We start from the raw sequence: 54,670 nt of genomic DNA on the forward strand, positions 1-54,670 counted from the left end.
CACCGTAGATCAACAGGGGCGCGGCCAGCGGCTCGATCACCACCACGAGCCCCGTCAACCCTCGCCGACCAGCACAAACAGGATGCAACTAGCCCCCTGAAGTTGCGCGGATCTTCGGCTTCGAGAGGTGTTGGGGTGGCGGCGGGGAGGCTCAGCTCAGGGCACGCCAGAGCAGGTACAGGCCGATCGTCGTGCCGAACACCACGATCAGCGTCTTGAGCAGCACCGGCGGCAGCCGGAGCACCAGCCGGGCACCCGCGTACCCCCCGACCAGCGTGGCCGGCGCGACCACCGCGACGGCCGTCCAGTTCACCGGGCCGAAAACGGCGAACACCACGAGCGTGGTCAACCCCACAAGCGCGGAGAGCAGATTCTTGATCGCGCTGACCCGCGCCAGGGTCGCGTCCAGCACCAGGGCCAACCCGGCGACAAGCATCACCCCGAGGGCCGCCCCGAAGTACCCGCCGTACACCGCCCCCAGCGCGACCATCGTCTGCACCGCGACCGTCCGCTGGCGTGGGGACAGATCCCGGGGGTGACCGACCAGCCGGCGCAGCGGGTCCTGGAAGGCCAGGACCGCGGTCGCGCCGAGGACCAGGAATGGTACGACCAGCTCGAACGCGCGGGCCGGGGTGGCCAACAGCAGCAGCGCGCCGAGGATCGTGCCGACGATCGTGGTGGGCAGCAGCGTGGCCAGGGCGCGGGGGCGCGGCAGGTCCATCCGGCTGCCCGCCACGCTGGCCAGGTAACCGGGGAACACCGCGATGGAGTTGCTGACATTCGCCGCGACCGGGGGCAACCCGACCGCGATCATCGCCGGAAAGGTGATCAGCGAACCACCGCCGGCCACCGCGTTGACCGTGCCAGCAGCGAGTCCGGCAGCGAGCAGCAGCGCGGCGTGGGGGAGATCCATAGCCCCACGAGGCTAGCGGCTGCCCGACAGCGAGGATCCGCCGGACCGCCGCCCTTGAGCAGCGCGATCTTGTGCAGGCGGGGCGGCAATACCGGCAGAGCATCCGTCGTTAGGATGAGAGCGCGACGGACGAGTCGACCGGGCGGTCGCGTCGGCGGGCTTAGGCCCGCCGCCGAGGAACGTCCGGACTCCACAGGGCAGGGTGGTTGTTAACGGCAACCCGGGGCGACCCGCGGGACAGTGCCACAGAAAACAGACCGCCGACCCCATCGGGGACGGTAAGGGTGAAACGGTGGGGTAAGAGCCCACCAGCACCCCGGGTGACCGGGGTGGCTCGGTAAACCCCACCCGGAGCAAGGTCAAGCAAGGGCCGTCACCGGAAGATGACGACCCGGCGCAGACGCTTGAGGGCTGCCCGCCCGATGTCTGCGGGTAGGCCGCTGGAGCCTGCCGGCAACGGCAGGCCGAGATGGATGGCCGCCGCCGGCGCAAACCTTTCGGGGTACGCGCCGCGCACAGAATCCGGCGTACAGGTCGACTCGTCCGTCGCCCACCAGCTCGGAGACCTGATCGGTGCTCTGAGCTGGCTCTATGTTCGGGTGTCGATGGTCGTTCATGGTCAACATTGGGCGGCGTTTGACGCCCTGACGACGCCCTGACGCCCTGGAGACGCCCTGAGCGTCGGCACAGTTGACCTCTTGTCGGGTCGGGCTTGCTGTGCCGCCGTGGTCCGTCTCCTGCCAACGCCCGACCGTTCCGGCTGGGGCCGGCGGCTGTGGGGAGGGTCGGGCACGTCCTGTGGTGGAGTGCCGCGACCCGGTGATCCGGTGGCAAGCCAGTCCCGGGGTTGGACTGGCGCGGCAGATGGAAGCCTCGACGCACGACCAGGCCGACCCCGCTGGCTTCCGTAGCGGTCTTGGTGGTCCCATTCATGGATGAGGTGGGATGAGAGCGTGCCGGAGCTGCTGGAGCACCTGGGGGAGATGGGTCTGGTCGGGCTGGTCAAGATTGACGGCGAGCGGGAGCGTAAGCCCTGGACCGTGATGATCTCGGGTCAGCGGCTCGATGGTGCGGCGATAAGGGTCGACGGCCACAGCCTCGATTACTGCCTGCGGCATGTGGTCGCCGCGCTTCACGAGCGCTTCCCAGACGAACTCGCGCTGAGCTGAGATCCGACTGTGGGGCGGTGTCCCGGCGGCTGTCGGTGGCTCACCGCCCGGGCGCCGTAGGCGGCCGGGGCGGCCTGCCGCCGGCCGGGCTTGCCGCCCCGCACCGCGCGGAGCGCGGTGCCTTGATATAGGAAAAGAACTATTCGGCAGCAACGCCTGCTAATGCCCGGCAAGGGGCGCGGGGCGGGCGAAAGACTCGTGTCGGATATCCGACGCGGAATCAAGCGGCGTCGCCCTGCGGACCATACCTCCCTGCGGACTTACCCGTCACCATATAAGGATGAGCCGATTCCCTTACCGAGTGATGGCAGTAACAGGGGTAGCCGCGCTTGGGATTGCAGCCACAATCTTCCTGCGAAACGAAGGGCTGGAGCGCGCTAGTTGGTGGGCGGGAGTCGTTGGGGCTTTAGTAACGGCCGTCACAGCCGCTCATCAGATTAGCAATCGCAATCCATCGACTACTGAAGAGGTTGACGAAAAGCCGGCAGGAAGCTATGGGCATTCGGTTAGCAATTCCTCGATTGGTGGCGACAATATTCAGATGGGTGACCGGGTCAGCAATATCCAGATCGGACGAGACGGAGGTCGGTCCGCTAATGAGTGACGAGCACCTCGTATCGCGGTCACATATTGGGCGCGACAACATACAGATCGGCTCGAACGTACACAACGTCGCAATTTTCGCGACGCCGTTACTTTTCCGTATCGAGGAATTCTGTGCGCAGCCACAGCCTCTCGCTCCTTCTCCGTACTTGGCGCCGAGTGCTCTCCTTGACGTAAGCCACGCAGCTATTCCGTTTCGAGGTCGAGCGGCGGAGCTGCGCGTCTTGAAAAAGTGGCTGGACGAGGATTCCCCTAATTCCATCCACTCCATCTATGGGCCAGGGGGGCAAGGAAAATCCCGGCTTGCCCACAAAATCGCCACTATCGCACAAGGGGAAGGGTGGCTAGTTGAACAAGCGATCGAGGCATCTGACCCCACGGTTCAAGTGAGCACTGCGTCTACAACTGCAACGTCTTCGACCCTTTTTATGGTGGATTATGCAGATCGTTGGCGTCTTTCAACTCTTGTCGGTGCGATCCTCGACGCGAGAAAAAGGGCAGGGTCGCAGAAGCTTCGAGTATTGCTCATCGGACGCAGTGTTGAGTATTTGTGGGCCGACCTAGTGGCGGAACTGGGGCGTACGGGCATCTCTTTAGAAGAGCCGCTGCTCCTGGTGGGCCTTGATTCCTCAGTGGAAGCGCGATCGCATGCTTACAAAGAGGTTGCATTGCACTTTGCTGCCGCGCTTGGGGTGTCGATCGATAAGGTGGATTTAGATCGTGACGTATCAGGCGACGAGTACACTTCGCCGCTGACGCTACAAATGGCAGCGCTTGCAGCCATATGTTCTTCCCGTGACGGCGAGGAAGCTCCGGCGGCGGCGGTAGATCTATCCCGATTTTTGTTGGAGCATGAGCGACGTTACTGGATTCGAATGCTTAATAGCTCGTCAGTCGAGGGACAAGCACGTTCAGTGAACCTGGTGGATTTCGAGCAAATTGTTTCGGTGGCGACGCTAATCGGACCAATGCCGCTGAAGCCGGCCCAGCAAGTTCTAAGAGGGCTCGAAGCGTTTTCGGCTCCTGGCCTCTGTGAGGATTTGGTGAGACTGCACGAAAAGGTATATCCGCAGATCGTGCTCGGCACGACTGGGTTGCAGCAACAATACAGCCGACAGATCTTAAATCCACTTCACCCGGATCGGCTAGGCGAGGACTATATAGGGCAAAACTTGGCCAAGAATGCGGCCTATCGCACGGCGAGTAGTCTGTTGTCCGGCCACGTTAGCGAGGATGCTATCCGGCAGGCGCTCCATGTGCTTGCCGCATCGAGCGAGCGGCACGATAGTTCAGCTCAGATGCTGGTTGAAGCATTCGAGGAACAGCCAACTCTCGTCCGCAATTCAACCGCTCTCATTCTAAATCGGCTTACTCAGATCTCTTGTCGTTCGCTTCTTCTGCGTGTAGCCTCGCACGTCCCATCCTTCGACCTTGATCTAAACCGGGCTGCGTATGAGCTTGCTGTTAATTTGGCTGATAATGCGCCCAGCGGCACATCTCCTAGCGAACTAGGGCTTCTTTACGCTGATGCTGGTACGAGGGCAGCGAACGTTGGCGAAAGATCTGCCGCATTACGATACGCAGAGACGGCTGTAAAGCACTTCAGGAAACTTGTAGGTCGGGGTCGTGCTGAGCAACTGGCTCCTGCTTATCATGCTTTGAGCCTTCGACTATCGGAAACGGGAGATCAAAAGACGGCGCTCGAATTTGCCCAGAAGTCAGTAGGAATTTATCAAAAGGACTTGCGCGGTCAACCAGCTTTTATGGCAGCACATGCGACCGCGCTCGCGAATCTGTCCGTTCGGCTAGTTCGACTTGGCAGAACACGCGCAGCGCTGAGGCCGATTGAAGAGTCAGTCGCATTTTATCGAAGACTTTCAGCTATTGATGATGAAGCGATGGAGGATCATCTGGCCTCGTCGCTCGGCTCGATGGCGAAGTTGCTGTTGTCCTCGGGTCGCTATAATGAAAGCGTAGAGGCATCGTCTGAGTCGCTGAGGATTCGAGAGCGGCTAGTTGACCGATCGCCCAAGAAATACCTACCGGACTACGCGCGGTCTCTAACCAATCATGCCGCGATTTTATATGAAAGCGAAGAATCCAACCCGATCGGGCCGGCGCTCGAAGCGGTAAGAATTTTTCAAGATTTGTCTGAGTTGGAGCCTGAAGCGTACCTTCCGCGCCTCGCGGACGCCCTCAATAACGCGTCCGCTTGCTATTTAAAGCTAGGGGAGGAGGCCGAGGCAGCCAAGTTCTCAAAAAAGGCGGTAGAGATTCTTCGGCGGCTGGACCGGGGCGAGCCTGGAGTACATTCTCGAAATCTCGCACTTGCATTAGCAAACCACGGGATGCAGAGTAGCGGTATTGGGGATGAGTCCGCAGCGTTAAGTTGCACACGAGAATCCGTGAGGAGTCTCCATAGGCTGCGTTCAGAGGAGCCTGACGGATACTCCGAGGATTTTGCCAAAGCTCTGCTCTTTTTCGCGATGGTCCGCGTGGAGCATGAGTTTGAGTTGGACGAGGCTGGTGGTGCAGCCGCGGAGTCAATGGGAATCTTGATGGAACTGTCAGGGCGGTATCCTGAGCGATACTCCCTCGACCTGCATCGGTCGATAGAGACGGCGGCAGCAGCATACGAGAAGTGCGGTGCCGAGGACCTCGCCCGACAGGCGAGACGTTTGCTGCGAGCGCTTCATGGCGAATCCGATGAGAGGGCAACGCCAGCGGTTAATTCGGAGAAAGAAATTGCGCGTCGCCGAGCAGCACTAGATATTCTCCAGAGAAGGGCGGGCTCGGCAGCGAGGCGGGGCGTCCACGTGCCGATTGGCCCAGAGGGACCTGTTCTCCCTGAAGGGTCAACCAACCCTGCTGAAGTCAGGAGAATCGCAGGCGAAACTTCTGCCGAAGCCGCTTTCCTGTTTACCGACGACCATGCTCTCGGTGCATATGACTGGGCGATAGAGAGAGACCGTGACACTGGTGGCTTGCGAATTGGAGATGGCGATCTGGACGCCAGATTTCCGGTAGTAGCCTTTGAGTTTGAGAAGATGGTCATGATGACCAATAGAGTTGACGGCAGCTCGTACGAGCTCCAAGTCGAAGGAATCCACCGGAGTGGCTTCATTCGGCTTTGGACGGGTGTGCAAGTAGTACCCGAGATGCCTGGCTGGGCTGTGGGCCGCACGGCTTCGGGCACTAGTCTGCTAGACCGGAAGGGGGGACTGTGGGCCTCGGCTTCGTTGCAACCCGCTTCGATCTGGCGCGCCGCCGCTGAGAAGGAAGGGAGGGTGCTGGTGCTGTACGGAGTCAGGCTAGGAGTCCGCAAACCATACCGAATCTCCGACCAGCAGTTTAGCTCGTCTGTCAGGGCAAAAGAGCTGAGGGAGGCCCGCGCGTTGGGGCTTGTCGGGGCAGGACTGGTTCGTTGGGAACCTCGCTAGGGTTTTAGGTCAGTCAGCGTCGATCGGCATGCCCGCATCGGGATCCGGCGGCTGCGATCTCGCGTCAATTAATCGCACCGCGTCATTGATCAACCATGAGGTCTGCGATTTTTTGGGCAACGTTCGCAGCCGCCGCCGAAGCAGTCAAGGCGGCAGGGCCAGCTTGAGGTCCGTCTGGGCGGAGAAGGCGCCGGCCGGTTGCTTGGTGATCTACCGGCCGACCGGTGCGGCATGGTCCTGGGCGACGCCGTCGCGCTCGATTCGTGGGCCGGCCCGTCCGTGGAGCCAGGTACTGACTACGACAACTTTCGCCGGTTGGCTGCCGACCATCCGCTGCACGTCGGATCGGTCGAGGTTGCCGGCTGCCCCGTCCTCGGCATCGGCTGGAACGAGGGCGACCGCTCGATGCGGCATCGGGGAGAGCGGGCAGCGGGTCACGTCTACCCGGTCACGATCACCAGTGACCACTCGTCCGGGGCCGTTCTGCGCTGGGATGTTGACCCCGCCAAGGTTCGACCTGAGACAGTCTGAGGGCGGCGTGGTCCTCTCTGACGCCCTGGCGACGCCTGAGCGTGCACCTGGCGGGCGAAGTACCTGCTCAGGGCATTTTCCACTTTCATAGGCCGGCGGACATGTCGACCCATCCGTCGCCCACCAGTTCAGCCGCCCTAATCCAGGCCGCCAGGTTTTATGGGTGGCGTGCTCCGGAAGCTGGGTGTGGACTTGGGGGATGTCTTCGTATCTGGATTTCTTCGCTGACTTCGCGGTCAGCGGCATGGTCCTTGGCGTCGGTCTGGGCTCCCGTCCGGACGACTGGCCGGGCGTGCTGGGGTCCGATTTCGATGAGGGGTCGGGGAACGATCGCCATCTGGTGCGGCAGTTCGGGTTCGTCGACGCCAACTTCCATGACGGATCGGGCGAGTGGGTCTGTGATTGCATTCTCGTCCACCTGTGGAAGTTGCCTCGGTTCGACGACATGGTCCCTGAGGCGATCGGCAGCCGGTACGGGAGCTTCCCGCCCCGGGTGCCGTTCGAGGAGGTGGCCGACCGGCTCGTCAGCGCGGGCGTGGAGATCTATCACGTCAGGCGGGTGCATATGGCCTCCCTCGAAGAGTATTGGATACCGGATTCCAAGGTCATGTTCTCGTTGATCTCCGAATACCAGCTGGAAGACTTCCCCGCGCTGCGGCTCGGGGACATCTCTGCGGTGTCCACCACCACCGGCGTCGACCTTCGGTCGGAGCAGCTGACCCGGTACCACTGATGGGGCCACACGTCGTCTGCTCCTGAGCCGCGGGCTGGCCCGTGCCGCTGCTGTGGCACGCTTCGGTGATGATCGAGCTCGCGGACATCGAGGCGGCCGCCGACCGGATCGCCGGTCATGTGGTCCACACGCCCACCGTGCCCAGCCCCGGCCTGTCCGAGCTGCTCGGCGTGCCCGTCACCGCCAAGCTGGAGTTGCTGCAACGTACCGGGTCGTTCAAGGCGCGTGGCGCGGCGGCGAAGCTGCTCGTCCTGGACGACGCCGAGCGGGCGGCGGGCGTGGTGGCGGTCAGTGGCGGCAACCACGGCATCGCGGTCGCGGTGATGGCCGGCGCCCTGGGCGTGGCGGCGACCGTGGTGATGCCCCGGACGGCGCCGGCGCGTGCCGTCGAGGTGGCCCGCGCGGCCGGTGCCGACGTCCATCTGACCGACGGCATGGCCGCCGCGTTCGCGCTCATGTCCCGGCTGCGGGAGGACGGCCTGACCCTGCTGCACCCGTTCGACGACCCGGTGGTGCTAGCCGGGCAGGGCACGGTCGGGTTGGAGTTCGCCGACGACGCCGGTGAGTTGACCGACGTGCTGGTCAGCATCGGCGGCGGGGCGCTGATCTCCGGGGTGGCCGCGGCGCTGCGGGCACGCCGGCCGGGGGTACGGGTCTGGGGCGTGGAGACCGAGGGCGCGCAGGCGATGTCGCAGGCCCTGGCCAAGGGTGGGCCGGTCGAGGTGCCGCTGTCGTCGATCGTCACGACGCTCAGCGCGCCGACCGTCTCGCAGCTCACCTACGACCACGTGACCGCCCTGGTCAGCGACGTGCTCGTGGTCTCCGACGCCGAGGCGGTGCGGGGGACGGTGGAGTTGGCCGAGCATGCGAAGGTCTGGGCCGAGCCGGCCGCCGGGTGCCTGCTGCCGGCCGCCCGCCGGGTACGGGAGCGGGTGGGTGACGATGCCCGGTTGGGTCTCGTGCTCTGTGGCGGCAACTCCACGGTCGCCGACGTGGCGTCGTGGACGGCACGCCTGGGGGCCTGAGCGCCCTCGGGTGATCCCTACGGCGTGGCCTCGTGACCCGGCATCCCGTGGGTACGCCGCCGCTCCTTCATCTCCGCTTCGTAGATGTGCCGCCGTCCGCCGGCCAGCTTCTCCCGCGCATCCCGCTCGATTTCCTGGAACGTGGCGTAGTAGCCGTCGTCGAACTCCTCCACGATCTGGAAGGTCCAGCGGCCGGGCAGGAGGTTCCGGCCCAGTAGCTCTTTCTCCACGCGGTTGGCGACGTCGTCGTGTCCCGCGTCGCGGAGCAGGTTCACCACCCGATCGAGGGTGAGGTCGGCCCCGCCCACGAGCTGGTGCGCCGAATACAGGTGGCCGCGTACGCGGTGGATCGTCTCCAGCGCCTTGCTGAGTTCACCCAGCGCTTCGACTGTGGTGTCGTCCAGCCCTGGTGGGCGGGAGTGCTGTTCGTCGGTCGAATCCTCGCTATTCACGACATTCCCCTACCCACTGGGGATCCTGCTACTCGTAGCAAGGCACGCGGTGGCAGCATGGCCTCGGTGACCGCTGCTACCGACTGGCATGACTGGCACCTGCCCTACGACGACGAGAGGTCGCCGTTGTCGCGGAGGCTTCGGCTCGTGCAGCAGCACGTCAACGACTGGCTTGACCAACGGTCGGACGCCTCGCTCCGGGTCGTCAGCGTGTGCGCGGGGCAGGGGCGTGACCTCATCGGCACCCTCGCGTCCCGGTCGGACGCTGATCGGGTACGCGCGGAGCTGATCGAGTACGACCCTCGCAACGTGGCCGCCGCCCGGGTGGGCGTCGCCGCCGCCAAGCTGAGCGGGTTCACCGTCACCGAAGCCGATGCGGGTGACTTCGCCGCGTACCGGACGGCCGTACCCGCCGACCTGGTCGTTCTCGCCGGGGTGTTGGGCAACATCAGCGACGAGGACGTGCGGGCAACTGTCGACGCCCTGCCTCGGTTGTGCGCATCCGACGCCACAGTGATCTGGACCAGGACCCGCCGCGATCCCGATCTCACCCCGGCGATCCGCGGCCGGTTCGCCGCCGCCGGCTTCGCCGAGGAGGCCTTTCACGCGCCGTCCGACGTGCTGTTCTCCGTCGGCGTTCATCGGTTCCAGGGACAACCGCGGCAGGCACCACCGAGCGGCAGAATCTTCACCTTTGTCGGGTGAGGGAGCGGATCTCCTCGAGGACGACTCGGCCGCCCACCTCGACGGTGTCGTCCGGGCCGGGTCGGGTCAGGATCTGCGACCCCTTGCCCTGCCTGATGTCCAGTGCGCGGCGCAGTTCGGCGGTGAGCACGATCGCGGACGCTCCGGTGGCCTCGTCTTCGATGATGCCGTCGCCCCGGCGGGGAAACCCCCTGGTACGCACCCGACCGGCGGTGCGGTCCTGCCACGCCCACGCGTACAGCCATCCCGCACCGGGCGGCGGAGCCGGCAGCCCGTCGACCACCTCGGCCGAGGCGTACTGCTGCATGAGCCTGTCGGGCGCCCACTGCGCGCGGCCCTTGATCCAGGTGAACTCGCCGTCCTGCCAGGTTGGCACCGGACCCGCCGGCGGGTGCAGGACTGCCGGGCCGGCGTGGAGCCGACTCAGCAACCAGGACGTGCCCACCAGGGGATGCCCGGCAAACGGCAGCCGCACGCTCGGCGTGTGGATGTCGACGACGCCGCTCCCGGCGTCATCGACGAAGACGGTCTCGCTGAACCCCAACCGCGCGGCCACGGTCTGACGGTCCTGCCCAGGAGCCACGGCAGGGCCGTCGAGAACGACGCCGAGCGGGTTCCCGTACCGACCGTCGGGACCGCAGAACACCCGGAGTACGTGGAGAGCTGGCACAAGCGATGTTATCCACGGGCGGACACCGGTGCGTGGGAGGACCCGCTACCGAGGCGCGGCACGCGGCATGATGCGCCGTTCCCCGGTGTCGGCCATCGAGTGCAACATGCCGGCGGCGAGCGGGATGAGCCGGGCAAGGCCGGGTTGGTTGTTGCGCCGGGCCAGTTCGGGGCCGAGCCTGGTCATCAGCCGGGTCAGCGCCGGCAGAGGGCGAATGAAGAGCGTGATCTCGGTGATCAGGCCGTCGGCGGCCAGGCGGAGGCGTTGCGCTTCGTGCAGGCGCCGGTCGCCGATCCGGGCTTCGTAGAACAGCGCCACGGTACGGCCCTCGGCGACCTGGTCGGTGTAGGTGATGCCCTCGATCGTGGCCAGGGCCACCTCAAGCAGGTCGCGTACCTGTTGGCGCCCGTGGAAGGCGAACTGCTCGGTGATCGGCGAGACCAGTGTGACGTCCGGGCTGAGAGCGGCGACCGCCGCCGCGGCGTCACCTGCCTCGCCGGCGGCACGCCATGCGGCGACTGCGTGGTACGGCTGATTCACCGGTACTCCTTCCTGGTCGGCGTCGTCGATGACGGCGGGAGGCTCATCTGTGGAGTGCCCCGATGCGGAGCCGGTTGCCGTCCGGGTCGATTACCTCGAACTCACGTCCCCAGTCCTTCTGTCCGACGGCTCCCACGCCGCAGGCAGCCGCCGCCGCATCGATGTCGTCGACGTACAGGTACATCAGGGTGTCTGGCCGCGCATCCCCGGTGTGCTCCGACAGATGGATCTCCACACCGCCGCGGGCGATGCTCACGTAGAGCGGTAGGTCAGGGGCGAACCGGTGCTCCCACTGCTGCACGAAACCGAGGCGGGAGTACCACATCGCGGCGGCGTTGGCGTCCGTGGTGCGGAGGACAGGCGCAAGGCGTTCGGTCATCCAGGCAGTCTGGCACCGAGGTGCGACGAGAGGGCGCCGGTTACCGCCGCTCGGCGACCTGAGCGACGAACGCCCGCCAAGCCGTCGCACCGAAGGTCAGTGCCGGGCCAGCAGGGTCCTTGCTGTCCCGAACGCCGATGACGCCGGGCAGGTTGTCGGCGATCTCGACGCAGTTGCCCCCGGACGATCCGCTGCGCCGGGACTTGCGCCAGGTGGCGTTAGTGAGGTCCATGATCGCTGTGCACTTCCTTCATCAGCTCGTTGGACTGTCGGCGCGGGAGCGCTTCGTTCCGCACGTTCTCCCACCTCGTCTGAAGAGTATGTAGCCCATCTTCGCTGTCGACCACGATCCCGCCCAGCTGATTTTCGAGGTGCCCGACCCAGGTTCCGTCGTTGGCCCGCGCGAGCGCGAACGGTCCGGACAACCCGATGTGGAGGCCGGCTCCCGCAGGGATCACGTGCACGTGAACGTGCGGCAGTTCAGCGACGGTAATGAGGTGCGCGACCTGCTCCGCCATGATGCCGGCGTGCTCGTCGCCTGCGCGACGAAGCGTGGATTCATCCAGCACGGCTACCACCTGCGGCGGCGTGTCACCGGTCAGGATCTTGTGTCGGCTCATGCGAGCGCTTACCTGCTGGTCTACCTCGGTGGCTGACATGAGGTCGTTGAGGCGCATCACCACGCGGGCGTAGTTCTCGGTCTGGAGTAGCCCCGGGATCAGTAGTGGCTCGAAGAGGCGAAGTTGTCGCGCGCCGCGCTCGGCGTCCAGCCATGGCAGGAACCACGACGGTGCGCCGAGTTTCACCACCAATCGTCCAAAAAGCCCGCCGTTACTGAAGGCGCGGTCCGCTCCCCGGATGAAGTCGATCGTCAGCGCCCGGGTGCCGCTCTCCACGGCGCTGACATGCGATGCGCTGAAGCCCGCTGCCCGGCCGAACGCCTCTTGCGTCATTCCGGACGCTCCACGGGCGCGGCGGATCTCACTCACGATGAAGTCCGCGAGGGGACTTGGCACATCAGCCATGCAACGCTCCTCAGATCGGAGATCCGCTTCCGGAGATTCCCCACCGGTCGGGCGTGTTCTGCCAGGTCAGCCCAGACGCCGGGCGTACCTATCGAGCGTAGTCGTCTCCACAGCAGAGTGTCACCAGGCGGCGCGGCCGTAAGGACAAGAGTCCTGGCGGTCGCGTTCGTCGCGGGGCCGCTCCCGGGGGGCGAGCACTCACGGGATCGGCCCCTTCCCAACGACACCAGGGGAGACCGGTGCCCGACAACATGCCCGAGAAGAGCAAGCCCCCGAACCCGGACGCGCCAGACGTCCCCTACGGCCCGTGGCCGCCCTCGTTGGTCAGTCCCCATGGCCGGCGTTCGGGCGTCAACCGCGCTGTGGCGTACCCCTGGGGGTCGCGGTGATGGGGACGATGAAGGCCGGCGATGTGGTCCTCCTGACCACGGCGGCGAGCGTGCAGTTCCTGCGCCCGATCTTCGTGCGCGTGATCCGTGAGCTGCCCGAGCGGCACACGTACGACGGTTGGGTGTGGATCGAGGGGTACGAGCTGAACGCCGCCGGTGACGCGGTGGTGCGGCGAGAGTTGTACGTGCTGCGTGCGGGCGTACGGTTCCAGGCCCAGCCTGCCGCACCGACCAAGCCCACCAGGCGCCGGCCCGTCCGCCGGGGTTCGGTGCGGGTCCGATGACCGCCCGCCCTCGCCCACACCTGCCGATGCGCCCGGCGTGGCTGTGCCGAAACTGTGCCGCGCCCTGGCCGTGTGGCCGGGCTCAACTGGATCTCGCGGCCGAGTTCTACGGTCATTCGATCGCCCTGGCGTTCTACCTGGCGGCGTCGATGCACGAGGCGATCGACGACGTACACGGTCTGGGTCTGCGTCCGAACCTGCCGGCGATGCACGCCCGGTTCCTCGGGTGGTTGTCCCTGGCCCGACGGCCTCGCCGGTCCGGTCGAGCCTGAGGTCCCGCGCTTCGGGCTTGCATCTGGTACCTGGGTACAGGCTTACCGTCGACGGTATGAGTGATCGCCACAGCACGACCGACGACGCCTGGGTGCCGGAGGCCTGCACTCTCCCGACGGCGGAACGGCCGCTGCGGCTCGCCGAGTTCGATCAGTTCTGCGCCGCTGCCGTGCGGGGCCTCGACCGGCTGTCGGCGCAGCATCTGCGGTTGCGGCTCGACGGTGGTGCGCGGACCGAGGAGATGGCGCGGGACCTGACGGCCCGTGAGTCGTCCTGCTGCTCGTTCTTCACATTCGGCCTCTCCCGGCCGGACCCCGACTCGCTCTCGCTGGACGTCCGGGTGCCGGCGGCCCACGTCGACGTGCTCGACGCCCTCGCCGATCGGGCCGTGTCGCTGCGGGACCAGAGGTGACCGGGTCGGTCCTGCGCAGCGGTCAACTGGCCGATGCGGCAGGAGTCAACCAGCAGACGCTGCGCTACTACGAGCGCCGGGGTCTGCTCGACTCGCCGCAGCGGTCGCCGGGCGGGCACCGGCTCTACCCGTCCGAGACGGTCACCCTGCTGCGGGTCATCAAGACCGCGCAACGCCTGGGCTTCACCCTCAACGAGGTTGCCGACCTGCTCGACGCCGGCCGGCACGGGGGCCGATCTGACACCGGCCTTCAGGCGCGGGCCAGGGAGAAGCTCATCGAGGTCGAGCAGCGGCTGACGGACCTGACGGTCATCCGTGACACCCTGCGGGACGCCATCTCGGCCGGTTGCGACGACCTGGTCGCCTGCGCCGACAGCGCCTGCTGCCCCCTGCCTCTCCGATGATCGGATGGGGAACCGTGCCCGCGTTGACCAGCGACGGCCGGAATCGGGCGCTCACCGATTGTGCGAGATCGCTTAACCTCGGCTCGTGGACGACACCCTCCGTCGCCGGCTCCGGGTCGAGCAGGCCCGAGCGCTGCTCGACAACGCCGACCCGTACCAGGCGGTGATGCTGGCCTGCGACCTGCTGGTGGCCGGTGTCGACGGCGAGGCCGTGGTGGCGCTCGCGTCGGAGTCAGCCCGGACACTGCCGGTGCATGACGCGAACCGGCGCCTGGCGGCGGTCATCGCCGAACTGGGGCTTCCGGCGCCGGAGCTGCCAACCGCGGTGGCACTGATCGCGGCCGACACCGCCGAGCGGATCCTCGACCGGAGCATCACCGCCGAGGTGGGGACACATGGTCTCTACGTGGTGGGATACGAGGGCAGCCAACTGGGCGACCTGCTTCCGGCCGTCACCGCGCTGGCCAGTCGTCTTGAGGACGACCTCCACGGACGGGCCGACGACGAGCTGCGGACCCAGCTCGCCGCGCTCGCGCGGACCGTCCTGTACCGGACGTCAGCTGAAGATCCGGCTTGAGCCCGGCAACGTCGGGGACTGCCTACCCGCGTGACCTCGCTGGTTGTGGCGTGTCGACCGCTCGGTGCCCGTTCACGAGGGGCGTCGTCGACGAGGGTGGTGGACCGACAGCGGTTTCAGGTCCTCGTGGCCCAGCCGGCGTGCGATGGCCTGGGCCTGGACGTCCGGGTCGGTACCGTCGACCGGGAAGGTCATGACATATCTGCCCGGCAGGGCATAGCGCGCCCCGCTCAGGTCGCGAGCGTAGTAGCCGATCTCGACCACGTCCGGGCGGTCCTCGGGTGCGCGGATCGCGTCGTAGCTGCGGATCAAGGCTCCGCCGTCCTGCTTCCACCCCTCACGCCAGAGGGTGGCCTGGAGGTTCTCGGCCACCGACCGCGCCGGCCACGTTCGGGTGGTCCGCTCCGTAGCCCCGGTTATCTCTTCGGCGTACGCGCGCGAGTCGAACCGGAAGTCGCTCAGCCCGACCTCCGGTCCTTCCCTCAGCACCTTGCCCATGACTACCAGGCGCCAGCAGTCCCACAACACTTCGGAGCGGACCTGACGAACGCGGACCGTCAGTCGGTCCTCGGTTGTGTCGGATCCGCCTACCGCGACATCTCGGGCTTCCGGTGTGGCGGCCAGCCCATTCGGTCCTAGCAACCACGAAGGCACGGATCCCGCTACCGGCTCCCCATGGAAGCCGTCGGGCGGATACGTCGCCGCGACGACGTCCAGGCCGTTGACGAGAATCTGCGTACGGTGCGAGAGGAACTCGGCGGGAAACAGCAGCGGCTCCAGCCTCAGGACATCGACCATCGCGCGAGTTTAATCTTGTGCATGGTCCGACGGCGCACGGAAAAGCTGGCAAACGCGGTAGGTGTAGTCACCCTTGGCTTCGGTGTGGTGCTGACGGCCATGCCACGACGCAGCGCGGCAGTCCTCGGGTTGGGTGACCGCCCCGTGCTGGCCGGAGCGGTCGGTCTGACTGATCTCGTTGTCGGTTCTGGTGTTTTGCTCGGGCGTCCTCGCTGGCCGTGGATGGCGGCACGGGCCGCCTTGAATCTCGTGCTGACCGGTTGCTACGCGGCGGAGGCCAACCGCCCGGACGGTAACCGTCGAGCCCGGTCGGGAGCGATTGCCATGGCGTCACTCACCGTCGTGGACACAGCCCTGGCCCTTGCCCTGGCGAAACAGTGTGGCGGGGAAGAGGCACGCACCGGTCCTCAGACCCCGGCTCGCCCGATGCCGTGACCCAGGCAGGTAAGGGTGGGTGAGTCAGCAGCGAGGGGCGTTGAGCGGGGCGGCACCGGCGAGCGCTTCGACGGTCGCCGTTGGCGCGACCGATTCGGACGGGGTCGGCGAAGGCGCGATGCTGGGGGACGGCGGGGCCGAGGGCGAACTACTGCGCGTGGGGGCGGCGAGGACGACCGTGCTGCGTTGGACCTGCTTCGTGACCATCCGGATGGTGGTGGCGGTCGCCTGGCGCCCGTACACGTCGGTGACCCTGATGCTGTACGGCCCGGGGCCGAGGCCGCCCTCGACGGTCCAGTAGTTGTCACTCTGGCGGGCCGCCTTGCGGAAGCCGCCGGGTCCCTTCGCCTCCACCGACCGGAGTGGGTTGCCGTGGTTGCCGACCTGCACCGCGAACCAGTACCGCGAGGCGCCGCCCTTCATCCGGAAGGTGAGGCCGCCGTCGAGCGGAGGGTTCACCACCGCCCGGTACGTCACCTGCGCGATGCCCTGCGCCCGGTCGGCGATCTTGACGAACGCCTCGTCGGAGAGGTCGATCTTGCCGGTCCCGCATCCGCCGCACTGGTCCATGACCATGACCCGGACGGTGCCCTTCGGACCGGTCACGTCCAGGTAGCTGCCGCAGGCCGCAGACCCGGAGTACGCCGACGAGCCAAGGGCCACGTACAGCCGGTCTGCCGGTGGACCCGGGAAGGAGCAGTTGCCGCCCGAGCGGCCGGCGTCGTAGAAGCTGGCCTTCGCCTTGTGGACGGTGTTCCCCGTCGGTGGGGCGGCGCAGGCCGGGGTGGCGCCGCCGCGGACGGCGAGGGTGATGCCGAGGACGGCGGCCAGAGCGGTGACTCCGGCGCCGGCCAACAAGTGTCTGACCCGCCGATTCCGCCGGGGTGTGCCGTTGGTGCCGACCGGGGTGTCGTTCTCGGGAGCCGCGTCTGGTGCCGTCACGGCGCCTGATGTTGCCGCACGGTGCTGTGGCAGCGCAAAGCCGTCCCACCGAACGTCACTCGCCGGATCGGCGGGGGCGCAATCCGTTGAGAGCGCTGGTGGCAACCAGGTCGGCGCACTCGGCGAGTCGGACCGCTTGCTGGGCCGGGCGAGGAACCGCCGGCCGATCCGACAGAGTGGCACCAGCCGCGTTGCGGCTTCCTTCTACGGTTTGGCCATGAACCGTCGACGGCCCAGCCGAACCTTCCTGCGGGTGTTCTCGGCGTTCTGTCTCGTCTTCGTGATGACGATCACGACGCTTGCCGCCTGGTCAGCCTTGGACGAGCGCCGTGGATCGGAGGTAGAGGCCGAAGTGCTGGACGTCGAGCATCGAGGGCCTCGAACTTTCGTGACGGTCCAGTTCAGTACGAGACGTGGCGAGGTCTGTGAAGCAGACTTTCGCGTGGCAGTCGGTGCTAACCGGTCCGTGACCATCGGCGAACGCATCCGCGTCCACCATGCCAAGAGCGACCCCTGCCTCAGGGTGCGTGAGGTCGGCGATCGATCCGGGTGGTTCATTCTCCTCATCGCGGTGGTACTTCTGATCGCCTTCGGCATCATGGCCTACGTCGCCTGGCGCCGGCCACGGCCTCCGCTCCCACTCCGCTACGCGGGCATACCCTGAGAAGTCGAACCAGGTCACAAGCGAGGAAGGGGGCATGAGGTGCAGCCCTCCATCTCTGACGTGCAGGAATATCTCTCACTGGAGCCACTGACGACGCGGATCCAGACCCATCAGCGCTACAGCGAGTTTCCGGAGGACGTCGAGAGGGCGGTCCAGCAGGCGGTGTCGCTGTCCGAGGACGCGGATCTGCTCGATGTCGGTTGCGGCACCGGAGCCTTCCTCCGCAATCTCGCGCAGCGGGGCCATCGTGGCCGGCTCGTGGGGCTGGACACCTCACCCGCGGCCGTACACGCGCTCCATGACGTCGCAGGCGTGTCGGCGCAACTCGGCAACGCGATGGACCTCCCGTACGACGCGGCGGCTTTCGATGTCGTCACAGCGCGCCACATGCTCTACCACGTTCCGAACGTGCGGCGAGCGTTGGCCGAGTGCCGGCGGGTGCTCAGGTCGGAGGGAGTTTTCGCAGCCGTGGTCAACCGTCCCGGCACGACACCTCGGGTGTCCGCGCTCGTCGCTGAGCTGGTCACGTCGGCGGGGATCGACATCCCGGTTGTGCCCAACTCGCGGGTCAACAGCGACAATCTGCCCGAGATGATCGCGTCGACCTTCGGCGCGGTCGCCGTACACCGATACGACAACGCCCTCGTTTTCGACCGTCCGGAGCCGGTCATCGCGTTCGCGGCGGCCCAACTGTCGTTCTATGGCGTCGAGCCCGACTCGGCACTCCGCCCGGAGTTGACGCGAGCCATCGGCGCGAAGGTGCGCGCCTGGTTCGCCTCCGAGGTGGGGCCGTGGCGTGACCCCAAGGGCTACGTGATCTGCACGGCGCGCGCCTACTGAACCCGGACGGCCACGCCAGCGGCTCCTCATCAGCGGGTGCGCTCAAGCTGGCCGCCGTGAACCGCAGGAGATGGCGTCCGACGGTCGCCGACGCGAGCGGACCATCGGGGATACTGATTCGGTGATCAGCTTGCCGCACGGCCCGTCAGGATTGTCCAAGGCCACCTGGACCGACGCCGACTTCCCGAGCATGGGTTGGCATGACTGCCGGATCCATGCGCTGAGCGTCGCCGACTGCGTGGACGACACCCTTCCGCCCGCCCGGATGCTGCTGGATCTCGACTACATCGTGCGGTGGGTGCAACCTGCGGAAGAGGACAGGCACTTCACCTTCTGGATCGCACCGGCGACGCTCGTGTTCGACGGCGCGTGGGGCATCGACGGCAGGCTCGGCCCGCTCCACGACATCATGGAGATCGCCGACCTGCACCGCCTCGAATCCCCGGACAGCAACCCGGAGCCGTTGTGGCACATCGAGGGTCAGAATTTCGACCTCCGCCTCCGAGCTTCTGGTTACACCCAGTTCCTTCGGACGCCGCCGCAGCATGTCGCCCGGCAGATGCTCACCCCCGCCGAGCGTGCCGGGATCAGCTTCGCCGAACTGTCGTTCGCCTGACCTCGGTGCCGGTGCCAGCGTCCCTGCTGAAAGTCCACTCGGCTCACGGAAGGCGGGGTGTTCTGTGGCCCGGGATGGGCCGGTTTCAGGGAAGTCGAGTGGATCAAGCGGTGGTCATGGGCGGGGGCGTAGTCCGCTCAGGGCGGTGGTGACGACGAGGTCGGCGTACTCGCTGGTGAGTGGTCCGCTGCGCTGCAGCCATCGGCTGAACAGCGGTCCCCAGATCAGGTCCACCGCCACGTCCAGGTCGATGTCCTCGGCCAGCTGCCCGGCCTGTTGGGCGCTGCGCAGGCGCTGCCGTTTGGCCTCCTTCAACGGCCCGTCCAGGCGTTCGGCGTAGGCGGACGCCAGCTCGGGGTCGAGCGCGATCTCGGTGGCCAGGGCGCGCATCGGTTGCTCGTACCGGGGATCGTTCATCTCCTCGACCGTGGCACGGAGCACCAGGGTCAGGTCGGCGGCCAGGTCGCCGGTGTCCGGCAACGTCGGCGGCCCACCCTCGGGGGCCTCGCTGAGCATGAGGAAGGCGTCGAAGATGACCGCGCCCTTGGACGGCCACCAGCGGTAGATGGTCTGTTTGCCGACGCCGGCGCGCGCGGCGATGCCCTCGATGCTGACCTTCGCGTACCCGATCTCCTGGAGCAGGTCGAAGGCCGCGGTGAGGATGGCGCGTCGGGAGGTCTCTCTCCGGCGGGCCGTGTTGGGCGTCATGGGGCACCACCATATCAGCGACGAGACGAACCGTCTCGTCTTGACGGCAGGAGCGGCGCGGCCTAATCTCCTTGCTAACGAGACGGACCGTCTCGTCTCGCTAAAGGAGATCGACATGCGTACCTGGTTCATCACCGGTGCCAGCCGCGGCCTGGGCCGCGCCTTCGCCAACGCGGCGCTCGACCGTGGGGACCGGGTGGTCGCCGCCGCTCGGACCATCGCCCGGGAGGACTTCGACGAGCGGTACGGCGACCGACTGCTGGCCCTGACCCTCGACGTGACCGACCGGGCGGCGGTCTTCGCCGCCGTGGCCGCCGCGGTCGAGCACTTCGGACGGCTCGACATCGTCGTCAACAACGCCGGGACCCTGTCGATGGGAATGGTCGAGGAGTTCACCGAGGCGCAGGCGCGAGCCCAGTTCGAGGTCAACCTCTTCGGAGCGCTGTGGGTCAGTCAGGCGGTGCTGCCGCACCTGCGCGCCCAACGGTCCGGCCACATCGTGCAGGTGTCCAGCATCGCCGCGCTCGGCGGTTTTCCGAGCACCGGCATGTACAGCGCGAGCAAATTCGCCCTGGAAGGCATGAGTGAGGCGTTGGCAATGGAGGCGGCGGCCTTCGACGTCACACTCAGCATCGTGCAGCCGGGCGGTTACTGGACCGACCTCTACACCAGTTTGAGCGCCACCACTCCGATGGAGGACTACGCGCCGCTGCGCGCCGAACTGGAACGACAGTGGGCGGAGGGATCGATCGACAGCGAGCCCCGGCTGGCCGCCGAGGCGTTGCTGCGCCTGGTCGACAGCGACAACCCGCCGTTGCGGCTCCTGCTCGGAAGCATGGTGTACGACCTGGCGTTCGACATCGCCCGCCGACGGATGGACACCTGGGCGGGCTGGGAACAGGTCAGCCGGGCCGCCGAGCACGCGGTGCCCGCCCCCGAGCACGACAACTGAGGGACTGCTCGTATCGCCACGAGCCCGGGGCGCGCCGTTCTAGGCTCCGAGATATGGCGGCGGCGTGCCCATCTCGAATTGGCGCACAGGTCCGGGCAGTGCCTTCACCCCATGATTCCCCTCACGAGGCGCAAACCTAGACGGAGAGGACACGCATGGCTGTCAAGACCAAGACTCGCCCCGGCACCACGGAGATTCGGCCGTTCTCGGTCGACATTCCCCAGGCTGACCTGGACGACCTGAAACGGCGCATCGGGGCCACCCGTTGGCCGGACAAGGAAACGGTGGACGACCAGTCGCAGGGCGTGCCACTCGCCACCATTCAGGCCGTCGCCCGCTATTGGGAGAACGAGTACGACTGGCGCAAGGTCGAAGCACGGATGAACGCCGTGCCGCAGTTCATGACCACCATCGACGGCGTCGACATCCACTTCATCCACGTACGCTCGAAGCACGAGGACGCGCTGCCGCTCATCGTCACCCACGGGTGGCCCGGATCGGTGATCGAGCAGATGAAGATCATCGAACCGCTGACCGACCCCACCGCCCACGGCGGCAGCGCGTCGGACGCCTTCCACCTGGTGATCCCGTCGTTGCCGGGCCACGGCTTCTCCGGCAAGCCGACCGAGCCGGGGTGGAACCCGCAGAAGATCGCGACCGCCTGGATCGAGCTGATGAAGCGTCTCGGCTACTCGCGGTTCGTCGCCCAGGGCGGCGACTGGGGCGCGGTCATCGTCGACCAGATGGGCCTACAGGCACCTCCGGAACTGCTCGGCATCCACACCAACATGCCCGGTGCGATCCCACCGGAGATCGACCTGTTGTTCCAGGGCGACACCACCGGCGCGAACAACGCCATGGGCTCGCTGCCGTCCGGCCTGTCCGACGACGAGATGCGTGCCGCCGAGGAGGCCAACTACGTCTGGAAGCACGTCGCGTACGCCCTCATGATGGCCACGCGACCGCAGACGCTGACCGGGTTGGCGGACTCCCCGGTCGGCCTGGCGTCCTTCCTGCTCGACCACGACGCGAAGAGCCTGGCCCTGATCGCGCAGGTCTTCGACGGGGCCAAGGCCGGTCTCACCCGCGACGACATCCTGGACAACATCTCGCTCTACTGGTTGACGAACACCGCGGTCTCCGCATCCCGGCTGTACGCGGAGAACAAGCTGTCGTTCTTCGCCGCCAAGGGCGTGACCGTCCCGGTCGCCGTGAGTGTCTTTCCCGACGAGCTGTACGAGGCGCCGCAGAGTTGGGCCGAGCAGGCGTACCCCAACCTCATCTACTTCAACAAGCTCGACAGGGGCGGGCACTTCGCGGCCTGGGAGCAGCCGAGGATCTTCTCCGAGGAGCTTCGCACCGCCTTCCGGTCGCTGCGCTAGATGGCCGTGCACCTGCCCCCGCTGAACGGGGCGGCCGAGTGGCTCAACTCCGAGCCACTCGGCCCCGCCGACCTGGACGGGCGCGTCGTCCTGGTCAACTTCTGGACGCTGACCTGCATCAACTGGCTGCGCCAGGAGCCGTACGTGCGCGCCTGGTCGCAGGCCTACCGCGACGACGGGCTGGTGGTCATCGGGGTGCACACCCCGGAGTTCGGATTCGAGCACGAGGTCGACTGGGTGCGTCGGGCGGTGGCGGCCCGATCGATCGACTACCCGGTCGCGGTCGACAACGACTATGCGATCTGGCGCGCCTTCGCCAACCAGTACTGGCCGGCGCTCTACTTCGTCGACACCGACGGGGTCATCCGCGACGAGCACTTCGGCGAGGGGCGCTACGAGCAGTCCGAGCGGGTGCTCCAGCAACTGCTCGGCATCGAGCGCGACCCCGTACCCGTCACGGGGCTCGGCCCGGAGGCGGAGGCCGACTGGGGCAATCTGCGGACGCCCGAGACGTACCTCGGTTTCAGTCGGGGCGAACACTTCGCGTCGCCCAACGGCCCGGCGCTCGACGAGCGCCGCGCCTACCAGGTGCCGGCGAGCCTCGGCCCCAACCAGTGGGCGTTGGCAGGGGAGTGGACGATCGGTTCGGAGAACGTCGTGCTCGACCGGGCCGGCGGCGGCATCGCCTTCCGGTTCCACGCCCGCGACGCGCATCTCGTGCTGGCCCCCGGGGCGGGAGCGCCGATCCCGTTCCGCGTGCTGCTCGACGGTGACGCTCCCGGCCCGGCTCACGGCGTCGACGTCGACGAGGCCGGCAACGGCGTGCTGGAGGACGGCCGCCTCCACCAGCTCGTCCGCCAGGACGGCGCGGTCCGGGAGCGGACCCTGGAGATCACGTTCGACGAGCCCGGCGCGGCGGCGTACGCCTTCACGTTCGGCTGAGGCGCAGATCGACGGTGCTCACCGTGTTGGATACCGGTGAGAAGCTCTGCACCTGAGCGCCGGGACGCAGGCGGCTGTCGGTCGCGTACCGGTCGGTGAGCGCCTTCTCCGCGGCCTCGTCGCCGCCGTCGGCCTCGAGCAGCAGGGTGGCGATCTCGTCGGCGAGCGTGAGGTCGGCGAGCGTGAGGTCGTCGGTCATCGCACCGAAGCAGTCCCACAGCAGCAACTCGTCCTTCTGCCGATGGGCCAGCTCGTGCAGGACGTAGTCGTAGATGAACCACGCGCCGCGGTCCGGCACGTCGGGGGCCACGCCGTACACCTCGGGGTCGATCGCCCCGGCCCGGTACGCCGACCACACCCGCGCTGCCGAGTCGAAGAGCCCTGCCGTCGGGTCGATGTCGTAGCCGTCGAACCGCCAGTCGCCGGCCGGGTCGAGTTCCGGGTCGGCCCAGACCCATCGTTCGCCGTTCCAGTACTCCAGCAGCACGTGATCGTGGTGCCAGCCGGGCGTGAAGTAGGAGGCGAACCCGACCCTGCTGCGGCTGGGTATGCCGTGCTGGCGAAGCACCGCCACCGCGAGCAGTGTGTGGTCCCGGCAGCAGCCGGCCACCCGGTCGACGGCCGGGCGCTCAGCGGTGAGTGGCAGGGGAAAGCGGGACTGGTCCGTGTCCAGGATGCGCTCCACCCAGCGGCAGTTCACCTCCTCCAGCCGGCTGTCGGGCAGCTCGACACCGCCCGCGCGGTAGTGGACGATCACGTTGCGGGCGGTCGCCGCCACGGAGGGGATGTCGATCGCCACGGCGTCGAGGAGCCCGCCGTGCCGACCGGGGTCGCTGTAGGGGGAGTGGCTCCGGTAGTCATCGAGGTCCATGGGACCAGTCTCCGGTCTGCCACCGTGTCAGGGTCAACGCCGCCGGATCTCGCGCCTTCTACGAGGCACGCTGCTGTGGCCGGCCGACGAAGCCTGGCCGATGTGCGACGGGCCAGAGCCGGACGACCACTACCGCGACTGCCGGCGATGGTCGGTTGGGGATGGTCAGCTGATGCGCTCACCTGAGGGTGAGCGGGACCGGTTGCCCCTGGCGTACGTCGAGGACCACCCGCTTGCCCAGCGGTTGGGCCAGATTGAGGGTCGCGGTACGCGGGTAGCCCGCAAGGGTGCACACCTCGCCGATGTTGTTCTGCTGTGCGATGACGATGACCACGACGGCGTTGGCCGACTCGACCGACTCCGCGTGGTAGTCGGCGCCACAGCGTCCGGTCGCCGGTCCGAAGGTTCCGGTGAAGTCGACGACCAACTGCGTACCGGCTCCGGTTGTGCTCGCCGATTCGATGGCGATGCCCGGCGGGGAGTTCCACGGTGGGGGTGTCGGGGTGACGGCGTCAGCGCCACCTGCGTCGGTGACGGCCTGGTCGTACCGGGCCAAGCCCTCCCGTGCCTGCTGACGCAGCTCAACGAGGCTCTCCCCGCGGGGTAGCGCAGCGTCGACCGTGGCGTTCGCGTCGGTGTCACAAGCAGCGAGCATCGCCGCCGCCGCCGCCCCGACGACCCAGCGCCATCGCACCATCGAAGACCCCTTCTCTTGGCAGAGTGACCGCCAGGATTATCAACCGTCGGCCCGGGTCGTTGCGCCCCGCTGCTCGGCCTCGGCTGCCGCGTCCGAGGCGGCGAAGATGCGCGCGTAGATCTCGTCGATGACCTCGTTCTTCGCCAGGCTGTAGTCCCGGGGCCGATGGGCGGTGTCCCGCGCGAGGCGTCGTTTCGCCACGGCGTACCGCTCCCGGTCGTGTGGGTGCGCGCGCAGCCAGTCGCGGAAGAGCCGGTGCCGGACCGGCTCCGGCGCACCCTGTGGCCAGACGTGCAGGTTGACGTCCTCGGCGGAGCTGAGCAGCATCCGGTGCCCGTGCCACCAGGGCTCCCGCAGGACGAGCCGGTAGCCGAGTTGTGCCAGGGCGGGAAGGTAGCCGGACTCCTCGGCGGTGTCCTCGATGACGAGGTCGACGTCGATGACGGGCTTGGCGGCGAGCTGCGGCACCGCCGTCGACCCGACGTGTTCCAGGCTGATGACCAGACCACCCAGCGCCTCGGTGAGCGACGACCGGACGGCGCGGAACCGCTGCGCCCAGGCCGGGTCGTACTCCTCGATGACGACGGACTCCCACGTCCGTGGCGGCTCGCCCACCAGGCCGGCGTCGACCTGTTCGGGGGTGCCGTGGAAGCGCTGCACGACGTCCTGCGGATACTCGGCCACGGCAACCTCCTACGACGCAAAGTCCGCCAGGATACGACACCTACCCTATGTAGAGTTCCGATACAGTGGTCGGATGCGGATCACCATTCCGGTCGCGAAGGTGCTCGCGGCGCTGCTCGCCGAGCCCGACGAACAGCGCTACGGGCTGGACCTGATGCGACTGACCGGCCTGCCCAGCGGCACCCTCTATCCCGTGCTGCACCGGTTGCAGGGGGCCGGCTGGCTGGCCGCCGACTGGGAGGCGATCGACCCCGTCGCGGTCGGCCGTCCGGCCCGCCGCTACTACCGCCTCACCGCCGACGGGGTGGCGCAGGCCCGCCAGACGCTCGCCGACCTGCGTGCCGCGATCCCGGACGGTCGCCGCTCGTGGGGCGGCACCGAGCCCACCGGGGCGCCGGCGTGGTGACCCGCCGGATCGCCGAGCTGTTGCTGGACCTGGCCGCGCGTCGCTGGCCGGCCGACGTCCGCGACGACCTGCGCCGCGAGTGGGCCGCCGAGCTGCACGTCCTCGCCGAGAACGGCCGCTGGACGACGATGCTCGGCTTCGCGGCGAGCCTGGCCGTCAGCCGGGCCGGTGCCTCACTCGTCGACCGCAGTCTGCTGCGCGGTCGCGTCGGCCGTACCGCGGCCGCGTTGCTGCTGTCGCCGCTCGCCTGCGTCGCGATCGTGCTCGGCAGCGGGGCCGCCATGTACCGCGCCGAGGTCTGGCTGACGGGGCCGGACTGGTTGGAGCGTGCGCAGAAACCGCTCTGGGCGGCGTTCACCGTCGGGCTGGCCGTCCTGCTGGCGGTGTTCGCCGCGCGCTGGGCCCGGCACACCGCACTCGGCGGCCCGCTGCGCATCGCGCTCGGCGTGGTCCTCCCGGTCGGTGCGACAGTCATCCTGCTCATGCACGTCATCGGCCCCGAGGACCTGGCCGCCGTACCCGGTCTGCTGCTCTGGTTGGCCGGCCTGACCCTCGCGCTCTGGGCCGCGGCGAGCCTCGCCGCCCGGGGTCGCCTCCGCGCCGCCTGGTGGGTGGGCGTCCTCGGCGCACTCGTCGCCGCGGACCTTGCGGTGATCCTCGTCGTCGTCGATGCGTACCCCACCGCGATCGGCGCGGGGCCGACGATCCACGCGCGGGAGCACGTCGACCCGATCTCCGCGCCGCTGTGGCTCTTCGCCTGCTGGACGGACTGGAACTTCGGCCTGCCCCGGCCCATCGACTGGGAGATCTTCCTGATCACCAACCGGGTGGTGATAGAGCCCATGCTCTACCTGGCCTGCACGCCGTACGCGCTCGCGTACGCCATCCGGGCGGCGCGATCGGCGCCGACCGCGCCGGTCGCCCTCGCGCCGATCCCGGTGTGAACCTCAGTCGGGTACGTCGTCCCACGTCGTACCCGGCTCCAGGTAACCGGCCAGCTGGTTCTCGCGCAGCGCGTACGCGATGACCAGCAGGGCGTGCTTGTCCAGCTCGGGCAGCCGGTCCAGCGGAAACCACCGCACGGCCAGCGACTCGTCGTCGTTGACCCGGGCGGTCCCGGCCACCAGCCGGCACAGGAACCCCAGGTTCAGGTATTCGCAGCGGTCCCCGTTCGGATACGTGTGCGGGTGTGACACGGCGCTGGACATCCGCACCGGAGCGACGTCCAGGCCCGTCTCCTCGCGTACCTCGCGGACCAGCGCGGTGGCCGGCTGCTCGCCCGGCTCGACGAAACCACTGATCACCGACCAGCGCCCGTCGTCGGCGCGCTGGCCGAGCAGCAGCTCACCGGCGTCGTTGCGGATGACGGCGCTGACGCTCGGCAGCCAGAGCAGGTCGTGACCGACGTGCTTGCGCAACCCCACGATGTAGTCCGGTGTCGCCATCCGACGATCATAGGTGTGCGCCCACAGCGGGGCTCACCTGCGCACCTTCTGGTTTTCCAGTCCCACGCGTTTCGCCGTTTCGGCCCGACGAACGCCATGCATATCTACTGTGGAGAGGGTCGGCGACTTGTGCGATCCGGTGGCGGCCTGCCGGTTCGCGGTGCACAGTGATTCCCATGAGCGACAACGAACGTGGTGGGCAGTTCTACTGGTGCACCCGGCATCACCGGGTCGAGACGGACGCCAACGTGTGTCCGGCGAAGCACGTTCTCGGCCCGTACAACTCGGCGGCCGACGCGGAGAACGCCCTGCAGCGAGTGCAGGAGCGCAACGAGGCGTGGGATGCCGAGGACGCTCGTTGGGCCGGGGAGGACAAGTAGACGGCGCGGGACGTCCCGCGCCGAGGTATTTCGTGCTCCGCGAGGACGCACGCGAGAGCACGTCCCCAAGGAGGGAACCACGATGGCCGAAGCACAGCAGGCCACCACCCGCCCGACCGTCCGACGCACCACCGCGAAGAAGACCGCCGCGGCCGAGCGGAACACGGCGGCGAGCCGGACCACCCCCGTGCGCAAGTCCACCGCGGGTGCGGCGGCGGCGAAGGCTCCGGCCCGGAAGGCCGCCGGCGGCGCGGGGCGCGCCCCGGCGAAGAAGACCACCACGGCGGCGAAGAAGGCCCCGGCGAAGAAGGCCACGACCAAGGCCACGAGTACGGCGGCGAAGAAGGCCCCCGCGAAGAAGACCACCACCCGCGCGACAACCGTCGCGGCGAAGCGGGCACCGGCGTCAACGAAGCGGGCACCGGCGTCAACGAAGCGGGCTCCGGCGTCGGCGACGCGCAAGACCACCGCCGCCGCCAACAAGACCACGGGCACGGCGAGGAAGACCACGGGCACGGCGAGGAAGACGACAAGCGCCGCGAAGAAGACGACAAGCGCCGCGAAGAAGACCACCGCCTCGGCGGCGAAGAAGACCACCGCCGCGGCCAAGGCGCCGGCGCGGAAGACCGCGACCAAGGCCTCCGCCGTGAAGAAGACAGCGGCGAAGAGGACGGCGGCGGCGAAGACGACCGCCAAGAAGGCGCCGGCGAAGAAGACCGCGTCGACCGGTCCCAGCGGCGGCGCCCGCAAGGCCCCGGCGAAGAAGGCCCCGGCCGCGAAGGCGACGGGCACGTCGTCGGCCACCGCCCGCAAGGCGGCGGCGAAGAAGGCCCCGGCGAAGAAGACCGTCGCGGCCAAGGCCCCGGCCCGCAAGGTGACCGCCCGCAAGTCACCGGCCCTCCCTGCCGCCGCCCGCGCCACCGCCCCCCGGAGTACGCGCAGCACCGCCCGGAAGGCAACCGGCTGAGCACCTGTTGCCCCGGCTCGCCGGGGACAGATCTCGGCCGGTCACGGGAAGCGGATCACCGGCGGCGCTGTCAGGATTGACCCGTGGTCATTCGACGCGTACTCGCGCCCCGCATCGACTTCGGCGCGCTGCGCCGCGAACTCGGCCTGTCGGAGGAGTTCCCGGCCGACGCCCAACGGGAGGCCGACGAGGCGGCCGGAGCGCCGCCTCGGCCGCCCGTCGACCGCACCGACATACCGTTCGTCACGGTCGACCCGGCCACCTCCCGCGACCTGGACCAGGCGATGCACCTCGCCCGGCGGACGGGTGGCGGCTACCGGGTGCGGTACGCGATCGCCGACGTCGCCGCCCACGTCCCGCCGGGCGGCGCGCTGGAGGCGGAGACGTGGCGGCGCGGGCAGACCATCTACCTGCCCGACGGGAACGTGCCGCTGCACCCCCGCACGCTCAGCGAGGGCGCGGCCAGCCTCCTTCCCGACGACGACCGGGCCGCGGTGGTCTGGACCATCGACCTGGACGCCGACGGCGGCACCGTGGCCGTCGAGCTGGAACGTGCCCTGGTCCGCAGCCGGGCCAAACTCGACTACACCGGGGTGCAGGCGGCGGCCGACGCCGGGCGGCTGCCCGAGCCGATCGCACTGCTGCCCGAGATCGGCGACCGGCTGACGGCCCGAGGGCTGCGCCGGGGCGCCATCAACCTGCCGCTGCCCGAGCAGGATCTGGAACCCGACGGCGACGGCTGGCGGCTGGTGCTGCGTCCGACGGTGCCGATGGAGGAGCACAACGCGCAGATCTCCCTGCTGACCGGGATGGCCGCCGCCGACATCATGCTGGCCGGCCGGGTCGGGTTGCTGCGGACGATGCCGGCGCCGAAACCGGAGGCCGTGCAGCGGCTGCGGGCCGCCGCCGCACCGCTGGGCGTGCACTGGCCGGACGGCGTCGCCCCGGGTCAGGTGATCGCCGGTCTGGACGCCTCCCAACCGCGCGCCGCCGCATTCATCGACCAGGCGGCCGAGCTGATGCGTGGGGCCGCGTACACCGCCTTCGACGGGGAGCTGCCGGAGCACCCGGAACATGGTGGCGTGGCAGCCACGTACGCCCACGTCACGGCGCCGCTGCGGCGTCTGGCCGACCGGTACGCCACCGAGGTCTGCCTGGCCCTGCACGCGGGCCTTCCGGTGCCCGACTGGGCCCGCGCCGCGCTGCCCCGGCTGCCCGAGGTGATGGCCAGCACCGACCGGGTCGCCTCGGCGGCAGCCCGGGGAGCCGTCGAGTTGGCCGAGGCAGCGGTGCTGGAGCACCGGGTGGGTGAGACCTTCGACGCGGCCGTGCTCGACGTGGACGCCCCGCCCAACGGCAAGTCCCGCCCGCGACCACCGGGCGGCACCGTCGCGCTGGACGCCCCACCGGTGCGCGCCCGCTGCCTCGGCCAGCTGCCGCTCGGCGAACGGGTCCGGGTCCGACTGGTCACCGCCGACCCGACGGCCCGTACGGTGATGTTCGAGCTGGCCTGACCCATGCTGGTGCGGCGCGGCGGCCCGGCTCAGCGGGGATCGTCACAGTGCTCCGCGCTGCTGCCGGCTCGGCCGGTTTGCGAGGATGAACCCATGGCATACGACGCGAGCACGCTGCCCGACGTGTCCGGGCTGACGGTCGGCATCATCGGCGGGACCGGCGACCAGGGGCGAGGGCTCGCCTACCGGTTCGCGCGCGCCGGGCAGACGGTGCTGATCGGCTCCCGCAACGCTGAGCGGGCCGCGGAGTCCGCAGCCGAGATCGCCGCCCTGCCCGGTGTGGCGGCCACCGGCAGTGTCACGGGCGCGGCCAACGACGAGGTGGCCCGACGCAGCGACGTGGTGATCATCGCGGTGCCGTGGGATGGGCACGCCGCCACCGTCGCCGCCCTCGCCGAGCCACTCGCCGGCCGGATCGTCGTCGACTGCGTCAACCCGCTCGGCTTCGACAAGCAGGGTCCGTACGCGCTGACCGTCGCCGAGGGCAGCGCCGTGCAGCAGGCCGCCGCGTTGCTGCCCGACTCCCGGGTCTGCGCGGCGTTCAACCACGTCAGTGCCCCGCTGCTGGCCGACCCGGAGATCGACCGGATCGATTTGGACGTGCTGATCTGCACCGAGGACCGCGAGTTGGTCGACGTGGTCGGCGCGCTCGCCGCCCGGATCCCGGGGATGCGCGGCATCTACGCCGGCCGCTTGCGTAACGCCCACCAGATCGAGGCGTTCACCGCCAACCTGATCGCGATCAACAAGCGCTACAAGGCACACGCCGGCATCCGCGTCACCGACCTCTGATCGGCTTCAGCGCGGCGTGATCCACTCGGCTTCCGGGAAGTCGGGGTGTCCCTCGCACTGGGACACCCCGACTTCAAGAACACCGAGTGGATCACGCCGCGCCGGTCGCGCCGCGCGTGACCGGCCGACGGGCCGGACTAGAAGGTGTGTCCGGCCGTCGGGAACTCGCCGCCGCGGACCTCGTCGGCGAAACGCCGGGTGGCGTCGGTGAGGGCGCCGGCCAGGTCCGCGTAGCGCTTCACGAAGCGTGGCGCCTTTCCGGTACGCAGCCCGGCCATGTCCTGCCAGACCAGCACCTGCGCGTCGGTGTCCGGGCCGGCGCCGATGCCGACCGTGGGGATGGGCAGCTCGTGGGTGATCCGCTTGGCCACCTCACCGGGCACCATCTCCAGCACCACCGCGAACGCGCCCGCCTCCGCCACCGCCCGCGCGTCGGCGAGCACCTCGTCCGCCGTGTCGCCCCGACCCTGCACCCGGTAACCGCCCAGCGTGTGCTCGCTCTGCGGAGTGAAGCCGATGTGCGCCATCACCGGAATGCCCGCGCCGACGATCGCGGCGATCTGCTCGGCGCAGCGGCGGCCACCCTCCAGCTTCACCGCGTGGCAGCCGCCCTCCTTCATGAACCGGACGGCGGTGCGCAGCGCCTGCGTCGGCCCCTCCTCGTAGGAGCCGAACGGCAGGTCACCGACGACCAGTGCCTGCCGGGTCGAGCGCACCACGGCCCGTACCAGCGGAAGCAGGTCGTCGGCGGTGATCGGCAGCGTGGTCTCGTAGCCGAACACGTTGTTCGCGGCCGAGTCGCCGACCAGCAGCACCGGCACGCCGGCCTGGTCGAAGATCCCCGCGGTGTACTGGTCGTACGAGGTCAGCATCGGCCACCGTTCGCCGCGCTCCTTGGCGGCGAGCAGGTCACGGGTGCGGACCCGACGGGTGACCGGTCCGCCGTACAGCGCGGTCACCTCGCTCGGAGTGGACTCCACCATCTCTGTCTCCCTTCCTCGAGGCCGCCTGCGCGGTCCCCGGGTTCTGTCGCGATCGTCGCACCGCGAGCCGGGACGACGGCAGAGTCCAGTGCGAGATATCACTGCACCGCGCAGGTCCGCGCCGCGCGGCCCCCGCGAGGCAGTGCCGGGCCGGCCGCACCGACCCGGCACCGGCGAGGAGTACGACTCAGCCGTGCTCGCGCCACCGGTTGGTGATCGGCAGGCGGCGGTCCCGGCCGAACGCCTTCATGGAGATCTTCGTGCCCGGCGCCGACTGGCGTCGCTTGTACTCGGCGGTATCCACCAGCCGCAGCACCTTGTCGACCACCGCGGGGTCGTGGCCCGACTCGACCAGCCCGTCGCGGCCCAGGTCACCGTCGACGTACCCGATCAGGATCGGGTCCAGGACGTCGTAGTCGGGCAGGCTGTCGCTGTCCAGTTGGCCCGGGCTCAGCTCGGCGCTCGGTGGCTTGCCGATGGAGTTCTCCGGAATCGGGGCGGTCGTACCGCGCCGATCCGCGTCCCGGTTGCGCCACTTCGCGAGCCGCCAGATCAGCGTCTTCCAGACGTCCTTGACCGGGTTGAAGCCGCCCACCGAGTCGCCGTACAGGGTGGAGTAGCCGACCGCCAGCTCACTCTTGTTGCCGGTGGTCAGCACCAGGTGGCCCTCCTGGTTCGACAGGGCCATCAGGATCACGCCACGGACCCGGGCCTGGAGGTTCTCCACGGCCACCCCGGACAACGACAGGTTGGCCAGGAAACCGTCCACCATCGGCTGGATCGGCTCGACGCGGTAGTCCAGGCCGGTGCGCTTGGCCAGGTCGGCGGCGTCCTCCCGGGAGTGCTCCGAGGAGTGCTGGCTGGGCAGCGAGACACCGACCACCCGGTCCGGCCCGAGCGCGTCGACGGCCAGCGCGGCCACCACCGCCGAGTCGATGCCGCCGGAGAGCCCGAGGACCACCGACGGGAACCGGTTCTTGTTCACGTAGTCACGCAGGCCGAGCACGAGCGCCTGCCACACCTCGGCCTCGTCGGCCACCGGCTCGATCAGCCCGCCGGTGGCGGCCGGGCCGGACGGCGTGGGCGGAATGCCGTCCAGCGTGCGGTGCGCGACCCGCATCCCGTCGGCGATGGTCTCCGTGGTCGGCGAGGAGGCGGCGGCCGGCAGCTCGACGTCGTGCACGAGCAGGTGCTCGACGAACTGCGGGGCGCGGGTGAGCAGCTCACCGTCGGCGGTCACGATCATCGAGTCGCCCTCGAAGACCAGCTCGTCCTGCCCGCCGATCATGTTGACGTACGCGATGGCGGCGCCCGCCTCGGCAGCCCGGCGGCGGACCAGCGGCAGCCGGATGTCGTCCTTGTTCAGCTCGTACGGCGAGCCGTTGATGTTGACCACCAGGCCGACGCCGGCCTGCCGGGCGGCGGCGAACGGCCCGCCGGACTGCCACAGGTCCTCACAGATGGTCAGCGCGACGTCCACGCCGCCGATGCGCACCACGGTCAGGGTGTCGCCGGAGACGAAGTAGCGGTCCTCGTCGAACACCCCGTAGTTGGGCAGGTGGTGCTTGAAGTAGCGGGCGGCGACGGTGCCTCGGTGCAGCAGCGCGGCGGCGTTGCGGGCGCCCCGGCCCGGCTCGGCGTCCCCGCTGACCTGCGGCGGCCCGTCGGCGTCCAGGTAGCCGACCACGACCGGCAGTTCCCCGAGGCCGTCGGCGGCGAGGTCGGCGGCGAGCCGTTCGACGGCGGCCTGGGACGCGGCGACGAAGGAGCGCCGGAAGACCAGGTCCTCGACCGGGTAGCCGGTCAACATCATCTCCGGGAAGAGCACCAACTGGGCACCGGCATCGGCGGCCTGGCGTGTCCAGCTGCGGACCAGGTCGGCGTTTCCGGCGAGGTCGCCGACGCTCGGATTGACCTGGGACAGGGCGAGACGCAGGGTGGGCATGTCCTCATCTTGCCCCAGGCTTGTCGCGACAATCCCCACCCTCCGGCGAGATGGCCGCCACGCTGCCGGGCGCAGACCCGCCGAGCTGCGGCGGGTCGGCCCGTCGGCGGTGGAGCACACGCCCGCCGAGCGGGAGGCGAGGGGACGGCGGGCGGCAGTTCGCGTAACGTCTGCGTAACCAGGCCCGGGGAGACTGGGCGATCAGGTCGGGTGCAGCCCGACCAAGGCGGACAAAAAGAGCGTCGCGAGGGGTTGGGGAAGTGGACCGTCAGCAGGAGTTCGTCCTCCGTACGCTGGAAGAGCGGGACATCCGGTTCGTCCGGCTGTGGTTCACGGACGTGCTGGGCACGCTCAAGAGCGTTTCGGTGGCGCCGGCCGAGTTGGAGGCGGCCTTCGAAGAGGGCATCGGCTTCGACGGCTCGGCCATCGAGGGTTTCGCCCGGGTCTTCGAATCGGACATGGTGGCCATGCCCGACCCGACGACCTTCCAGGTGTTCCCGTTCGAGGGCGGGGTCAGCGGCGAGAGCGCCCGGATGTTCTGCGACATCCTGCTGCCCGACGGCGGTCCGTCCTGGGCCGACCCCCGGCACGTGCTGCGCCGCGCGCTGTCCAAGGCCGCCGAGAAGGGCTTCACCTTCTACACCCACCCCGAGATCGAGTTCTTCCTGCTGGAGAACGGCCCCCAGGACGGCTCGGTGCCGACCCCGGTGGACACCGGCGGCTACTTCGAGCACACCACCCACGCCGTGGCGCGCGACTTCCGCCGCCAGGGCGTGCTGGCGCTGGAACGGATCGGCATCTCGGTGGAGTTCAGCCACCACGAGGTCGCCCCCGGCCAGCAGGAGATCGACCTGCGCTACGCCGACGCGCTCACCACCGCCGACAACATCATGACCTTCCGGCACGTGGTCAAGGAGGTGGCGCTCTCCACGGGTGTGCAGGCCAGCTTCATGCCGAAGCCGTTCACCGACCAGCCGGGCAGTGGGATGCACACCCACCTGTCGCTGTTCGAGGGAGAGCGCAACGCGTTCCACGACAGCGGCGACCCGATGAAGCTGTCCAAGGTGGCGAAGTCGTTCATCGCCGGCCTCCTGGTGCACGCCCGGGAATACACGGCGGTCACCAACCAGTGGGTCAACTCGTACAAGCGGCTCTTCCCGCAGGCCCTGCCGGACCGGATCACCGAGAGCCCGGCGTACGTCTGCTGGGGTCACCTCAACCGGTCCGCGCTGGTCCGGGTTCCCGCGTACGGCAAGCCCAACTCGGCCCGGGTCGAGGTCCGCTCGTTGGACTCGGCCGCCAACCCCTACCTGGCCTTCGCGGTGCTGCTCGGCGCCGGCCTGAAGGGCATCGAGGAGGGGTACGAGCTGCCGCCGGGCGCCGAGGACGACGTCTGGTCGCTGACCAGCGCCGAGCGGCGTGCCATGGGATACGAGGCGCTGCCGGAGAACCTCGCCGAGGCGATCGACGTGATGGCCGGGTCCGAGCTGGTCGCCGAGGTGCTCGGCGAGCACGTCTTCGACTTCTTCCTGCGCAACAAGCGGGCCGAGTGGGAGCAGTACCGCCGCGAGGTCACCCCGTACGAGCGGCAGCGCTACCTGGCGCTCTGATCGCCGGGGGCTGACGCGGTTGCGTACTGCCGCTATCGTCTCGATCACCGCGTCGGTACCCAACCGGGCGGAGAGTCGGGAGGCAAGTCGGTGCTGGAGGATCTGCTCAGCGGTGCCTGGCAGAGCGTCGTGTTCGGGATCGTCGGTGTGGGGCTGATGGCGGCCGGTTTCGGCCTGGTCGACCTGCTCACCCCCGGGCGGTTGCGGGACCTGATCTGGGTCGAGCGCAACGCCAATGCAGGGCTGCTGCTGGCCGCCAACCAGCTCGGCATCGCCGGGATCGTCTTCACCGCGATCCTGACCAGCTACAGCGACTTCGGCAGGGGGCTCGCCTCCACTGTGGTGTTCGGGCTGCTCGGGTTGGCGATCATGGCGCTGGCCTTCGTGGTGCTGGACCTGCTCACCCCGGGCAAGCTCGGCGAGGTCATCTGCTCGCCGGAGCCGCACCCGGCGGCCCGGGTCAGCGCCGCCACCCACTTCGGCGCCGCGCTGATCGTCTGCGCCTGCATCGCCTGACGGCGGTCGCGTCCCGGTCCGGTCGCTGGTCCGGTCGCGTGCGGGTCCGGGCGTCGTACCCGGTCCGGTCGCGTGCGGGTCCGGGCGTCGTACCCCGGTCGTAGCGTGCGGGGCATGAACCGTACGGACCGGCTCTACGCCCTGGTCGAGGAGCTGCGGGCGGTGTCGCCCCGGCCGCGCAGCGCGCGCTGGCTGGCGGTCCGCTTCGAGGTCAGCAGCCGGACCATCGAGCGGGACATCGGCGCTCTCCAGGAGGCCGGCGTGCCGATCTGGGCCGAGCCGGGGCGCACCGGCGGCTACGTCCTGGACCGCAGTCGCACCCTGCCGCCGGTCAACCTGACGGCGGCGGAGGCAGTGGCGATGGCCGTCGCGTTGCACCGGCTCGACGGCACACCGTTCGCCGGGCCGGGTGCCACCGCGGTGCGCAAACTGGTGGCGGTGCTGCCGGCCGCCGACGCCGCCGAAGCGCACCGCCTCGCCGGCCGGGTGCACCTCGTCGGCGACGGACCGGCCACGCCCGTCCCGGCCATCGTCGCCGACGCGGTCACCGCGCGGCGGGTGCTGCGCATCCGGTACGCCGACCGCGCCGGCGCGGACTCGGTGCGCGACGTCGAGCCGCTGGGCTACCTCGGCAACCCCCGACACTGGTATCTGCTCGCCTGGTGCCGGCTGCGCGACGAGTTGCGCTGCTTCCGTACCGACCGGATCCGGAATGTCCAGGCGCTGCCCGACGTGGTGGTCCGGGAGTTCCGCCCGACGGATCTGGACATCCCGCACGAACGGGTTCGCGCGTTGAGCCTGGTCTGAGGCGCATCGGCGGGCGGCGCCGACGGTCCGGTCGGAAGGAACCCCCGTCGGGTGATCCGGAAACACCGACAGGACGGTGTCGCGGACGACCCCGAGACTGCTCCGGACGGCGGCCGAACGGCCGGCACGCACAACCTGGAGGCAGCAGATGTCAACGACGCCCATCACCTGGTTCGAGATCGGCACCGACCGGCCGGAGGATGCGGAACGTTTCTACGGAGAGCTGTTCGGCTGGACCTTCGAGGAGCAGGGCTCGACCGACGGCGGGTCCTACCGGGTGACCGGGGCCGGCGGGGACACCGGAATCGGCGGGGCCATCCGGGCGACCGACGGAACGTCGCCGAACTACGCGGTGTTCTACGCCGAGGTCGCCGATGTGGCGGAGACCTGCCGACGGGCCGAGGCGGCCGGCGGCCGGGTGCTGGTGCCGGTGCGGACGGCCCCGAGCGGGCTCACGTTGGCCCACCTGCTCGACCCGGCCGGCAACCACCTGGGAGTGTTCACGCCCCCGCCGGCCTGACGCCGGCGCCGGCCTGACGCCGGCGCCGGCCTGACGCCCCCCGCCGGCCTGACGCCCGCGCCGGCCTGACAGCGCTGCGGGCCGGATGCGCGTGCGGGCCGGATGCCGCGTGCTGGCGTCCCGGGGGCGGTGATCGACTCGGTTTTCGTGATTCGGGGGTGTCGGGCTGTCGTGGACACCGCGGGATCACGGACGTCGAGTGGATCAGGCCTGGGGGCAGGCCCGGTGTGGCCTGGGCCTGCCCCGAAGCGCTACGCGCCGGGCGTAGCCGCGGGGGCGCCGGGGTCGCCGTCACCACCCGGGCCGTGACCACCCTGACCACCCTGACCGCCTGGACCGCCGCGCCAGCCGGGGCCGCCGTGGCCACCCGGGCCGGGGAAGACGCCGGCCTCGACGGCCTTGGTGATGGCGTCGGCCTGCTCCTGGGTGAGCTTGCCGTCCTTGACCGCCTGGTCCAGCCGTTGCTTGAGCGCGGCCTGCCGCTCCTCGGCCGACGGGCGCTGCGGCCGATCGGCCTGCCGGCGCTGCTCGCGGACCTTCTCCAGCGCGGCGGTCACCTTGTCGGTGGGCACGCCCAACTCCTTCGCGAGTGCCTCGGCGAACTCGTTCTGCCGGTCGGCCTTCGCGCCGGGAGCGGCGTCGGCCTTCGCGCCGGGAGCCGGGGCGGTGCTGGCGCTCGGTGCCGGCGTCGGGGTGTCCGCGGCGAAGGCGATGGTCGGGGCCGCGATCCCCACGCCGAGGACGCCAGCGGTGGCGAGGCCGGCCAGGAGATGCTTCCGACGGATGGTGCGGGACATGCTGTCCTCCAGGAGGTCGGTGACGCTCGTGTCATCACCGACAGTGACCAGCCAGCCTGGGTGCGACCCGTGGCGAACCTGTCAGCGACCTGACAATCCGGGCGGGCGGGCGGTCAATTCGGTTGCGTCCTCGTTGGTGGAGCCGCCAGGGTTGGCAACCCACCGACGGAAGGACGCAGCTGGTGATGAGCGTGGAGATTCGGGAGATACCGCTCGTCGAGCCGGGCGCTGGCCCGTACGGCATCACGGCCGGCCCCGACGGCGCGCTGTGGCTGACGCTGGTCCACGGCGGCGGGATCGCCCGCCTGGGGGCCGACGGGGCGGTACGAATCTACCCGCTGGATCCGCCGGGCGGCCGTCCGTTGATCATCGCGGCTGGGCCGGACGACGCCCTCTGGTTCACCCGCTCGGGAGACGACAAGATCGGCCGGATCAGCCTCGATGGCGCGCAGCGCACGATCGCCCTGCCGGCCGGCACCGGGCCGGGTGGTATCGCCGCCGGCCCCGATGGCGCGCTCTGGTACACCGGGATGACCTCCGACACGATCGGCCGGCTGGACACCGATGGCACGGTCACCATGTTCCCGCTGCCGGTGACCGGCGGGTTCGCCTCGATGATCACGGCCGGCGCGGACGACGCCCTCTGGTTCACTCTGCATCAGGCGAACGCGATCGGCCGGATCGACCTCGATGGCGGGGTGACGCTGCATCCGTTGCCCACCCCGGACGCCGGCCCGGTCGGCATCACGCTCGGTGGCGACGGTTCGATCTGGTTCGTGGAGATCGCCGCCGGTCAGCTCGGCCGGATCGCCCCGGACGGCCGGATCAGCGAGTTGCCGCTGCCGGACCGGGCAGCCCGTCCGCACGCGATCGTGGCCGATCCGGCCGGCGGCGTCTGGTTCACCGAGTGGGGCGCCAACCGGATCGGTCATCTCGACCCCGCCGGAGGAATCGACGGCTACGACCTGCCCACGCCCGGGTCCGAACCACACGGCATCACAGTCACCCCGAACGGCATTTGGGCAGCCCTGGAAACCGGCGCGCTAGCCCACCTGACCCGAACCCCCACCCCCGCCTGACCGCCCCCGCCTGACCCGGCGGTGATCATGAGGTTATAGCCGCGACACGCCGTGGCGAGTGACGACAACCTCATGATCACCGGGGGGAGACGGCCGGGGGGAGACGGCCGGGGGAGGGGGAGGGGGAGGGGGTTACTGCACTGCGGGGGCCACCGTCAGGGTGTTGGTGTCGACGTTGAGGGTTGCTTCGGTGCCGAACGGGACTGTCAGTTGGTTGGGGCCGTGGCCGATCGGCAGGCCGCCGAGCACCGGCACGCCCAGGTCGCCAAGGCTTTCGGTGAGGACGTCGACGATCGTGGTGTCCCAACCGTCGCCACAGTCGGTGAACTGCCCGACCGCCACGCCGGCCAACCCGTTCAGCGCGCCCGCCCGCCGCAGGTGGGTGAGCATCCGGTCGACCTTGTACGGGGGTTCCTGCACGTCCTCGATCAACAGCACCGCGCCGGTCAGGTCGGGCAGGTCCGGGGTGCCGATCGACGCGGCGATCAGGCACAGGTTGCCGCCGAGCAGAGTGCCGGTGGCGTGACCCGGGACGCGTACGTCGAAGGTCTCCTCGGTGGGCAGCGCGGTGATCGACACCGGCTCGGTCGTCATCAGCGCCGCGTGCAGGGATTCGGCGGAGGACAGTGGGGTCCGCTCGTCCTGCCAGGCCGCCCCCGGGCCGTGCACCCCGGCCAGCCGGGCACCTCGCCACAGCGCGAACTGCAACGCGGTGATGTCCGAGAACCCGGCCACCACCTTCGGGTCACGGCGCACGGCGGCCATGTCGATGGCGTCCACGATCCGCTGGGCGCCGTACCCGCCCCGCGTGCAGATCACCCCCCGTACCTGCGGGTCGGCGAACGCCGCGTTCAGGTCGGCGGCGCGCAGGTCGTCGGTGCCGGCGAGGTAGCCGTGGCGGGCGTACGCGTTCGGTGCCGGCACCGGCCGCAACCCCCAGCTGATCAGCAGCTCCATCCCCCGGGCCACCCGCTCCGGCGAGGTCGGCCCGGATGGTGACACCAACATCACCGTGTCACCTGGTCGCAGCACGGGCGGGCGGACGGTGGCGGTGTCCTCGTTGATCACATCGCAGAGCCTAACGCCTGTTTCATCAGAACTGGCCGGCCTGCGGCGGGCTCGGACGACGACCGGCGGCGTTGTGGTTTCGTCCGGATACCGGTGTTGTATCCGGACGAAACCGCGCCTTGCCGGATCGCCGCCCGGACTCAGCCTGGGCTCGACCGCCCTTATGAAACAGGCGTCAGCGACCCCGCCGGATCCGGGATCGACGGACGGCGCGCACATCCCGGTGGCGGGGCGTGGCGGCACGCGGTGCACCGGCTAGCCTCGACAGGTGGCAACCGCGCTGGTGATCGAGAACGACCCGACGGACGACGCGCGCCGGCTGGGTGAGTGGCTGACCGAGGCTGGGCTGGAGCTGCGGGTGGTGCGCCCGCACGCCGGCGACGAACTCCCCGCCGACCTGGAGGGGTACGCGGCGCTTGTGGTGCTCGGCGGCGACCAACAGGCGTACCCGCTGCCGGACGGCTCGCCCGGCGCACCATGGTTCCCCACCGTGGAGGGCCTGCTGCGCAAGGCGGTCCGCTACCGGGTGCCCACCCTGGCGGTCTGCCTGGGCGCACAGCTGCTCGCCACCGCGCACGCCGGGCTGGTCGAGCGGAGCCCGTCCGGACCGGAGATCGGCCCCGGCGTGGTCGGCCGGCGCGACGCCGCCGAGAACGACCCGTTGTTCCGGTACGTGCCGTTGATCCCGGACGTGCTCCAGTGGCACGCCGACGAGATCACCGAGCTGCCCCGGGGCGCCACCCTGCTGGCCGCGTCCACCCGCTACCCGCACCAGGCGTTCCGGCTCGGCGACCGGGCCTGGGGGTTGCAGTTCCACATCGAGTGCGACGCCGCGATGATCGCCGACTGGGCCACCGATTCGACCCAGCTCGCCGAGCTGGGCTACGACCCGGAGCTGGTGGTCGCGGCCTGCGCCTCGGTGCTGCCCGACGTCGAGGAGGTCTGGCAGCCGTTCGCCGCCCGGTTCGCCGCGCTGGCCCTCGGCGAGTTGGACGACAGCACGATCCGGCGCGGCCTGCCGCTGCTCGGGCACTGATGAGCCGGCCGACCAGGGCACCGGGCCGACTCGCCCGATACGGCTTCGGCACCGCCGACGGCGACGGCGGCGCGCGCGCCGCGGACCTGCTCGGCCCGGACGGGTTGCGGCTGTGGCGGCCGGCCGAGCAGGAGCCCGCCGACGAGTCGGCCGCGGAGCTGCTCGCCGCGCTGTCCCGGGCCGCCGACCCGGACCTGGCGCTGCGGCAGCTGCACCGCATCGTGGAGGCCGAACGCCGCACGAGCGGGGCCCGGGCCGAACGCGGCACGAGCCGGGCCGGAGCCGGAGCCGTGGCCGAACGCCGCACGAGCGGAGCCGGAGCCGGGGCCGCCACGAGCGGCGGCAGCGCCGAGTCTCCGCTGCTCGCGGAGCTGCACACCGACCCGGGGCTACGGCGGCGGCTGATCGCGGTGCTCGGCGCGTCGGCGGCGCTCGGCGATCACCTGGTGGCCAACCCCGCACACTGCCTGGCGCTGCGGACCGCCCCGGACGGGCTCGCGCCGATCGCCGAGGGCCGGCTGGAGGTGACCGGCGGCGGCAACCCGGTGGCGGTGCTGCGGACCGCGTACCGGTTGGCACTGCTGCGGATCGCGGCGGCCGACCTGACCGGCGGGCGTGGCCTGGAGCAGACCATGGCCGCGCTGTCGGCGTTGGCCGACGCGACGCTCGCCGCGGCGTACGAGATCGCCGTCGCCGAGCTGGCCGAGGGCACCGAGCGGCCCCGGCTCGCGGTCGTGGCGATGGGCAAGTGCGGCGGCGGCGAACTGAACTACGTCTCCGATGTGGACGTCATCTTCGTGGCGGCCGAGGACGCCGACCTGCCGGCGGCGACCCTGGTGGCGACCCGGCTGATCCACATCTGCGGGCTCGTGGCCTGGCCGGTGGACGCGGCGCTGCGACCGGAGGGCAACCGGGGTCCGCTGGTGCGGACCCTGGCCAGCCACCTGGCCTACTACCGCCGGTGGGCGCGCACCTGGGAGTTCCAGGCGTTGCTCAAGGCCCGCCCGGCCGCCGGTGACGTGCCGGTGGCCCAGGAGTGGATCGACCAGCTCGCGCCGCTGGTGTGGCGGGCGGCCGAACGGCCCGAGGCGGTCGAGGACGTCCGCGCCATGCGACGCCGGATCATCGACCACATCCCGCCGAAGGAGCTGGAACGCGAGATCAAGCGTGGTCCGGGCGGGCTGCGCGACATCGAGTTCGCCGTCCAGTTGCTGCAACTCGTGCACGGCCGCGTCGACGAGACGCTGCGCGAACCCGGGACCATCCCGGCGTTGCGCGCGCTCGTCGCCGGCGGCTACGTCGGCCGGGCCGACGGCGAGGCGCTGCTGCGCGGCTACCGCTTCCTGCGCAGCGTCGAGCACCGGCTTCAACTCCAGGCCCTGCGGCGTACCCACACCGTGCCGAGCGAGCCCGGCGCGTTGCGGTGGCTCGCCGCCGCGCTGGGTTTCACGGCCACGACGGGGCGCAGCGCCGTGGAGAGCTTCCGGGCCGAGTGGGTCACCCACGCCACCGAGGTACGCCGACTGCACGCCAAACTGCTCTACCGGCCGCTGCTGGAGTCGGTGGCCCGGGTGCCGGCCGACGGGTTGCGACTCACCCCGGAGGCCGCCCGCCACCGGCTGGAGATCCTCGGTTTCGCCGACCCGGCCGGGGCGCTGCGCCACCTGCAGGCGCTCACCGGCGGGGTGAGTCGCACGGCGGCCATCCAACGGACACTGCTACCGGTGCTGCTCAGCGAGTTCGCCGACGCGCCGGAGCCGGACCGGGGGCTGCTCAACTACCGCAAGGTCTCCGACAAACTGGGCAGCACCCCCTGGTATCTGCGGCTGCTGCGCGACGGCGGCCCGGTGGCCCGACGGTTGGCCCGGGTCCTCGCCCTGTCCCGGTACGTCGCCGATCTGCTCGCCCGGGACCCGGAGGCGCTGCGGCTGCTGGCCGAGGAGAACGAGCTGGCCCCGCGCCCACCCGAGGTGCTCCGGGAGGGGTTCCTCGCGGCGGCGGCCCGGCACACCGACCCGGTCGAGGCCACCCGCGCGGTGCGCGCGCTGCGACGTCGGGAACTGGTCCGGGTGGCCTGCGCGGACGTGCTCTGCCGGGCCGGCGCACTCGCACCCACCCCGAGCCGGCCGGACGGCGTGCACCGGCCCGCCGTCGGGCTCGTCGACATCACCGAGGTCGGCACGGCGCTCGCCGACGTCACCGACGCCACGTTGGCCGCCGCGCTGCGCGCCGCCCGGGCCGGTCAGCCGGCCGCGGCGGGGTTGCGGTTCGCGGTGATCGGCATGGGCCGGCTCGGCGGGTACGAGTCGAACTACCTCTCCGACGCCGACGTGCTGTTCGTCTACGACCCGTCCGCCGGGTCCAACGAGAGCGACGCCAGCGCGGCGGCGCACGCGATCGCCGAGGAACTGCGCCGGCTGCTCGGCGTACCCGCCCCCGACCCGCCGCTCGGTGTGGACGCCGACCTGCGTCCGGAGGGCCGGCAGGGCCCGCTGGTGCGCAGTCTCGCCGCGTACGCGCAGTACTACGCCCGCTGGTCGCGGGTGTGGGAGGCGCAGGCGCTGCTGCGCGCCCGGTTCGTCTGCGGCGACGCCGACCTGGGTGCCGAGTTCGAGACGATGATCGACCCGGTGCGGTACCCGGCCGACGGGCTGACCCGTGAGCAGGTCGTCGAGATCCGCCGGATCAAGGCGCGGGTGGAGACCGAGCGGCTGCCGCGCGGCGCGGATCCGGCCACCCACACCAAGCTGGGGCGGGGCGGGCTCGCCGACGTGGAGTGGGCGGTGCAACTCGTCCAGCTCCGGCACGCGGGCAGGGTCCCGGCGCTGCGCGGCACGCGTACCCTCGATGCCCTCGCGGCGGCCGAACGGGCCGGCCTGATCGACCCGGCGGACGCCGCCGAGATGGCCTCCGGGTGGTCCCTGGCCGCGCAGGTCCGCAACGCGTTGATGCTGGTCCGGGGTCGGGCCGGCGATCAGTTACCCCGGCACGGGGTGGAGCTGGCCGGGGTGGCCCGGCTGCTGGGGCGCGACGACCCGGGGGAGTTCCTCGACGAGTACCTGCGTACCGGCCGCCGCTCGCGTGCCGCCGCGCAACGGGTGCTGGAGGCGTAGCGGGGTCAGCTGCCGAGCGTGTACTCGCCGGGGCGGGGGACCGTGACGGTGGTCCAGTCGCCGTCGGCGGTGACCGTGGCGTCGCCGGACGCGACAAGCCACCGGCTGTGCCGGACCCGGACGGCCACCGGGCCGGCGGTCGGCGCCCGGAAGGTCACCGCCGCGCCGTCAACGCGGATCAGCTCGGCGGGTGCGGCGACCAGCGGCGTCGGGTCGGCCACAGCCCAGACCCGCCAGTGCGGCCCGGACCAGACGGGCGTCAGGTAGGGCAGCCCGCCCTCGACCAGCTCCGCCTCGGCCCGCCCCACCCAGGACAGCGGGGCGTCCGGCAGCGCCACGTACTGCACGGCGTTCTCCGCCAGCCAGGCCCGGTAGGTGCTCGGGGTCAGCGGTGCGCCGGTGCCGGCCGCGCCGGGCACGGTGGTGAAGAACAGCGGGTTGCGGTCGATGTCGGCCTGCCGCAGCCAACCCCGGGCCAGCGGCACCTCACCGAGGCGGGCCGCCTCCCAGTAGTTGCGGGTGGGCGGCACCTCGACCCGGCCGGTGAGCCGTTGCCCGGCCAGGAACGCGCGCAGCGGCGCGTGGTAGCCCGGCGCGCTCGTCGGGTCGCCGATGCCACGCAGGTCGGCGGGGACCGCCGGCGGCTGCCAGGCGCAGACCGCCACCAGCAGCGCGGTCAGGCCCACACCGCCGCGCAGCCGAGCCCACCGCGACCGCCCCGCCGCCGCGGCGCGCGCTGCGGCGGCGCTGGTCGGGGCGGCGCTGGTCGGGGTGGCGCTCGCCGGGGTGGCGCTGGTCGGGGTGGCGCTCGCCGGGGTGGCGCTGGTCGGGGTGGCGCTGGTCGGGGTGGCGCTGGTTGGGGTGGCGCTGGTCGGGGTGGCGCGCGCGGCCGACCGGCGGGCCAGGCGGTCGGAGAGCCAGGCGGGCGGGTGGGCGGCGGCGGCCAGCACCGGCAGCGCGAACATCGTCACCAGTCGGGTCGCGTTCAACCCCACAGGCGTGTGCACGACCGCGGCGGCGAGCACCCCGGCGGCGGAGAGCAGCGCACCGAACCGCACCGGCCGGTACGCCACCAGCACCGCCACCACCAGGCTGGTCACCACCGCGCGCACCGCGTCGGTGCGGCTGATGTTCATCCAGCCGCCGTCGCCGAAGAGCACCGCCGTCGCGGCCAACGGCAGCGCCGCCGCGACACCGAGCGCCAGACCATCGGCGTACCGGCGGGTCAACAGCAGCGCCACGCCCGCCAGGCCGACGAACAGGCCGGCCACCGGACTGGTCGCCGAGGCCAGCAGCGCGGCCACCGCCGCGAGCACGAGCCGCCCTCGCCCTCGTCCGGGTACGCGAGTGAGCGCGAGCAGCGCGGCCAGCCCGAACGCCACGCCCAGGGCGTACGTGACCCGACCGGAGACCAGGTTGCCGGCCAGCGTGACCACCCCGACCAGGCTGCCCAGCAGCGGTCGGGGCACCTCGGCGCGGACCAGCAGCGCGGCCAGCGCGGCAGCCGACGCCACGAGCGCGAGCGCGCCGGTCACCCGTACGCCGAGCAGCGCCATCACCGGCTGGGAGAGCAGGCTGTAGCCGAACTGCTGCACCCCGGCGTACCAGCGCAGGTCGACCGGGGTGAGACCGTGGGCTGCGAAGAAGTCCGCCCGAGCCACCTGCGCGGCGAGGTCCGACCCCATCAGCGGCAGGGCCAGCCAGATAGCGGCGAGCACGACTGCGGAACCGGTGGTCATCGCCACCACCCGACTGTGCCGCATGCCCACCTCCGTACCGCGACCACCGTACTGGCAGCATGTCCGGCGTGCCTCACCACCTCGCGCGTTGGACCGGACTGGCGGGATCGGCGTTGCTGGCCGTCGCCGCGTTCCTCGGCGGCGCCCTGCCCGGCTCGCCCCTGCGTACCACCCCGGTCAGCGTCTGGCAGAGCCCGAACGGTCCGCTGGTCCTCGTCGCCTGGCTGGTCGGCACCGCGCTGCTGGCCTACGCCTGGTGGGCGCTGCGGGACTCCGTGCCGTCGACCCGCTGGGCGCTGACGACCGTCGGGCTCTGGCTGCTGCCGCTGCTGATCGCACCGCCGCTGGCCAGCCGCGACGTGTACGCGTACGCGTGCCAGGGCGCCAGCTACACCGCGGGCATCAACCCGTACGAGCAGGGCGTCTCCGCGCTGCCCTGCCCCTGGCTGGACACCATCTCGTACATCTGGCGGGACACGCCCGCGCCGTACGGGCCGCTGTTCGTGGTGCTCGCCGGCGCGGTGGTGAAGGCCACCGGCTCGCTGACCGGCGCGATCGTGGTGTTCCGGCTGATCGCGGTGGCCGGGGTGGCGTTGATCGCGCTCAGCCTGCCGGTGCTGGCGCGACGCGTCGGCGTACCCGCCAGCCGGGCGATCTGGCTGGCGCTGGGCTGCCCGCTGGTCGCCGTACACCTGGTCGCCGGCGCGCACAACGACGCCCTGATGGTCGGTCTGCTGGTCGCCGGGCTGGCGGTGATCGTCTCCCGGCCGGGCCGCCCCGGCCCGCTGCTCGCCGGCGGCGCGCTGCTCGGCCTGGCCGCCGCGATCAAGGTGACCGCGCTGGTCGTGGTGCCGTTCGCGGCGCTGGCCGCGATCGTCGGCGGGTACTCGATCCGGGCTCTGCTCCGGCACGGCGGGTGGGTGGTCGGCGGTGCGGTCGCCGTCGTGGCCGGGGTGACCCTCGCGGCCGGGCTGGACTTCGGTTGGGTCGCCGGGCTGGCCAGCGGCAGTGACGTGATCGCCTGGACGTCGCCGTCCACCGCAATCGGCCAGACCGTCGGCTACCTGGCGGTGCCGTTCGGCGGGCACATCGACGCGCTGCCGGTCACCCGGGGGATCGGCGTGGCGGTGCTGGCGCTGCTGCTGGTCTGGCTCTGGTGGCGGGCCCGCACCCGGGAGCCGCTGTGGTACGCCGCGCTGGCGTTGGCCGCCACTGTCGCCCTCGCGCCGCTGTTCCACCCCTGGTACTGGATCTGGCCGCTGGCGGTGCTCGCGGCCACCGCCCGCCGGACCGGATGGTTCACCGTCGTCGCGCTCGTCGCGTCGTTCCTGGTGCTGCCCGACGGCACCGGCCTGCCCCGGTTCACCAAGACGGTCGGGGCGCCGCTGATGACGCTGTTGGTGATCGCCCTGGTCGTCTGGTTGGTACGGTCGGCTCGGGCGGCCCGTCACCCGGTCGCCGCCGACTGACGGAAGGTGCGCCGGTGACCGCTCCCGGTCCGCCGCCTTCCGGTCCGCCGCGTTCGGGTCCGCCGCGTTCGGGTCCGCCGCCTTCCGGTCCGCCGCCTTCTGGTCTGGGGGCGGCGCGCCTGGCCCGGTACGTGGGACTGGTCGGCGCGGTCCTGCTCGCCGTCGCCGCGTACCTCGGTGGGGCGCTGCCCGACGCCCCGCTCGGCGCGACACCGGAGTCGATCTGGCGAGCCCCGGGCGGCCCGGCGACGCTCACCTGCTGGCTGGTCGGCACCGTGTCGCTGGTCGGGGCGTGGTGGTCGCTCCGCGGGGGAGCGCCGTCGACCCGATGGGCGTACGTCACCGCCGGGCTGTGGGCGCTGCCGCTGCTCGTCGCACCGCCGCTGGGCAGCCGGGACGTCTACTCGTACGCCTGCCAGGGCTGGACGTACGCCCAGGGCGTCGACCCCTACGCGGTCCCGGTGGCGGCGGCGGGCTGCCCGTGGCTGGACGCGGTGGCGCCGATCTGGCGGGACACCCCGGCACCGTACGGGCCGGTGTTCGTGCTGCTCGCGGCGCTCGCGGTGGGCGTCGGCGGCGGGCTCACCGGCACGATCGTGGCGCTGCGGGTCATCGCCGTGGCGGGGCTGCTGCTGGGCGCGCTCTGCCTGCCGGGGTTGGCGCGTGCGGCCGGTGTGCCGGTCCGGCGGGCGGCCTGGCTGGCGCTGGCCGGCCCGCTGGTCGGGGTGCACCTGGTGGCCGGGGCGCACAACGACGCGGTGATGCTGGGCCTGCTGCTGTCCGGACTCCTGCTCGCGGTCCGCCGGCCGGGTCGGCCGGCGTCGTTGCTGGTGGCCGGGGTGCTGCTCGGGTTGGCGGTGACGGTCAAGGCCAGCGCCGTGGTGGTGCTGCCGTTCGCCGCGCTGGCCGCGGTCCGCGGCCGCCACACCGTACGGTCGTTGGCGCGCGACGGCGGCTGGCTGGCGGCCGGGGTGCTCGCCGGGTTGCTGGTCAGCTCCGCGGTGTCCGGGCTCGGGTTCGGGTGGGTGGGTGGGTTGACCCACAGCGGTGACTCGGAGCAGTGGACCTCGCCGCCCACCGCCGTCGGCCTGGTGGTGGACTACGCCGGCGCGCTGGTCGGGCGGGATCCGCAGGCGGTGCCGGTGGTCCGGGCGGTGGCGCTGCTGCTGCTCGCCGTGCTGCTGGCGCTGCTCTGGTGGCGAGCCTGGGGGGCGCTGGGCCGGCGCGACGACGCGCCCGACCGGATCGAGGCGTGCCGGGTGGTGCTGCTCGGTACCGGGTTGGCGCTGGCCGCGACGGTGGTCCTCTCCCCGGTCTTCTACCCCTGGTACGCCACCTGGCCCCTCGCTCTGCTGGCGGTCGCCGCCACGCGGACCACCTGGTTCGTGCTGCCGGCGGCGGTCGCGGCGTTCCTCACATTGCCCGACGGCACCAACCTGGCCCGGTTCGCCAAGGCTCCCGGAGCGGTCGCGATGACCGCGCTGGTGCTTGTCCTGCTCGTCCTCGTCCTGCGCCTGACGCACCGCCCTCGCCTGCCCAGACCGTTCGACCGGGGTCGATCATGAGGTTGGCGGCGCGCTCCGAGATCGAAGACACCGCCAACCTCATGATCAACGAATGCCGGGCGGCGGTCGCCTTCGGTCAGGAGGCGGGGGTGCGTCGGCGGGCCCGTCCGGCCAGCGCCACCGCGCCACCGAGCGCCGCCGGGCCGATCAGCGTCACGGCGGTCGCCGCCACGGCCAGGCCGAACCGGTCGACATTGGGTCCGCCGTGCAGGGCCGTGGGACCGGCGGCGACCAGGTCGTGCAGACGGAGCAGGCAGATCGGGGTGAGCAGGGTCAGCGCGGCCCACAGCCCTCGACGGTCACCACCTACCAGTAGCCCGATCGCCAGCAGCAGCGTCACCGCCAACAGGGCCAGGCCCACGCCCTGCGGGATCTGGATGCTGGTCCAGCCGTAGTAGTAGTGGTCCTCCCACGGGTACAGCAGCTCCGTCGCGACAGCGGCGCCGACGGCTGTGAGCGGCTGCGCCAGCCGCACCGGCATCGACAGCCGGTCCGGCAGGGCGAGCGCCACCAGCCCGAGGGCGACCTGGGGCAGCAGGATGAACAGCGGCGGTCGGGGCAGACCGGCCAGCTCCGCGACGGGCACCGCCACGACGGTGAGCAGCAGCGCGAGACCGATGGCCCGTCGCGCCCACCGGGCCGAGCCCACGGCCAGCGCGAGCGCCGGCAGGAGCCACCCCACCCACACCCCGGCACCGAGGGTGGCGACCGGCCCGAGTGCCGGGATACCCCAGTAGGGCGCCGGGGGCCGCAGCTCCAGCACCGACCAGACCGCCGCGAGCGCGGTCGCGGTGAGCAGGGACAGCACCGCCGCGAGGCGTACCCCGGGGATCAGGCCGGCGGCCCCGACGGCCCGCAGCCGCTGGCGGACGCCGCCACGCGCGAGGTCCGCGGCGTCCGCCGGCGAGGGCCAACGCCGCTCCGGGTCGGCCAGGTCGAGGTACGTCCCGACGATCTCCGCGCCGCGGGCCCGCCGGTAGTCGGCGGGGTACGCGCGCAGCAGCCACAGGTAGCGCCGCTCCAGGTCCGTCATGCCAACCCCTCGGCGGTACGCGGGGCGAGTGGCCGGGTGGTGCGGGCGCGCAGCCGGGCGGTGGCGGCCTCGACGTTGCGGCGCAGCCGCTCGGTCTCGGCGGTGAGCGTCGCGTCGCCCGCGGGGGAGAGGCGGTAGTAGCGGCGTAGCCGGCCGTCCACGATCTCCTCCCGGTCGACCTCGACCAGGCCGGCATCGACCAGCCGGTCGAGTGCGCCGTAGAGGGTGCCCGGCCGGAGGTTGACCCGCTGGTCAGAGAGGCCAGCGACCTCGCGGATCAGCCCGTAGCCGTGCAGCGGCTCACCGGCCAGCGCGGTGAGGATGAGGAACGTCGGTTCCCGCAGGGGAGTGTCCATGGCGACAATATAACGGACGCAAAGATATAACGGTAGGCGATACGTCTGGTGGGCGGGGAAACGGAACCGGGCCGGCTCCGCGTCACGCGGAGCCGGCCCGGCCGGCGGTTCAGCTACTGCTCAGCAGTCGTAGTACATGGCGAACTCGTGCGGGGTCGGGCGCAGGCGCACCGGGTCGACCTCGTTGGCGCGCTTCCAGTCGACCCAGGTGGAGATCAGGTCGGGGGTGAAGACGCCGCCGTCGAGCAGGTAGTCGTGGTCGGCCTCCAGCGAGTCGAGCACGGCCGGCAGCGAGCCCGGCACCTGCTTGACGTCGCCCCACTCCTCCGGCGGGAGGTCGTAGAGGTCCTTGTCGATCGGCGTCGGCGGCTCGATCTTGCTCTTGATGCCGTCCAGGCCGGCCATCATCATGGCCGAGAAGGCCAGGTAGACGTTGGCCGACGGGTCCGGCACGCGGAACTCGACGCGCTTGGCCTTGGCGTTGCTGCCGGTCACCGGGATCCGGGTGCAGGCGGAACGGTTGCGCTGCGAGTAGACCAGGTTGACCGGCGCCTCGTAACCCGGCACCAGGCGACGGTACGAGTTGACCGTCGGGTTGGTGAAGGCCAGCAGCGACGGCGCGTGGTGCAGCAGACCGCCGATGTACCAGCGGGCCATGTCGGACAGGCCGGCGTAGCCGGTCTCGTCGTAGAACAGCGGCTCACCGTTGAGCCAGAGGCTCTGGTGGGTGTGCATGCCGGAGCCGTTGTCGCCGAACAGCGGCTTGGGCATGAACGTCGCGGTCTTGCCGTTGGCCCAGGCCTCGTTCTTCACGATGTACTTGAAGAGCTGGAGCTGGTCACCGGCGTGCAGCAGGGTCGAGAACCGGTAGTTGATCTCAGACTGGCCGGCGGTGCCCACCTCGTGGTGCGAGCGCTCCACGTTGAAGCCGGTGTCGACGAGCCGGCGCACGATCGAGTCACGCAGATCGGCGTAGTGGTCGACCGGCGGCACCGGGAAGTAGCCGCCCTTGTACGCGGTCTTGTAACCGAGGTTGCCGCCCGACTCTTCGCGGCCGGTGTTCCAGGCGCCCTCGATCGAGTCGATGTAGTAGAACGACTGGTGCGCCGAGGTCTCGTGGCGGATCGAGTCGAAGATGTAGAACTCCGCCTCGGCGCCGAAGTAGGCGGTGTCGGCGATGCCGCTGGCCGCCAGGTACGCCTCGGCCTTCTTCGCGACGTTGCGCGGGTCGCGGCTGTAGGCCTCGCGGGTGAACGGGTCGTGGATGAAGAAGTTCAGCGCGAGCGTCTTCTGCGCGCGGAACGGGTCGATGAACGCGGTGGCGACGTCCGGGAGCAGGAGCATGTCCGACTCGTGGATCGCCTGGAAACCGCGGATCGACGAGCCGTCGAACGCGAGGCCGTCGGTGAAAAGATCGTCGTTGACGGACTCGACCGGCAGGTTGAAGTGCTGCATCACGCCGGGCAGGTCACAGAAACGAACGTCGACGAACTTCACGTCCTCGTTCTTGAGGTATCGCAGCAGTTCCTCGGGATTGGCGAACACACATCCTCCTGGCACGTCCACGGGGTGGCTAGGCTTCTGGCGACGCTAGGGCCGGGCGGTTGCCCGGCCGTGTCTCCGTTGTTTCTGCCGTGTTACGTCCCGCGCGGAGCGTCAGTGGCACTCCGGTCCACGCCCCCGGCCCGCCGCGAGCGCCGTCCGACTGTGCCAGTGTAATGACATTTGATGCCGTTGGCCCGAATCAGCACGCCGTGCAGGCGACACCCGGCAAGTCCTCATCCCCGCGCGGATACCCTTGACCGCTGTGACCAATCCGCACGCCCCGGCCGCGCCGGCCACCGACCCCGGTTTCACCCCACCCAGCCTCGGTAAACGGTTCGGGGCGCTGGTCATCGACTGGGTGCTCAGCCTGCTGGTGTCAAACGTCTTCGCCGACCCGTTGCGCGACAGTTGGGCGCCGGTGCTGGTGCTGGTGCTCGAGTACGGCTTCTTCCTCGGCCTGTTCGCCCAGACGCCGGGCATGTACATCACGAAGATCCGCTGTGTGAACTGGTACGACGGTGGCCGGATCGGGGTGCTCCGCGGCCTGATCCGCGGCCTGCTCCTGGCCCTCGTCGTCCCCGCGCTGATCATGGACGAGCACCGTCGGGGGCTGCACGACCGATTCGCCAACGCGGTCATCGCCGACGCACCCCGAGGCTGAGCCCCGCACCCGCCGCACCCGCCCTCGCCTCCGGCGCTTGGTCCTCGCCTCCGGCCTCGCCTCCGGCGCTTGGTCCTCGCCTCCCGCCCTCGGCCCGGCCTCGCCTCCGCCCGCCCAAGATCGCGCTCGATCCGGGATGTAGTGGTATCCCTGCGTTTCGCAGGCCACTACATCCACGATCGAGCACGATCTTGACGGGCGACGTGGTCTGAAGCCTCGCCTCCGGCGGCCAATGCGTCCGCCTCTGGGCAAGATCGCAGCAACTTCGGGGAAGTTGCTGCCTGCGGCGCGTCTGAGGCAGCAACTTCGGGGATGTTGTGCGGGTGCCGGGGTGCCGGGGTGCCGGGGTGCCGGGGTGCCGGGGTGCCGGGGTGCCGGGGTGCCGGGGTGCCGGGGTGCCGGGGTGCCGGGGTGGTGCGGTGCGGTGCGGTGCGGGGTGCCGGGGCGCCGACGGGTAAGAGCCGGACCCGTTCGGGTCCGGCTCTTACGCGTACACCTGGGGGGTCAGCGGCCCCGCGACTGGCGGGAGGCGCCCGGCGGCCGCATGTTCTTCGGGATCGCGCCCTTGGGCATCTGCGGACGGGCGGTGAGGGCCTTGAGCCGCTTGTCCAGCGAGTTGACGTCCTTGCCGGAGAGCGCGCGGGGCAGACGCAGCAGCGTCGTGCGGAGCTTGCGGATCGGCAGTTCGCCCTCTTCCTGCCCGATCACGTAGTCGTGCAGGGGCGCGGAGCCGATCACCTTCGACAGCCGCCGCTTCTCCTGCCCGAGCAGGCCGCGTACCCGCTGCGGGTTGCCCTCGGCCAGCAGGATCACGCCCGGCCGGCCGATCACCAGGTGGATCATGTCCATCTGGGTGGTCGAGCTGACCGCCGGGGTTACCCGCCAGTCGCCGCGCATGTTCTCCATGATCTGCGCCGCTGCGCCGGGCTGCCCCTCGGCGGCGTTCATCATCGCCTTGTTGGACCGCAGGTTGAGCACGATCAGCACCGCGAGCAGGACGAACAGGATGCCGATCGGCAGCCAGATCCAGCTCCAGAGGATGACCGCGACCACGGTGAGGGCGAGCGGGATGAGCACCGCGGCGGCGACCAACGGCGCGAACCACCGGTCCTGCTTGGCGGTGAACTGGAACACCATCCCGATCTGCTTCAGCCGTTGGCCGAACGAGACCTTCTCCTGGGGCTTTGCCATGCCGCAGAGTCTAGTGGTCGCCGCCGGCCCCGTTGATCCGCGTCCGGGTGCCGGCCGACTGAGTACCTTACGTCGCCTCGCCGCCGCGGAGCGGGCGAGTAAGGAGGGTGCCGGGGGCGAAGATCAGGCGCTGTGCCCATGCCCGGGTGGGGCCTTCGCGCGGAGAGTCATCGGCAGAGGACGACGCCACGACGAAGGAGACCGACATGTTCGGCAACGACGCGGAATTCCTGCTCTCCCTACACCGTACGCATGCCGCCGAGCTGCGCGCCGAGGTGGACGCGGCCCGGCTCGCCCGCGCGGTGTCGCGACCTGCCGGCCGCACCTGGCTGGGCCGCCGCCAGCAGACCCGCCGCCTCGGCGACGACCGCCGGTGACCGCGCCCGCCCCGGCGGCCACGCCCACGGCACCCGATCGGCGGGACGGTCGACCGCCGGTGACCGCGCCCGCCCCGGCGGCCACGCCCACGGCACCCGATCGGCCGGACGGTCGACCGCCGGCCGTCCCGCCGATCGGTGGGGCCGGCGCGGGCGGCCGCCGTGGCATGCTCGCTTCCGTGACCGTACGCGCCGCCAGCTCCGTCATCGTCGGCCGCCAGCGCGAGCTGGCGACGTTGCGGGAGGCGCTGGCCCGCGCAGGGGCGGGGGAGCCGACCACCGTGCTGGTGGGTGGCGAGGCGGGGGTGGGCAAGACCCGGCTGTTGGAGGAGTTCTCCGCCGGAACCACCGGCGGCGGGGCTCGGGTGCTTGTCGGCCAGTGCCTGGAGCTGGGCGAGGCGGGTCTGCCGTTCGCCCCGTTCGCCGCCGCCCTGCGCGCGGTGCTGCGCGTCGACGGTCCCGAGGTGTTCGCCGGGTACGAGGCGGAGTTCGCCCGGCTGCTGCCGGAGCTGGGCCGGGCGCCGCTGGCCGCGCCGAGCGCCGCCCCGGTCGGTGACGCCCCGCGCGGCTACCTGTTCGACCTCGTCGCCGAGCTGTTCCAACGGCTCGCCGAGGCCCGGCCGCTGGTGCTGATGATCGAGGACCTGCACTGGGCCGACCGCTCCACCCGCGACCTGATCGGCTTCCTGGTCCGGGCGGCC

At 70.5% G+C, this 54,670-nt stretch carries 58 protein-coding genes and 1 other RNA gene (1 of these 59 cut by a window edge); 36 read left to right on the forward strand and 23 right to left on the reverse strand.

The features are described 5' to 3' along the window. Nucleotides 1-151 precede the first annotated feature (151 nt). Nucleotides 152-913, reverse strand: a complete 762-nt coding sequence (locus AB0C25_RS16790) for a sulfite exporter TauE/SafE family protein (RefSeq protein WP_357373998.1) — start codon at nt 911-913, stop codon at nt 152-154. A 130-nt stretch (nt 914-1,043) separates the two neighbouring features. Here AB0C25_RS16790 and rnpB point away from each other — a divergent pair. From rnpB to AB0C25_RS16820, 6 genes are all read left to right on the forward strand, one after another. Next, nucleotides 1,044-1,459, forward strand: an RNA gene (gene rnpB, locus AB0C25_RS16795) — RNase P RNA component class A. A gap of 407 nt (nt 1,460-1,866) precedes the next feature. Then, complete coding sequence (locus AB0C25_RS16800) at nt 1,867-2,082, forward strand: hypothetical protein (RefSeq protein WP_357374000.1); 216 nt, start codon at nt 1,867-1,869, stop codon at nt 2,080-2,082. 596 nt (nt 2,083-2,678) lie between these two features. After that, a complete protein-coding gene (locus AB0C25_RS16805; protein ID WP_357374002.1) occupies nt 2,679-6,125 on the forward strand; it encodes a tetratricopeptide repeat protein in 3,447 nt (1,148 codons plus the stop codon). A gap of 231 nt (nt 6,126-6,356) precedes the next feature. After that, entirely contained in the window at nt 6,357-6,656 is a 300-nt protein-coding gene (locus AB0C25_RS16810) for a hypothetical protein (RefSeq protein ID WP_357374004.1), read from the forward strand. 199 nt (nt 6,657-6,855) lie between these two features. Next, nucleotides 6,856-7,389 carry a hypothetical protein gene (locus tag AB0C25_RS16815; protein WP_357374006.1) on the forward strand — a complete coding sequence of 178 codons (534 nt, stop codon included), beginning with the start codon at nt 6,856-6,858 and terminating at the stop codon, nt 7,387-7,389. A 68-nt stretch (nt 7,390-7,457) separates the two neighbouring features. Further along, nucleotides 7,458-8,414: a threonine/serine dehydratase gene (locus AB0C25_RS16820; RefSeq protein ID WP_357374008.1), complete on the forward strand. Its 957-nt coding sequence runs from the start codon at nt 7,458-7,460 to the stop codon at nt 8,412-8,414. 17 nt (nt 8,415-8,431) lie between these two features. Here the strand turns inward: AB0C25_RS16820 and AB0C25_RS16825 are convergent, their stop codons facing one another. Next, on the reverse strand, nt 8,432-8,866 hold the full coding sequence (locus AB0C25_RS16825; protein WP_357374010.1) for a hypothetical protein: 435 nt from the start codon (nt 8,864-8,866) through the stop codon (nt 8,432-8,434). A gap of 66 nt (nt 8,867-8,932) precedes the next feature. On the opposite strand from AB0C25_RS16825, the gene AB0C25_RS16830 reads away from it, so the two are divergent. Continuing rightward, complete coding sequence (locus tag AB0C25_RS16830) at nt 8,933-9,571, forward strand: class I SAM-dependent methyltransferase family protein (protein WP_357374012.1); 639 nt, start codon at nt 8,933-8,935, stop codon at nt 9,569-9,571. Here the strand turns inward: AB0C25_RS16830 and AB0C25_RS16835 are convergent. The 5 genes from AB0C25_RS16835 to AB0C25_RS16855 are packed head-to-tail and all read right to left on the reverse strand — an operon-like array spanning nt 9,555 to nt 12,185. Next, nucleotides 9,555-10,241 (reverse strand): PhzF family phenazine biosynthesis protein, encoded by a 687-nt coding sequence (locus AB0C25_RS16835; RefSeq protein WP_357374014.1) that lies wholly within the window; start codon nt 10,239-10,241, stop codon nt 9,555-9,557. The two genes, AB0C25_RS16830 and AB0C25_RS16835, sit on opposite strands and share 17 nt — an antisense overlap. A 45-nt stretch (nt 10,242-10,286) precedes the next feature. Then, nucleotides 10,287-10,781 carry a nuclear transport factor 2 family protein gene (locus AB0C25_RS16840; protein ID WP_357374016.1) on the reverse strand — a complete coding sequence of 165 codons (495 nt, stop codon included), beginning with the start codon at nt 10,779-10,781 and terminating at the stop codon, nt 10,287-10,289. Between the two features lie 43 nt (nt 10,782-10,824). Next, a complete protein-coding gene (locus tag AB0C25_RS16845; RefSeq protein WP_357374019.1) occupies nt 10,825-11,160 on the reverse strand; it encodes a glyoxalase superfamily protein in 336 nt (111 codons plus the stop codon). Nucleotides 11,161-11,200: 40 nt separating this feature from the next. Beyond that, entirely contained in the window at nt 11,201-11,392 is a 192-nt protein-coding gene (locus AB0C25_RS16850) for a DUF397 domain-containing protein (protein ID WP_357374021.1), read from the reverse strand. Beyond that, nucleotides 11,379-12,185 (reverse strand): helix-turn-helix transcriptional regulator, encoded by an 807-nt coding sequence (locus AB0C25_RS16855; protein WP_357374023.1) that lies wholly within the window; start codon nt 12,183-12,185, stop codon nt 11,379-11,381. Before AB0C25_RS16855 ends, AB0C25_RS16850 begins: the two co-directional genes overlap by 14 nt. A 388-nt stretch (nt 12,186-12,573) precedes the next feature. Between AB0C25_RS16855 and AB0C25_RS16860 the strand changes: the two genes are divergently transcribed. From AB0C25_RS16860 to AB0C25_RS16880, 5 genes are all read left to right on the forward strand, one after another. Next, nucleotides 12,574-12,858, forward strand: a complete 285-nt coding sequence (locus AB0C25_RS16860; RefSeq protein ID WP_357374025.1) for a hypothetical protein — start codon at nt 12,574-12,576, stop codon at nt 12,856-12,858. Then, complete coding sequence (locus AB0C25_RS16865; protein ID WP_357244958.1) at nt 12,855-13,130, forward strand: hypothetical protein; 276 nt, start codon at nt 12,855-12,857, stop codon at nt 13,128-13,130. The genes AB0C25_RS16860 and AB0C25_RS16865 overlap by 4 nt, the downstream gene beginning before the upstream one ends. Before the next feature lie 56 nt (nt 13,131-13,186). Further along, nucleotides 13,187-13,543 (forward strand): hypothetical protein, encoded by a 357-nt coding sequence (locus tag AB0C25_RS16870; protein ID WP_357374027.1) that lies wholly within the window; start codon nt 13,187-13,189, stop codon nt 13,541-13,543. Continuing rightward, a complete protein-coding gene (locus AB0C25_RS16875) occupies nt 13,540-13,947 on the forward strand; it encodes a MerR family transcriptional regulator (RefSeq protein WP_357374028.1) in 408 nt (135 codons plus the stop codon). Before AB0C25_RS16870 ends, AB0C25_RS16875 begins: the two co-directional genes overlap by 4 nt. A gap of 85 nt (nt 13,948-14,032) precedes the next feature. Then, nucleotides 14,033-14,524 (forward strand): hypothetical protein, encoded by a 492-nt coding sequence (locus AB0C25_RS16880; protein ID WP_357374030.1) that lies wholly within the window; start codon nt 14,033-14,035, stop codon nt 14,522-14,524. Between the two features lie 72 nt (nt 14,525-14,596). Here the strand turns inward: AB0C25_RS16880 and AB0C25_RS16885 are convergent, their stop codons facing one another. Then, complete coding sequence (locus tag AB0C25_RS16885) at nt 14,597-15,322, reverse strand: hypothetical protein (RefSeq protein WP_357374032.1); 726 nt, start codon at nt 15,320-15,322, stop codon at nt 14,597-14,599. Nucleotides 15,323-15,781: 459 nt separating this feature from the next. Further along, the gene (locus AB0C25_RS16890; protein ID WP_357374034.1) at nt 15,782-16,699 is read right to left on the reverse strand and encodes an expansin EXLX1 family cellulose-binding protein; all 918 of its coding nucleotides are present in this window, start codon (nt 16,697-16,699) and stop codon (nt 15,782-15,784) included. Nucleotides 16,700-16,916: 217 nt separating this feature from the next. Between AB0C25_RS16890 and AB0C25_RS16895 the strand changes: the two genes are divergently transcribed. From AB0C25_RS16895 to AB0C25_RS16905, 3 genes are all read left to right on the forward strand, one after another. Next, nucleotides 16,917-17,363 (forward strand): DUF3592 domain-containing protein, encoded by a 447-nt coding sequence (locus AB0C25_RS16895; protein ID WP_357374036.1) that lies wholly within the window; start codon nt 16,917-16,919, stop codon nt 17,361-17,363. A 60-nt stretch (nt 17,364-17,423) separates the two neighbouring features. After that, entirely contained in the window at nt 17,424-18,203 is a 780-nt protein-coding gene (locus tag AB0C25_RS16900; RefSeq protein ID WP_357374038.1) for a class I SAM-dependent methyltransferase, read from the forward strand. 121 nt (nt 18,204-18,324) lie between these two features. After that, nucleotides 18,325-18,819, forward strand: a complete 495-nt coding sequence (locus tag AB0C25_RS16905; protein ID WP_357374040.1) for a hypothetical protein — start codon at nt 18,325-18,327, stop codon at nt 18,817-18,819. Nucleotides 18,820-18,933: 114 nt separating this feature from the next. Here AB0C25_RS16905 and AB0C25_RS16910 read toward each other — a convergent pair whose 3' ends face one another. Further along, nucleotides 18,934-19,527, reverse strand: coding sequence for a TetR/AcrR family transcriptional regulator (locus AB0C25_RS16910; protein WP_357374042.1), 594 nt, complete (start codon nt 19,525-19,527; stop codon nt 18,934-18,936). Between the two features lie 115 nt (nt 19,528-19,642). Between AB0C25_RS16910 and AB0C25_RS16915 the strand changes: the two genes are divergently transcribed. From AB0C25_RS16915 to AB0C25_RS16925, 3 genes are all read left to right on the forward strand, one after another. Then, entirely contained in the window at nt 19,643-20,479 is an 837-nt protein-coding gene (locus AB0C25_RS16915) for an SDR family oxidoreductase (RefSeq protein ID WP_357374044.1), read from the forward strand. A gap of 155 nt (nt 20,480-20,634) precedes the next feature. Further along, nucleotides 20,635-21,861, forward strand: coding sequence for an epoxide hydrolase family protein (locus tag AB0C25_RS16920; RefSeq protein WP_357374046.1), 1,227 nt, complete (start codon nt 20,635-20,637; stop codon nt 21,859-21,861). Next, complete coding sequence (locus tag AB0C25_RS16925) at nt 21,862-22,803, forward strand: redoxin family protein (protein ID WP_357374048.1); 942 nt, start codon at nt 21,862-21,864, stop codon at nt 22,801-22,803. Here AB0C25_RS16925 and AB0C25_RS16930 read toward each other — a convergent pair. From AB0C25_RS16930 to AB0C25_RS16940, 3 genes are all read right to left on the reverse strand, one after another. Then, entirely contained in the window at nt 22,790-23,674 is an 885-nt protein-coding gene (locus AB0C25_RS16930; RefSeq protein ID WP_357374050.1) for a transglutaminase domain-containing protein, read from the reverse strand. The genes AB0C25_RS16925 and AB0C25_RS16930 overlap by 14 nt on opposite strands. 178 nt (nt 23,675-23,852) lie before the next feature. Then, nucleotides 23,853-24,371 carry a hypothetical protein gene (locus AB0C25_RS16935; RefSeq protein WP_357374052.1) on the reverse strand — a complete coding sequence of 173 codons (519 nt, stop codon included), beginning with the start codon at nt 24,369-24,371 and terminating at the stop codon, nt 23,853-23,855. A 39-nt stretch (nt 24,372-24,410) separates the two neighbouring features. Continuing rightward, complete coding sequence (locus tag AB0C25_RS16940) at nt 24,411-25,055, reverse strand: GrpB family protein (protein WP_357374054.1); 645 nt, start codon at nt 25,053-25,055, stop codon at nt 24,411-24,413. Nucleotides 25,056-25,128: 73 nt separating this feature from the next. Here AB0C25_RS16940 and AB0C25_RS16945 point away from each other — a divergent pair, with 73 nt between their 5' ends. Together AB0C25_RS16945 and AB0C25_RS16950 are read left to right on the forward strand one after the other, a co-directional pair. Beyond that, on the forward strand, nt 25,129-25,461 hold the full coding sequence (locus AB0C25_RS16945) for a helix-turn-helix transcriptional regulator (protein ID WP_357374056.1): 333 nt from the start codon (nt 25,129-25,131) through the stop codon (nt 25,459-25,461). Continuing rightward, a complete protein-coding gene (locus AB0C25_RS16950) occupies nt 25,422-26,405 on the forward strand; it encodes a hypothetical protein (protein WP_357374058.1) in 984 nt (327 codons plus the stop codon). Before AB0C25_RS16945 ends, AB0C25_RS16950 begins: the two co-directional genes overlap by 40 nt. A 3-nt stretch (nt 26,406-26,408) precedes the next feature. On the opposite strand, the gene AB0C25_RS16955 is transcribed toward AB0C25_RS16950, so the two are convergent. Beyond that, entirely contained in the window at nt 26,409-26,906 is a 498-nt protein-coding gene (locus AB0C25_RS16955; protein ID WP_357244992.1) for an NUDIX domain-containing protein, read from the reverse strand. Nucleotides 26,907-27,082: 176 nt separating this feature from the next. Between AB0C25_RS16955 and AB0C25_RS16960 the strand changes: the two genes are divergently transcribed. From AB0C25_RS16960 to npdG, 4 genes are all read left to right on the forward strand, one after another. Further along, nucleotides 27,083-27,286 carry a hypothetical protein gene (locus AB0C25_RS16960; RefSeq protein ID WP_357374060.1) on the forward strand — a complete coding sequence of 68 codons (204 nt, stop codon included), beginning with the start codon at nt 27,083-27,085 and terminating at the stop codon, nt 27,284-27,286. An 82-nt stretch (nt 27,287-27,368) separates the two neighbouring features. Next, on the forward strand, nt 27,369-28,253 hold the full coding sequence (locus AB0C25_RS16965; protein WP_357374062.1) for a histone: 885 nt from the start codon (nt 27,369-27,371) through the stop codon (nt 28,251-28,253). An 83-nt stretch (nt 28,254-28,336) separates the two neighbouring features. After that, complete coding sequence (locus AB0C25_RS16970) at nt 28,337-29,767, forward strand: RNB domain-containing ribonuclease (RefSeq protein WP_357374064.1); 1,431 nt, start codon at nt 28,337-28,339, stop codon at nt 29,765-29,767. Between the two features lie 93 nt (nt 29,768-29,860). After that, nucleotides 29,861-30,559, forward strand: a complete 699-nt coding sequence (gene npdG / locus AB0C25_RS16975) for an NADPH-dependent F420 reductase (protein ID WP_357245001.1) — start codon at nt 29,861-29,863, stop codon at nt 30,557-30,559. Nucleotides 30,560-30,696: 137 nt separating this feature from the next. On the opposite strand, the gene panB is transcribed toward npdG, so the two are convergent. Both panB and AB0C25_RS16985 read right to left on the reverse strand, forming a co-directional pair. Beyond that, complete coding sequence (gene panB / locus AB0C25_RS16980; RefSeq protein WP_357374066.1) at nt 30,697-31,542, reverse strand: 3-methyl-2-oxobutanoate hydroxymethyltransferase; 846 nt, start codon at nt 31,540-31,542, stop codon at nt 30,697-30,699. Between the two features lie 187 nt (nt 31,543-31,729). After that, nucleotides 31,730-33,487, reverse strand: coding sequence for an NAD+ synthase (locus AB0C25_RS16985; protein WP_357374068.1), 1,758 nt, complete (start codon nt 33,485-33,487; stop codon nt 31,730-31,732). A 260-nt stretch (nt 33,488-33,747) separates the two neighbouring features. On the opposite strand from AB0C25_RS16985, the gene glnA (AB0C25_RS16990) reads away from it, so the two are divergent. The 4 genes from glnA (AB0C25_RS16990) to AB0C25_RS17005 all read left to right on the forward strand — a co-directional run bounded on the left by glnA (AB0C25_RS16990) (nt 33,748) and on the right by AB0C25_RS17005 (nt 36,940). Further along, nucleotides 33,748-35,097, forward strand: coding sequence for a type I glutamate--ammonia ligase (glnA, locus tag AB0C25_RS16990; protein ID WP_354974466.1), 1,350 nt, complete (start codon nt 33,748-33,750; stop codon nt 35,095-35,097). 90 nt (nt 35,098-35,187) lie between these two features. Next, nucleotides 35,188-35,613 (forward strand): DUF350 domain-containing protein, encoded by a 426-nt coding sequence (locus tag AB0C25_RS16995; protein ID WP_357245007.1) that lies wholly within the window; start codon nt 35,188-35,190, stop codon nt 35,611-35,613. Nucleotides 35,614-35,727: 114 nt separating this feature from the next. Continuing rightward, nucleotides 35,728-36,420 (forward strand): WYL domain-containing protein, encoded by a 693-nt coding sequence (locus AB0C25_RS17000; RefSeq protein ID WP_357374070.1) that lies wholly within the window; start codon nt 35,728-35,730, stop codon nt 36,418-36,420. Nucleotides 36,421-36,568: 148 nt separating this feature from the next. Further along, nucleotides 36,569-36,940 (forward strand): VOC family protein, encoded by a 372-nt coding sequence (locus tag AB0C25_RS17005; RefSeq protein ID WP_357374072.1) that lies wholly within the window; start codon nt 36,569-36,571, stop codon nt 36,938-36,940. Between the two features lie 251 nt (nt 36,941-37,191). Here the strand turns inward: AB0C25_RS17005 and AB0C25_RS17010 are convergent, their stop codons facing one another. After that, entirely contained in the window at nt 37,192-37,737 is a 546-nt protein-coding gene (locus AB0C25_RS17010) for a hypothetical protein (RefSeq protein ID WP_357374074.1), read from the reverse strand. 185 nt (nt 37,738-37,922) lie between these two features. Between AB0C25_RS17010 and AB0C25_RS17015 the strand changes: the two genes are divergently transcribed. Further along, nucleotides 37,923-38,816, forward strand: coding sequence for a virginiamycin B lyase (locus tag AB0C25_RS17015; RefSeq protein ID WP_357374076.1), 894 nt, complete (start codon nt 37,923-37,925; stop codon nt 38,814-38,816). A 132-nt stretch (nt 38,817-38,948) separates the two neighbouring features. Here AB0C25_RS17015 and AB0C25_RS17020 read toward each other — a convergent pair whose 3' ends face one another. Then, entirely contained in the window at nt 38,949-39,884 is a 936-nt protein-coding gene (locus tag AB0C25_RS17020; protein WP_357374078.1) for an LD-carboxypeptidase, read from the reverse strand. 268 nt (nt 39,885-40,152) lie between these two features. Between AB0C25_RS17020 and AB0C25_RS17025 the strand changes: the two genes are divergently transcribed. Both AB0C25_RS17025 and AB0C25_RS17030 read left to right on the forward strand, forming a co-directional pair. Continuing rightward, nucleotides 40,153-40,920, forward strand: a complete 768-nt coding sequence (locus tag AB0C25_RS17025) for a type 1 glutamine amidotransferase (RefSeq protein ID WP_357374080.1) — start codon at nt 40,153-40,155, stop codon at nt 40,918-40,920. Further along, nucleotides 40,920-44,033, forward strand: a complete 3,114-nt coding sequence (locus AB0C25_RS17030; RefSeq protein ID WP_357374082.1) for a bifunctional [glutamine synthetase] adenylyltransferase/[glutamine synthetase]-adenylyl-L-tyrosine phosphorylase — start codon at nt 40,920-40,922, stop codon at nt 44,031-44,033. The genes AB0C25_RS17025 and AB0C25_RS17030 overlap by 1 nt, the downstream gene beginning before the upstream one ends. Nucleotides 44,034-44,038: 5 nt before the next feature. On the opposite strand, the gene AB0C25_RS17035 is transcribed toward AB0C25_RS17030, so the two are convergent. Continuing rightward, a complete protein-coding gene (locus tag AB0C25_RS17035) occupies nt 44,039-45,796 on the reverse strand; it encodes a hypothetical protein (protein WP_357374084.1) in 1,758 nt (585 codons plus the stop codon). A 44-nt stretch (nt 45,797-45,840) separates the two neighbouring features. Here AB0C25_RS17035 and mptB (AB0C25_RS17040) point away from each other — a divergent pair, with 44 nt between their 5' ends. Both mptB (AB0C25_RS17040) and mptB (AB0C25_RS17045) read left to right on the forward strand, forming a co-directional pair. Further along, the gene (gene mptB / locus AB0C25_RS17040) at nt 45,841-47,241 is read left to right on the forward strand and encodes a polyprenol phosphomannose-dependent alpha 1,6 mannosyltransferase MptB (protein WP_357374086.1); all 1,401 of its coding nucleotides are present in this window, start codon (nt 45,841-45,843) and stop codon (nt 47,239-47,241) included. 104 nt (nt 47,242-47,345) lie between these two features. Then, nucleotides 47,346-48,806, forward strand: coding sequence for a polyprenol phosphomannose-dependent alpha 1,6 mannosyltransferase MptB (mptB, locus tag AB0C25_RS17045; protein ID WP_357374457.1), 1,461 nt, complete (start codon nt 47,346-47,348; stop codon nt 48,804-48,806). A 76-nt stretch (nt 48,807-48,882) separates the two neighbouring features. Here the strand turns inward: mptB (AB0C25_RS17045) and AB0C25_RS17050 are convergent, their stop codons facing one another. The 3 genes from AB0C25_RS17050 to glnA (AB0C25_RS17060) form a co-directional block, all read right to left on the reverse strand. Then, on the reverse strand, nt 48,883-49,839 hold the full coding sequence (locus AB0C25_RS17050) for a hypothetical protein (protein ID WP_357374088.1): 957 nt from the start codon (nt 49,837-49,839) through the stop codon (nt 48,883-48,885). Further along, entirely contained in the window at nt 49,836-50,195 is a 360-nt protein-coding gene (locus tag AB0C25_RS17055) for a helix-turn-helix transcriptional regulator (protein WP_357374090.1), read from the reverse strand. The genes AB0C25_RS17050 and AB0C25_RS17055 overlap by 4 nt, the downstream gene beginning before the upstream one ends. A gap of 120 nt (nt 50,196-50,315) precedes the next feature. Next, the gene (gene glnA / locus AB0C25_RS17060; protein WP_357374092.1) at nt 50,316-51,740 is read right to left on the reverse strand and encodes a type I glutamate--ammonia ligase; all 1,425 of its coding nucleotides are present in this window, start codon (nt 51,738-51,740) and stop codon (nt 50,316-50,318) included. Nucleotides 51,741-52,002: 262 nt separating this feature from the next. Between glnA (AB0C25_RS17060) and AB0C25_RS17065 the strand changes: the two genes are divergently transcribed. Then, complete coding sequence (locus AB0C25_RS17065; RefSeq protein ID WP_357245033.1) at nt 52,003-52,401, forward strand: RDD family protein; 399 nt, start codon at nt 52,003-52,005, stop codon at nt 52,399-52,401. 504 nt (nt 52,402-52,905) lie between these two features. Here the strand turns inward: AB0C25_RS17065 and AB0C25_RS17070 are convergent. Continuing rightward, nucleotides 52,906-53,592, reverse strand: coding sequence for a DUF4191 domain-containing protein (locus AB0C25_RS17070; protein ID WP_357245035.1), 687 nt, complete (start codon nt 53,590-53,592; stop codon nt 52,906-52,908). Between the two features lie 206 nt (nt 53,593-53,798). On the opposite strand from AB0C25_RS17070, the gene AB0C25_RS17075 reads away from it, so the two are divergent. Together AB0C25_RS17075 and AB0C25_RS17080 are read left to right on the forward strand one after the other, a co-directional pair. Beyond that, on the forward strand, nt 53,799-53,969 hold the full coding sequence (locus AB0C25_RS17075; RefSeq protein ID WP_357374094.1) for a hypothetical protein: 171 nt from the start codon (nt 53,799-53,801) through the stop codon (nt 53,967-53,969). 179 nt (nt 53,970-54,148) lie between these two features. Next, nucleotides 54,149-54,670 carry the 5' end (the start) of an AAA family ATPase gene (locus AB0C25_RS17080; RefSeq protein WP_357374096.1) on the forward strand. 2,370 nt of this gene lie beyond the right edge of the window, so the window shows 522 of its 2,892 coding nt (coding positions 1-522); its start codon is at nt 54,149-54,151; its stop codon lies beyond the right edge, outside the window.

The organism is Micromonospora sp. NPDC048839 (assembly GCF_040649915.1).
Lineage (GTDB): Bacteria > Actinomycetota > Actinomycetes > Mycobacteriales > Micromonosporaceae > Micromonospora.

Excerpts from the sequence above, each read along its gene's own strand:
- AB0C25_RS16790 (WP_357373998.1), bottom strand. The coding sequence starts at position 913 with ATGGATCTCCCCCACGCCGCGCTGCTGCTCGCTGCCGGACTCGCTGCT.
- AB0C25_RS16805 (WP_357374002.1), top strand. The coding sequence starts at position 2,679 with ATGAGTGACGAGCACCTCGTATCGCGGTCACATATTGGGCGCGACAAC.
- AB0C25_RS16810 (WP_357374004.1), top strand. The coding sequence starts at position 6,357 with ATGGTCCTGGGCGACGCCGTCGCGCTCGATTCGTGGGCCGGCCCGTCC.
- AB0C25_RS16815 (WP_357374006.1), top strand. The coding sequence starts at position 6,856 with ATGTCTTCGTATCTGGATTTCTTCGCTGACTTCGCGGTCAGCGGCATG.
- AB0C25_RS16820 (WP_357374008.1), top strand. The coding sequence starts at position 7,458 with ATGATCGAGCTCGCGGACATCGAGGCGGCCGCCGACCGGATCGCCGGT.
- AB0C25_RS16845 (WP_357374019.1), bottom strand. The coding sequence starts at position 11,160 with ATGACCGAACGCCTTGCGCCTGTCCTCCGCACCACGGACGCCAACGCC.
- AB0C25_RS16850 (WP_357374021.1), bottom strand. The coding sequence starts at position 11,392 with ATGGACCTCACTAACGCCACCTGGCGCAAGTCCCGGCGCAGCGGATCG.
- AB0C25_RS16855 (WP_357374023.1), bottom strand. The coding sequence starts at position 12,185 with ATGGCTGATGTGCCAAGTCCCCTCGCGGACTTCATCGTGAGTGAGATC.
- AB0C25_RS16860 (WP_357374025.1), top strand. The coding sequence starts at position 12,574 with ATGGGGACGATGAAGGCCGGCGATGTGGTCCTCCTGACCACGGCGGCG.
- AB0C25_RS16865 (WP_357244958.1), top strand. The coding sequence starts at position 12,855 with ATGACCGCCCGCCCTCGCCCACACCTGCCGATGCGCCCGGCGTGGCTG.
- AB0C25_RS16870 (WP_357374027.1), top strand. The coding sequence starts at position 13,187 with ATGAGTGATCGCCACAGCACGACCGACGACGCCTGGGTGCCGGAGGCC.
- AB0C25_RS16885 (WP_357374032.1), bottom strand. The coding sequence starts at position 15,322 with ATGGTCGATGTCCTGAGGCTGGAGCCGCTGCTGTTTCCCGCCGAGTTC.
- AB0C25_RS16895 (WP_357374036.1), top strand. The coding sequence starts at position 16,917 with ATGAACCGTCGACGGCCCAGCCGAACCTTCCTGCGGGTGTTCTCGGCG.
- AB0C25_RS16910 (WP_357374042.1), bottom strand. The coding sequence starts at position 19,527 with ATGACGCCCAACACGGCCCGCCGGAGAGAGACCTCCCGACGCGCCATC.
- AB0C25_RS16915 (WP_357374044.1), top strand. The coding sequence starts at position 19,643 with ATGCGTACCTGGTTCATCACCGGTGCCAGCCGCGGCCTGGGCCGCGCC.
- AB0C25_RS16920 (WP_357374046.1), top strand. The coding sequence starts at position 20,635 with ATGGCTGTCAAGACCAAGACTCGCCCCGGCACCACGGAGATTCGGCCG.
- AB0C25_RS16925 (WP_357374048.1), top strand. The coding sequence starts at position 21,862 with ATGGCCGTGCACCTGCCCCCGCTGAACGGGGCGGCCGAGTGGCTCAAC.
- AB0C25_RS16930 (WP_357374050.1), bottom strand. The coding sequence starts at position 23,674 with ATGGACCTCGATGACTACCGGAGCCACTCCCCCTACAGCGACCCCGGT.
- AB0C25_RS16935 (WP_357374052.1), bottom strand. The coding sequence starts at position 24,371 with ATGGTGCGATGGCGCTGGGTCGTCGGGGCGGCGGCGGCGGCGATGCTC.
- AB0C25_RS16945 (WP_357374056.1), top strand. The coding sequence starts at position 25,129 with ATGCGGATCACCATTCCGGTCGCGAAGGTGCTCGCGGCGCTGCTCGCC.
- AB0C25_RS16955 (WP_357244992.1), bottom strand. The coding sequence starts at position 26,906 with ATGGCGACACCGGACTACATCGTGGGGTTGCGCAAGCACGTCGGTCAC.
- AB0C25_RS16960 (WP_357374060.1), top strand. The coding sequence starts at position 27,083 with ATGAGCGACAACGAACGTGGTGGGCAGTTCTACTGGTGCACCCGGCAT.
- AB0C25_RS16965 (WP_357374062.1), top strand. The coding sequence starts at position 27,369 with ATGGCCGAAGCACAGCAGGCCACCACCCGCCCGACCGTCCGACGCACC.
- npdG (WP_357245001.1), top strand. The coding sequence starts at position 29,861 with ATGGCATACGACGCGAGCACGCTGCCCGACGTGTCCGGGCTGACGGTC.
- panB (WP_357374066.1), bottom strand. The coding sequence starts at position 31,542 with ATGGTGGAGTCCACTCCGAGCGAGGTGACCGCGCTGTACGGCGGACCG.
- AB0C25_RS16985 (WP_357374068.1), bottom strand. The coding sequence starts at position 33,487 with ATGCCCACCCTGCGTCTCGCCCTGTCCCAGGTCAATCCGAGCGTCGGC.
- AB0C25_RS17000 (WP_357374070.1), top strand. The coding sequence starts at position 35,728 with ATGAACCGTACGGACCGGCTCTACGCCCTGGTCGAGGAGCTGCGGGCG.
- AB0C25_RS17005 (WP_357374072.1), top strand. The coding sequence starts at position 36,569 with ATGTCAACGACGCCCATCACCTGGTTCGAGATCGGCACCGACCGGCCG.
- AB0C25_RS17010 (WP_357374074.1), bottom strand. The coding sequence starts at position 37,737 with ATGTCCCGCACCATCCGTCGGAAGCATCTCCTGGCCGGCCTCGCCACC.
- AB0C25_RS17015 (WP_357374076.1), top strand. The coding sequence starts at position 37,923 with ATGAGCGTGGAGATTCGGGAGATACCGCTCGTCGAGCCGGGCGCTGGC.
- AB0C25_RS17030 (WP_357374082.1), top strand. The coding sequence starts at position 40,920 with ATGAGCCGGCCGACCAGGGCACCGGGCCGACTCGCCCGATACGGCTTC.
- AB0C25_RS17035 (WP_357374084.1), bottom strand. The coding sequence starts at position 45,796 with ATGCGGCACAGTCGGGTGGTGGCGATGACCACCGGTTCCGCAGTCGTG.
- AB0C25_RS17050 (WP_357374088.1), bottom strand. The coding sequence starts at position 49,839 with ATGACGGACCTGGAGCGGCGCTACCTGTGGCTGCTGCGCGCGTACCCC.
- AB0C25_RS17055 (WP_357374090.1), bottom strand. The coding sequence starts at position 50,195 with ATGGACACTCCCCTGCGGGAACCGACGTTCCTCATCCTCACCGCGCTG.
- AB0C25_RS17070 (WP_357245035.1), bottom strand. The coding sequence starts at position 53,592 with ATGGCAAAGCCCCAGGAGAAGGTCTCGTTCGGCCAACGGCTGAAGCAG.
- AB0C25_RS17075 (WP_357374094.1), top strand. The coding sequence starts at position 53,799 with ATGTTCGGCAACGACGCGGAATTCCTGCTCTCCCTACACCGTACGCAT.